56 protein-coding genes and 1 other annotated feature (2 of these 57 running past the window's edge) are annotated in these 57,671 nt (G+C 51.0%); of the genes, 50 read left to right on the forward strand and 6 right to left on the reverse strand.

Features of this window, described 5'->3' with window-relative positions:
- From ACI1P2_RS14885 to ACI1P2_RS14910, 6 genes are all read left to right on the forward strand, one after another.
- Positions 1-390 carry the 3' portion of a helix-turn-helix transcriptional regulator gene (locus tag ACI1P2_RS14885; RefSeq protein ID WP_355320637.1) on the forward strand. The gene continues 279 nt to the left of window position 1, outside the view, so the window shows 390 of its 669 coding nt (coding positions 280-669); its start codon lies beyond the left edge, outside the window; its stop codon occupies positions 388-390.
- Positions 391-760: 370 nt separating this feature from the next.
- Entirely contained in the window at positions 761-1,843 is a 1,083-nt protein-coding gene (locus ACI1P2_RS14890) for an alanine racemase (RefSeq protein WP_355320638.1), read from the forward strand.
- Positions 1,844-1,871: 28 nt separating this feature from the next.
- Positions 1,872-3,035, forward strand: a complete 1,164-nt coding sequence (locus ACI1P2_RS14895; RefSeq protein ID WP_355320639.1) for a M20 family metallopeptidase — start codon at positions 1,872-1,874, stop codon at positions 3,033-3,035.
- A 29-nt stretch (positions 3,036-3,064) separates the two neighbouring features.
- On the forward strand, positions 3,065-3,523 hold the full coding sequence (locus tag ACI1P2_RS14900; RefSeq protein ID WP_355320640.1) for a RidA family protein: 459 nt from the start codon (positions 3,065-3,067) through the stop codon (positions 3,521-3,523).
- Between the two features lie 111 nt (positions 3,524-3,634).
- Positions 3,635-3,874, forward strand: a complete 240-nt coding sequence (locus tag ACI1P2_RS14905) for a DUF3311 domain-containing protein (protein WP_355320641.1) — start codon at positions 3,635-3,637, stop codon at positions 3,872-3,874.
- A 60-nt stretch (positions 3,875-3,934) separates the two neighbouring features.
- Complete coding sequence (locus ACI1P2_RS14910) at positions 3,935-5,110, forward strand: sodium:solute symporter family protein (protein ID WP_355320642.1); 1,176 nt, start codon at positions 3,935-3,937, stop codon at positions 5,108-5,110.
- 198 nt (positions 5,111-5,308) lie between these two features.
- Here ACI1P2_RS14910 and ACI1P2_RS14915 read toward each other — a convergent pair whose 3' ends face one another.
- Both ACI1P2_RS14915 and ACI1P2_RS14920 read right to left on the reverse strand, forming a co-directional pair.
- Positions 5,309-5,971, reverse strand: coding sequence for a type 1 glutamine amidotransferase domain-containing protein (locus ACI1P2_RS14915; RefSeq protein ID WP_355320643.1), 663 nt, complete (start codon positions 5,969-5,971; stop codon positions 5,309-5,311).
- Between the two features lie 103 nt (positions 5,972-6,074).
- Positions 6,075-6,968 (reverse strand): LysR family transcriptional regulator, encoded by an 894-nt coding sequence (locus tag ACI1P2_RS14920; RefSeq protein ID WP_355320644.1) that lies wholly within the window; start codon positions 6,966-6,968, stop codon positions 6,075-6,077.
- A 132-nt stretch (positions 6,969-7,100) separates the two neighbouring features.
- On the opposite strand from ACI1P2_RS14920, the gene ACI1P2_RS14925 reads away from it, so the two are divergent.
- The 3 genes from ACI1P2_RS14925 (at position 7,101) to ACI1P2_RS14935 (ending at position 10,012) form a co-directional block, all read left to right on the forward strand.
- Positions 7,101-7,841, forward strand: coding sequence for a spermidine synthase (locus ACI1P2_RS14925; RefSeq protein ID WP_355320645.1), 741 nt, complete (start codon positions 7,101-7,103; stop codon positions 7,839-7,841).
- A 225-nt stretch (positions 7,842-8,066) separates the two neighbouring features.
- Positions 8,067-8,858: a sulfite exporter TauE/SafE family protein gene (locus ACI1P2_RS14930; RefSeq protein WP_355320646.1), complete on the forward strand. Its 792-nt coding sequence runs from the start codon at positions 8,067-8,069 to the stop codon at positions 8,856-8,858.
- 266 nt (positions 8,859-9,124) lie between these two features.
- A complete protein-coding gene (locus ACI1P2_RS14935; protein ID WP_355320647.1) occupies positions 9,125-10,012 on the forward strand; it encodes a putative RNA methyltransferase in 888 nt (295 codons plus the stop codon).
- 174 nt (positions 10,013-10,186) lie between these two features.
- Here ACI1P2_RS14935 and ACI1P2_RS14940 read toward each other — a convergent pair whose 3' ends face one another.
- Entirely contained in the window at positions 10,187-10,789 is a 603-nt protein-coding gene (locus ACI1P2_RS14940) for a GbsR/MarR family transcriptional regulator (RefSeq protein ID WP_355320648.1), read from the reverse strand.
- A 340-nt stretch (positions 10,790-11,129) separates the two neighbouring features.
- Between ACI1P2_RS14940 and ACI1P2_RS14945 the strand changes: the two genes are divergently transcribed.
- The 23 genes from ACI1P2_RS14945 (at position 11,130) to ACI1P2_RS15055 (ending at position 34,410) form a co-directional block, all read left to right on the forward strand.
- Positions 11,130-11,957: a carbohydrate ABC transporter permease gene (locus ACI1P2_RS14945; RefSeq protein WP_408976231.1), complete on the forward strand. Its 828-nt coding sequence runs from the start codon at positions 11,130-11,132 to the stop codon at positions 11,955-11,957.
- A 12-nt stretch (positions 11,958-11,969) separates the two neighbouring features.
- Entirely contained in the window at positions 11,970-12,812 is an 843-nt protein-coding gene (locus tag ACI1P2_RS14950) for a carbohydrate ABC transporter permease (RefSeq protein ID WP_355320650.1), read from the forward strand.
- 82 nt (positions 12,813-12,894) lie between these two features.
- Positions 12,895-14,232 (forward strand): ABC transporter substrate-binding protein, encoded by a 1,338-nt coding sequence (locus ACI1P2_RS14955; protein ID WP_355320651.1) that lies wholly within the window; start codon positions 12,895-12,897, stop codon positions 14,230-14,232.
- 6 nt (positions 14,233-14,238) lie between these two features.
- Positions 14,239-15,747, forward strand: coding sequence for a CehA/McbA family metallohydrolase (locus ACI1P2_RS14960; protein WP_355320652.1), 1,509 nt, complete (start codon positions 14,239-14,241; stop codon positions 15,745-15,747).
- Between the two features lie 23 nt (positions 15,748-15,770).
- Positions 15,771-16,553, forward strand: a complete 783-nt coding sequence (locus tag ACI1P2_RS14965) for an HAD family hydrolase (protein ID WP_355320653.1) — start codon at positions 15,771-15,773, stop codon at positions 16,551-16,553.
- Between the two features lie 58 nt (positions 16,554-16,611).
- Positions 16,612-16,923 carry a DMT family transporter gene (locus ACI1P2_RS14970; protein WP_355320654.1) on the forward strand — a complete coding sequence of 104 codons (312 nt, stop codon included), beginning with the start codon at positions 16,612-16,614 and terminating at the stop codon, positions 16,921-16,923.
- A gap of 202 nt (positions 16,924-17,125) precedes the next feature.
- Positions 17,126-18,607, forward strand: coding sequence for a purine-cytosine permease family protein (locus ACI1P2_RS14975; RefSeq protein WP_355320655.1), 1,482 nt, complete (start codon positions 17,126-17,128; stop codon positions 18,605-18,607).
- The gene (locus tag ACI1P2_RS14980) at positions 18,600-18,806 is read left to right on the forward strand and encodes a hypothetical protein (protein WP_408976229.1); all 207 of its coding nucleotides are present in this window, start codon (positions 18,600-18,602) and stop codon (positions 18,804-18,806) included. The genes ACI1P2_RS14975 and ACI1P2_RS14980 overlap by 8 nt, the downstream gene beginning before the upstream one ends.
- A 1-nt stretch (position 18,807) precedes the next feature.
- Positions 18,808-19,530 (forward strand): FadR/GntR family transcriptional regulator, encoded by a 723-nt coding sequence (locus ACI1P2_RS14985; RefSeq protein WP_355320723.1) that lies wholly within the window; start codon positions 18,808-18,810, stop codon positions 19,528-19,530.
- A gap of 410 nt (positions 19,531-19,940) precedes the next feature.
- The gene (locus ACI1P2_RS14990; RefSeq protein ID WP_408976230.1) at positions 19,941-20,114 is read left to right on the forward strand and encodes a hypothetical protein; all 174 of its coding nucleotides are present in this window, start codon (positions 19,941-19,943) and stop codon (positions 20,112-20,114) included.
- A 46-nt stretch (positions 20,115-20,160) separates the two neighbouring features.
- Positions 20,161-21,405 carry an urea ABC transporter substrate-binding protein gene (locus tag ACI1P2_RS14995; RefSeq protein WP_355320656.1) on the forward strand — a complete coding sequence of 415 codons (1,245 nt, stop codon included), beginning with the start codon at positions 20,161-20,163 and terminating at the stop codon, positions 21,403-21,405.
- 19 nt (positions 21,406-21,424) lie between these two features.
- Complete coding sequence (locus ACI1P2_RS15000; RefSeq protein ID WP_355320657.1) at positions 21,425-22,306, forward strand: ABC transporter permease subunit; 882 nt, start codon at positions 21,425-21,427, stop codon at positions 22,304-22,306.
- Positions 22,307-22,312: 6 nt separating this feature from the next.
- Positions 22,313-23,374: an ABC transporter permease subunit gene (locus tag ACI1P2_RS15005; RefSeq protein WP_355320658.1), complete on the forward strand. Its 1,062-nt coding sequence runs from the start codon at positions 22,313-22,315 to the stop codon at positions 23,372-23,374.
- On the forward strand, positions 23,355-24,116 hold the full coding sequence (locus ACI1P2_RS15010) for an ABC transporter ATP-binding protein (protein ID WP_355320659.1): 762 nt from the start codon (positions 23,355-23,357) through the stop codon (positions 24,114-24,116). The genes ACI1P2_RS15005 and ACI1P2_RS15010 overlap by 20 nt, the downstream gene beginning before the upstream one ends.
- Before the next feature lie 43 nt (positions 24,117-24,159).
- Positions 24,160-24,858: an ABC transporter ATP-binding protein gene (locus ACI1P2_RS15015; protein WP_355320660.1), complete on the forward strand. Its 699-nt coding sequence runs from the start codon at positions 24,160-24,162 to the stop codon at positions 24,856-24,858.
- A 35-nt stretch (positions 24,859-24,893) separates the two neighbouring features.
- A complete protein-coding gene (locus ACI1P2_RS15020; RefSeq protein ID WP_355320661.1) occupies positions 24,894-25,826 on the forward strand; it encodes an acetamidase/formamidase family protein in 933 nt (310 codons plus the stop codon).
- Positions 25,823-27,553, forward strand: a complete 1,731-nt coding sequence (locus ACI1P2_RS15025; protein WP_355320662.1) for a nitrilase-related carbon-nitrogen hydrolase — start codon at positions 25,823-25,825, stop codon at positions 27,551-27,553. Before ACI1P2_RS15020 ends, ACI1P2_RS15025 begins: the two co-directional genes overlap by 4 nt.
- Before the next feature lie 225 nt (positions 27,554-27,778).
- Complete coding sequence (htpG, locus tag ACI1P2_RS15030) at positions 27,779-29,659, forward strand: molecular chaperone HtpG (RefSeq protein WP_355320663.1); 1,881 nt, start codon at positions 27,779-27,781, stop codon at positions 29,657-29,659.
- A gap of 364 nt (positions 29,660-30,023) precedes the next feature.
- Positions 30,024-30,734, forward strand: coding sequence for a hypothetical protein (locus tag ACI1P2_RS15035; RefSeq protein WP_355320664.1), 711 nt, complete (start codon positions 30,024-30,026; stop codon positions 30,732-30,734).
- Between the two features lie 345 nt (positions 30,735-31,079).
- A complete protein-coding gene (locus tag ACI1P2_RS15040) occupies positions 31,080-31,781 on the forward strand; it encodes a response regulator transcription factor (protein WP_355320665.1) in 702 nt (233 codons plus the stop codon).
- 1 nt (position 31,782) lies between these two features.
- Entirely contained in the window at positions 31,783-32,718 is a 936-nt protein-coding gene (locus ACI1P2_RS15045) for a sensor histidine kinase (protein ID WP_355320666.1), read from the forward strand.
- An 86-nt stretch (positions 32,719-32,804) separates the two neighbouring features.
- Complete coding sequence (locus ACI1P2_RS15050; RefSeq protein WP_355320667.1) at positions 32,805-33,737, forward strand: ATP-binding cassette domain-containing protein; 933 nt, start codon at positions 32,805-32,807, stop codon at positions 33,735-33,737.
- Entirely contained in the window at positions 33,721-34,410 is a 690-nt protein-coding gene (locus ACI1P2_RS15055) for an ABC transporter permease (protein WP_355320668.1), read from the forward strand. Before ACI1P2_RS15050 ends, ACI1P2_RS15055 begins: the two co-directional genes overlap by 17 nt.
- Positions 34,411-34,568: 158 nt before the next feature.
- Here ACI1P2_RS15055 and asd read toward each other — a convergent pair whose 3' ends face one another.
- Positions 34,569-35,654, reverse strand: a complete 1,086-nt coding sequence (gene asd / locus ACI1P2_RS15060) for an aspartate-semialdehyde dehydrogenase (RefSeq protein ID WP_355320669.1) — start codon at positions 35,652-35,654, stop codon at positions 34,569-34,571.
- 83 nt (positions 35,655-35,737) lie between these two features.
- Positions 35,738-36,007 (reverse strand) — a binding site (T-box leader).
- Between the two features lie 231 nt (positions 36,008-36,238).
- On the opposite strand from asd, the gene cls reads away from it, so the two are divergent.
- From cls to ACI1P2_RS15085, 5 genes are all read left to right on the forward strand, one after another.
- Entirely contained in the window at positions 36,239-37,687 is a 1,449-nt protein-coding gene (gene cls, locus ACI1P2_RS15065; protein WP_355320670.1) for a cardiolipin synthase, read from the forward strand.
- 158 nt (positions 37,688-37,845) lie between these two features.
- A complete protein-coding gene (gene licT / locus ACI1P2_RS15070) occupies positions 37,846-38,679 on the forward strand; it encodes a BglG family transcription antiterminator LicT (RefSeq protein WP_355320671.1) in 834 nt (277 codons plus the stop codon).
- Between the two features lie 112 nt (positions 38,680-38,791).
- Positions 38,792-40,702 (forward strand): beta-glucoside-specific PTS transporter subunit IIABC, encoded by a 1,911-nt coding sequence (locus ACI1P2_RS15075; RefSeq protein WP_355320672.1) that lies wholly within the window; start codon positions 38,792-38,794, stop codon positions 40,700-40,702.
- Positions 40,703-40,727: 25 nt separating this feature from the next.
- Positions 40,728-42,191 (forward strand): 6-phospho-beta-glucosidase, encoded by a 1,464-nt coding sequence (ascB, locus tag ACI1P2_RS15080; RefSeq protein WP_355320673.1) that lies wholly within the window; start codon positions 40,728-40,730, stop codon positions 42,189-42,191.
- Positions 42,192-42,494: 303 nt separating this feature from the next.
- Positions 42,495-42,872 (forward strand): hypothetical protein, encoded by a 378-nt coding sequence (locus tag ACI1P2_RS15085; protein ID WP_355320674.1) that lies wholly within the window; start codon positions 42,495-42,497, stop codon positions 42,870-42,872.
- Between the two features lie 79 nt (positions 42,873-42,951).
- On the opposite strand, the gene ACI1P2_RS15090 is transcribed toward ACI1P2_RS15085, so the two are convergent.
- Entirely contained in the window at positions 42,952-43,809 is an 858-nt protein-coding gene (locus ACI1P2_RS15090) for an AraC family transcriptional regulator (protein ID WP_355320675.1), read from the reverse strand.
- A gap of 141 nt (positions 43,810-43,950) precedes the next feature.
- Here ACI1P2_RS15090 and ACI1P2_RS15095 point away from each other — a divergent pair, with 141 nt between their 5' ends.
- Positions 43,951-46,653: a family 78 glycoside hydrolase catalytic domain gene (locus tag ACI1P2_RS15095; RefSeq protein WP_355320676.1), complete on the forward strand. Its 2,703-nt coding sequence runs from the start codon at positions 43,951-43,953 to the stop codon at positions 46,651-46,653.
- A 1-nt stretch (position 46,654) separates the two neighbouring features.
- Here the strand turns inward: ACI1P2_RS15095 and ACI1P2_RS15100 are convergent, their stop codons facing one another.
- Positions 46,655-46,963, reverse strand: a complete 309-nt coding sequence (locus ACI1P2_RS15100) for a hypothetical protein (protein ID WP_355320677.1) — start codon at positions 46,961-46,963, stop codon at positions 46,655-46,657.
- Between the two features lie 229 nt (positions 46,964-47,192).
- Between ACI1P2_RS15100 and ACI1P2_RS15105 the strand changes: the two genes are divergently transcribed.
- The 12 genes from ACI1P2_RS15105 to ACI1P2_RS15160 all read left to right on the forward strand — a co-directional run.
- Positions 47,193-47,375 (forward strand): helix-turn-helix domain-containing protein, encoded by a 183-nt coding sequence (locus tag ACI1P2_RS15105; RefSeq protein ID WP_355320678.1) that lies wholly within the window; start codon positions 47,193-47,195, stop codon positions 47,373-47,375.
- Positions 47,339-47,689 (forward strand): IS200/IS605 family transposase, encoded by a 351-nt coding sequence (gene tnpA, locus ACI1P2_RS15110; RefSeq protein ID WP_355320679.1) that lies wholly within the window; start codon positions 47,339-47,341, stop codon positions 47,687-47,689. The genes ACI1P2_RS15105 and tnpA overlap by 37 nt, the downstream gene beginning before the upstream one ends.
- A gap of 4 nt (positions 47,690-47,693) precedes the next feature.
- Positions 47,694-48,749, forward strand: a complete 1,056-nt coding sequence (locus ACI1P2_RS15115; protein WP_355320680.1) for an RNA-guided endonuclease InsQ/TnpB family protein — start codon at positions 47,694-47,696, stop codon at positions 48,747-48,749.
- A 308-nt stretch (positions 48,750-49,057) separates the two neighbouring features.
- Positions 49,058-49,681 (forward strand): deoxynucleoside kinase, encoded by a 624-nt coding sequence (locus ACI1P2_RS15120; protein WP_355320681.1) that lies wholly within the window; start codon positions 49,058-49,060, stop codon positions 49,679-49,681.
- A complete protein-coding gene (locus tag ACI1P2_RS15125; RefSeq protein ID WP_355320682.1) occupies positions 49,678-50,355 on the forward strand; it encodes a deoxynucleoside kinase in 678 nt (225 codons plus the stop codon). The genes ACI1P2_RS15120 and ACI1P2_RS15125 overlap by 4 nt, the downstream gene beginning before the upstream one ends.
- Before the next feature lie 325 nt (positions 50,356-50,680).
- Entirely contained in the window at positions 50,681-52,276 is a 1,596-nt protein-coding gene (locus tag ACI1P2_RS15130) for a glutathione ABC transporter substrate-binding protein (RefSeq protein WP_355320683.1), read from the forward strand.
- Between the two features lie 111 nt (positions 52,277-52,387).
- Positions 52,388-53,314, forward strand: a complete 927-nt coding sequence (locus ACI1P2_RS15135) for an ABC transporter permease subunit (RefSeq protein WP_355320724.1) — start codon at positions 52,388-52,390, stop codon at positions 53,312-53,314.
- Positions 53,315-53,345: 31 nt separating this feature from the next.
- On the forward strand, positions 53,346-54,230 hold the full coding sequence (locus ACI1P2_RS15140; RefSeq protein WP_355320725.1) for an ABC transporter permease: 885 nt from the start codon (positions 53,346-53,348) through the stop codon (positions 54,228-54,230).
- Between the two features lie 14 nt (positions 54,231-54,244).
- On the forward strand, positions 54,245-55,279 hold the full coding sequence (locus ACI1P2_RS15145; protein WP_355320684.1) for an ABC transporter ATP-binding protein: 1,035 nt from the start codon (positions 54,245-54,247) through the stop codon (positions 55,277-55,279).
- The gene (locus tag ACI1P2_RS15150; protein WP_355320685.1) at positions 55,233-56,222 is read left to right on the forward strand and encodes an ABC transporter ATP-binding protein; all 990 of its coding nucleotides are present in this window, start codon (positions 55,233-55,235) and stop codon (positions 56,220-56,222) included. Before ACI1P2_RS15145 ends, ACI1P2_RS15150 begins: the two co-directional genes overlap by 47 nt.
- Before the next feature lie 44 nt (positions 56,223-56,266).
- Positions 56,267-57,139 (forward strand): sugar phosphate isomerase/epimerase family protein, encoded by an 873-nt coding sequence (locus ACI1P2_RS15155; RefSeq protein ID WP_355320686.1) that lies wholly within the window; start codon positions 56,267-56,269, stop codon positions 57,137-57,139.
- Between the two features lie 187 nt (positions 57,140-57,326).
- Positions 57,327-57,671, forward strand: the 5' end (the start) of a protein-coding gene (locus tag ACI1P2_RS15160; RefSeq protein ID WP_355320687.1) for an ROK family transcriptional regulator. It continues 846 nt past the right edge of the window; 345 of the gene's 1,191 nt are visible here — the first part of the coding sequence; the start codon lies at positions 57,327-57,329; its stop codon lies beyond the right edge, outside the window.

The following is a 57,671-nucleotide window of genomic DNA, read 5'->3' on the forward strand; positions in this document are numbered from 1 at the left end:
TATTTCAAGAACAGCAAGGGTGAGACCGTGGGAGCGCTCTGCATCAATTTGGATATTTCGGATTTCCTGGTTGCGGAGAATACACTCCGGTCCATCACGATGCACAGCCTTGATCAAGAGGTGAAGGAAGTGTTCGTCAATGATGTGAATGATCTGGTTGAATATCTTCTGCAGGAGTGCCAGAAAGAAATCGGCAAACCAGTATCTCATATGAACAAGGAAGATAAGGTGAGAGCGATCCAATTTCTTGACATGCGCGGAGCCTTTTTGGTCAAGAAGGCCGGAGACAAGGTATGCCAGTTTTTGGATATATCCAAATTTACCCTGTACAACTATCTCGATGAAGTCAGAGCCCAGTCGGATAAAAACTCGCCTCAAAACATACGGTAAACTGCAGAATTTCACATGCTGCCTACTTGGTATTCATATCCCCCGGCTATTCTTAAAAATATTAGCCGGGCACATCGTTTGGGTTTTCAAAATCAATGTTCACAGGTTTCACAATTCATCCACGATGAGAAGTTGTGGTTTTCCCCGTAAGTGGATTTTCTCCTCGAATAAAATGAAAGCGCAAACATTTAATGGCTGGCCGCATGTTATCTTTTCTCACTTTATTTGAATAATATATTGACAAAATCTGCTGATTGAATTCATACTGTGTATGATCTAAAAAATATTTTTTTTATCTAATTTTTTTTATTTTTAAAAAGGGGTGAAGATTCTCGATTTTTAATACTGCAAAGAAGGGAGCATGAACGGAATGAACGTATCTACACCGGCTGTTATTGTTGACCTGGATATTACGGAACGCAACATCCAGCGAATGGCTGAGGTTGTTCGAAGCGCAGGTATCCGCCACCGTCCACACATTAAGTCACACAAATCCGTATATTTCGCGCACAAGCAGCTTGAAGCCGGTTGTACAGGGATTACCTGCGCCAAATTAGGCGAGGCCGAGGTCATGGCCGAGGCAGGCTTCGATGATATTCTGATCGCATTTCCCATCATCGGAGAAGACAAACAGAAGCGGTTGTTTCGTCTGGCCCGGCAGATCAAGGTCACTTGTGTAGCTGACAGTGTGGAAGGGGCCGTTTCGGTCTCACGCGTCGGTGAGCGTCTGGGGAGCAGAATTCCTCTTTACATCGAAGTGGATGGAGGCATTGGCCGCTGTGGCCGGCAGCCCGGGCAAGACACATTGGAATTTGCCAAGCAGATTCACGGGCTTCCCGGAATAGAAATTGTTGGCCTGCTGTCTTACGCCGGGCAAATTTATGCCGAAAGCTCCAAAGAGAGCATCCGGGCCATGGCAAGAAGCGAAGCCTTGCTGTTGAAGCAGTCGGCAGACATGATTCGCGAAGCGGGTATCGATCTCCAGGTCGTTAGCGGCGGCTCCTCGCTTTCATCCAAGTTTGCGCAGGATCTGGATGGCGTGACGGAAGTTCGTGCCGGCAACTATCTGTTCCATGATGTAGGTCAGCTGTCCATGGGGATGGTGACGGTGGATGATTGCGCTCTGCGTGTGGTCACAACGGTAGTCAGTGTGCCGGCTCCGGGAAGAGCCATTATCGATGCCGGCTCCAAGACGCTGACGACGGACATGATGCCTTTTTCCAAAGGATACGGCTATATCATCGAGCAACCGGAGATCGAAATTTTCAAGCTGAACGAGGAGCATGGCTTCTTGCGGTACGATCCGTCACTATCCCTGCAAATTGGCCAGCAGCTTACGATCATCCCGAATCACGCTTGCGTCATTCCGAATTTGTGCGATGAAGTACTGGGGGTTCGTGCCGGTGAGGTTGTGGAGGTCATCAAGATTGATGCAAGAGGCAAGAGCAGCTAACTATGGGCGCAGTAGGAGTTGATCGAAAATGAGAGACCCTTGGCAAGAAGTATTTGATGAACAGGAACTGCTGGAGATTACTTGCGGCCTGATCCGATGCCAAAGCGTGAACCCGCCAGGCTACGAGGAGGTGGCTGCGCGTTACATATATGAGCTTCTCCAGCGGGAGGGGATCAATGCCGAAATGCAGTGGCCTGCGCCGGGAAGGCCGAATCTTACGGCCATTCTAAAGGGACAGAAGCAGGGGCCAAGACTCCTGTTTAACGGGCATCTGGATGTCGTACCGGCAGGCGAGAACTGGAGTGTTGATCCTTTTTCGGCAGTGATACAGGACGGCTCCCTTATCGGTAGAGGGGCAGCGGACATGAAGTCGGGTGTTGCGGCCATGCTGTATGCCGCCATTTGCTTGCATCGACGCGGTAATCCTTTTGCAGGAGAGCTGATTCTGTTGTTCAATGCCGACGAGGAGAGGGTGAACCTCGGGATGCGTCACTTTCTGGAACATCCGATTGCTGCCGACTATGCCGTCATTGGCGAACCGACGGAACTGGACATCTGCATTGCCCATAAGGGAATAGGGCGCTATCGGGTGCGTACCTCCGGGATCGCAGCGCATGCTGGAAAGGTGAAGGAGCCTGACAATGCCATTGCGAAAATGGCGCTGCTTATAGGAGGGCTTGAACCGCTTAGAAACGAGCTTCAGGAGCAGGTGCATCCGCTTTTAGGCAGCCCGTCCTTGAATGTGACACAGATCAAGGGCGGTACGGCCCCGAATATCGTACCGCAAAGCTGCGAAATTGAGATTGACCGCCGCGTGATCCCGGGGGAGACGCGGGAGAGCGTGCTGGAGCAGTTAAGCCAAGTGATTGCGAGTGTGGCAGCAGCAGGCGGCTTTGTTTATGAAATCAAGGATTATCTGTTCATTCCTGCCACCATGATTGAGCAGGACCATCCTCTGGTGCTTGAACTCGCCAACGCAGTGAAGGGTGTGCGAGGCACCGATCCGGAGGTAACCATATTTGAGGCAAGCTGCGAGGCGCCGTTTCTATCCGTGAACCTGGGCATTCCAACCGTTATTTTCGGTCCGGGGTCGCTTCTGCAGGCGCATGTAAAAGATGAGTATGTCCCGATTGCACAGCTCATCGAAGCATCGAAAATCTACAGAGAACTGGCTATGTCCATACTTCAATAATTCATCATGTTCAGGAGGAGAACTGCAAAATGGCGATTCAGGAAAGATTAAAGGCATTAAATATTGAGCTTGAACCGATAGGTGTTCCCAAATTCTCGTATGTCCCGGTGACCCAAACGGGAAATCTGCTGTATACATCCGGTCATGACTGCCGTAAGAACGGGGAGCTGATCCTGACGGGCAAGCTCGGTGCGGATCTCACAATTGAACAGGGGCAGGAAGCGGCGCGCAGATGTGTGATCAACATTCTGTCTTCGCTGCAGTCGTATCTCGGCGATCTGGATCGGGTCAAAAAAGTAGTGAAGATGCTCGGCTTTATCCAAAGCGCGCCAGGATTTAAGGATCAGCCTTATGTATTGAACGGAGCCTCCGATCTGTTAATCGAAGTTTTTGGGGATAAAGGAAGGCACGCGCGGTCGGCCATAGGCACAAATGAGCTGCCGTTTGATACGCCGGTTGAAGTGGAAATTATTGTTGAGATTGAATAAATAAGATAAAAAAATGGGGGGACGTCTTAGCACGTCACCCTCCAAAGAAAATTTGCAGGCATTAAATGTAACATACCTTGTAGGGGAAATCAACGAACGGGGGATTTTCACATGAGAAGCAAAGTTCCTTTGTATCTGTTGTCGCTGATTGCGTATCTGGGCATGCCGCTCGGCGTCATTTGGATGAACCGTATTTTCGAAGAACGCCACATCTTTATTATGGGACTGCCGCTTTTACTGTTCTGGATGGTCATGTGGATTATACTGGGGGTCGGCATCATGCTGCTCGTTGATTTTTTGAACCCGGATAACCGGGCTGAACTTCATGAAGAGAAGGAGGCGGCAGAGTGATGGCGCAGCAGGCAATCTCGATTTCCATCATCGGTGTGTTTCTTGTCATCTCGCTGTATCTTGGCATCAGAGCCTCGAAAGGCAAGAAAATACAACAGCCCCGCACTCGGTGTTTTTGTAGCGGCTGTCGGTTTTGTTTCGATGATTCCTTATCTGATTATTCAGCTCAAAGGGCTGGGGATTATCATCTCCGAAGCCTCTTATGGCATGATTTCACCGACGGCTGCCATCTGGGTCGGGGTGCTGGCCGTGACGGTCTATGTCATGTTCTCCGGTATTCATGGTTCGGCATGGACCGCCGTCATCAAGGATATCCTGATTGTGGTCGTTGTGGTGTTCCTGGGGCTGTATCTGCCGTTTCACTATTTCGGCGGCATCGGTGAAATGTTTAAAGCAGTGGAAGCGGCGAAGCTGGGCTTTTTGGGTCTGGAAGACAAAGGGTACAGCACATCCTGGTATGTATCCAGCCTGATTCTGCTGTCGCTCGGATATTACATGTGGCCGCACGGCTTCATCGCCACCTATTCCGCTAAAAATGCGCGATCTGTACGGAAAAACACACTTCTCCTTCCGATATACATGCTGTTTACATTGTTTGTGCTGTTTATCGGTACCTCCGCCGTCCTGCATGTGGATGGTATCAGCAATAACGATATTGCGATTTTCGCCATCGTGAAGCAAACCTTCAGCCCATGGGTTGTCGGCGTGCTGGGAGCTGCCGGTTTGTTGACTGCGCTTGTTCCCGGCTCCATGCTGCTGATGACCACGGCTTCTCTCGTCGCGAACAATGTAGTGAAGGCGCTGCGGCCGTCGATGAGCGACCAGAAGGTGATGACGCTTGCCCGCTGGCTCGTGCCGGTCGTAGCCTTGATTGCACTGATCTGTACCTTTAACAGCGGTTCGGCTATCCTGCTGCTTATGCTTAGCGGGTACGGTTTCGTTTCCCAGCTGACGCCCGCCGTCGTTTGCAGCTTTTTAAAGTGGAATCCGCTCAATAAGTACGGCGTATTTGCGGGAGTCAGCGCAGGTGTGCTCATTGTGGCTTATATCAATCTGGTTGGAGCAAATATGGGCACATTCTTCCCGGCTGCTCCAAGCTGGTTCCAGGATCTGAATGTCGGTATAACTGCACTGCTGGCCAACATTATTGTATCCCTGATCGTCAGCGCATTGACCCGTACTTTTGCCGTCAACAAATCAAATTCTGCAGGGGAACCGGCAACCGCGAAGGCTTAAAATGATCGGATTTCTGATGGAAAAAAGGTCGAGAACCGGAGTAAGTTTCCCTGGTTTTCGACCTTTGCCCTTCGTACCTTGCGAGTACCATTATGATTTTCGTAATTTGAGGCTGTCTGTTGGCATCTCAACAACGCCTTATGGTCCGCCTTGATTTATATAAGCCTAAAGAGTCACGAATCGTTTTCCCCTAAAAAATCAGGAGCCTAATTTTTCAATAACTGCATAGGTTACAGCCAACGTGGACTGAGGGTTTTGGCCGGTGATCAAATTACCGTCTACCTCATGGTGAGAATTCCAGTTTGGAGCAGCGACATAGATTGCCCCCAAATCACGAAGCTTGCTTTCCAACAGGAACGGCAGATTTGCGCTCAAGCCAGTATCTGCCTCTTCTCTGTCCGTAAACGCGCTGACCCGTTTGCCGGCAACGAGCGGCTGTCCATTGGACAATGTGGCACCGACCAAGCCTGCCGGGCCATGACATACAGCGGCGACAATTTTGTCAGCTTCGTAAAATTCACGCAGTAAAGTCTGCAGCTTTTGGTTATCCGGAAGGTCGTACATGGTTCCATGTCCGCCCGGCAGGAAGATGGCGTCAAAGCTTTCATGAGATACATCATCCAGCTTCAACGTATTTTGCAGATACTTCTCTGCATCCAGAATCTCTTGGGGAGTGCTCTCGTCTACGCTGCCGGGATCTACAGGGGCTTTGCCGCCCAGCGGGCTGGCCACCGTAATCTCGTATCCTTTTTTCGTAAATTCAATATATGCTTCTGCAAACTCGGACAGCCAAATTCCCGTCTGCTTGCCGTCTTCAATTTCGCTGTGGTTCGTGACAACGATCAAAACCTTCTTAGCCATTTTTTATAGCCTCCTCAAAAATTGTTTTCTTTCACAATGCTCATTCTAATCAGGCCCATGTTATAAAACAAATTATGTTTTTGAGGGGAAACTATAAATATATTTATGGATTAGTCCAGTCATTTGATGCTCTTCCAAGCAGGATTGATTGGATACGATTTATATCGGGCAGATGTTTATGCTTTGTTTTATAGGCAACATACAATTCGTTTTTTACACTTAAATCTTCGAAAATGACCCTGACTTTGGCCTTGTTCATTGCATTTTCCAGGATGTAGGTGGGGATCAGGCTTACACCGTCACCGTTCTCGATCGCTTTAAGAATCAGATGCAGGTTCGGAATGACATGAGCGGGCTTGAGCAGCGGCCTCTTTTTGAAATGCTCCCTCCACAATCTTCTAATGATCGGCAAATCCAGCCCGTAGCTAAGCCATGGGCAGGATAAAAGCCATTGCTCTCTGGAATTGTTATCGAGGTTCTGAGGAATCTCCATGGTCGCAGGTGCGACAATCACAAACTCTTCATCATTTAATTTGGTATATTCGATGCCCGGTGTTTGATATTTTTGAGATGTAAAAATAATGTCCACTTTCTCTTCCTTCAGTAATTCCAGCAATTGATCGGCCGTACCAAAGTGGGTAACGGTGCTCGTATTGTAGTCGGACAGTCCCGGAAGAATGTGCTCGGTATAGTATTCAATGGCAGAGCCGATTCTGAGAATAGACAGTGTGGGCAACGAAACGAATTTGATGTTTAATGAGGCTTCCTCCAAGGATTCAATCAGGGGAGCAAGCTGTGAGTATAATGCTTTTCCTCTTTCGGTGGGGATCATCTTTCTGGCGGTTCGGATAAATAAAGCTTCTCCTGCTTCCGCTTCCAAATAAGCGAGATGCTGACTCATGGCCGGCTGGGTCATCATTCGGGCTTTGGCTGCTTCGGAGACCGAGTTGTATTTGTAGATATAGATAAAGCTTCTGTACCATTCAAAATCAATCATGTCAGCGGCGCTCCTTACATTCAAGGTCTTCGGACTTCAAGGCTTCTTGCCTGAAATGGTGTAAAATAAGATAGCTTAACCATACAGGATGAGGCTGCAGCTGATCAAGAACGATGAAGGGGATCGTGTATATTGCATATATTGTTCCACGAAAAAAGTGATAATCATGAAATTAAGGTGTATGATACGACGGAATTATTCGGTGAGAAGGGGAAGTTCCGTGTGCTGGAGTTCTCCAACCAGGCGGTACAGGGGGCTCTTGATCTGGAGCATCCGGACCGGATTCTGTTTGAGTATCCGAGAGCCATCATTCATCTGATGCAATGCAACACACCCGAATTTGAGGATGTGTTCCTTATTGGACATGGCATCGGGACGATAGCTGGGCATTTTGCGGATAGACGCTTCAAGGTCGCCGAGCTGGACAGCCAGGTGGTGGAGCTGAGTCGTACCTATTTCGGCAGTGCAGCGGAGCAGGTTGTGATTGGTGACGGACGTGAGTTATTGAGCCGGGAAGAGCCGAACCGTTTTGATTATGTAATTGTGGATGCTTTTACGGAAAGGGGGACGCCGCACCATTTGACCTCTCAAGAATTTTTCAGTCTGGCGGCTGAGAAGCTGCATCCCGGAGGAGCGGTCATCATGAATCTGATCGGAAGAGGGACGAAGGACAAGCACATTCAGGCCATTCATACGACGCTCAGCGCAGAGTTTCCGTACACTAAAGCTTTTTCAATGCCGGCGGATGGAGGTACGGTTACCAGGAATGTGATACTTATGGGCGGAGCACGTCCGATCCTGTTTCAGGAAAGGCATATGGCCGGGTTCCGGGAAACGAGGCTAGGCAGGGGGCATATTATTACAGATTCGTGAATTTGTATTTTTTAATACCGTATACTCGCCCTAAGGCCAAATCCCGTGGATTCTACTTGAAAAGGCCAAGAACAGAGATAATTTCCACTGTTACTGGGGCAGAAACTTCATAAGAAAGCAGGAGTGTGGTAACGTTATGAGAGGCTGGCCGTGCAGGCCGGTCTGCCGTTGTTTGTCAAGATTGCAAACTGCTGCTGTTGCCATACGGAAAGGAATGAACTACATATGGAAAGTCTTTTGCTGGTCCTGATTGGCATGCTCGCCGCGATAAGCGGAGCCATTGCCGGTCTGGGCGGCGGATTTATTATTGTGCCGGTGCTGGCGTTCATGTACACCATCCCGGTGTCCAACATTTCAGGCACGTCGATGGCTGTCCTGTTCGTCAGTGCGATCTCCAGTACGCTGGCTTATGCGCGACAAAAAAGAATCGATTACCGCAGCGGACTCGCCTTCTCGATAGCCATGGTTCCGGGCTCTGTGCTTGGCGCCTGGACAACGAGCGTTGTTGGCAGCCGTGTGTTCTTTATTGCGCTGGGGTTGTTTCTGATGCTTATGGCTGTGGTGATTAATTTCAAACCTACCCGCAGCAAGGGTGGCTTTCTGCGTCCAACGGTGTCCAGGACAATTTCAGATACATCCGGGCTGGAGCACAGCTATGCGTTTAACATGTGGTTCGGTGCGACGGTGGCGTTTTTTGTCGGGTTCATCTCCAGCCTGTTCGGCATCGGCGGCGGCTCGGTCATGGTGCCCACGATGATTCTGTTTCTGGCCTTCCCGCCTCATATTGCGACGGCGACGTCCATGTTCTCCATCCTGCTTTCTTCTCTGGTAGGAACGGTCTCCCATGTAGCTTTGGGCCATGTCATGTGGGGAACGTTCGTCTGGCTTGCCATAGGAGCGCTTGTCGGAGGGCAGATCGGCGCGAAAATTGCATCCAAAATCCCGGCAAAGGTCATTATCCGCATCCTGTCGGTATGTCTGTTTATTGTGGCTATCCGACTGATGTTTAAAGGCTAGTATGTGCTTTAAGGTTGCACCAGTCGTTCCGTACCGATAAAATGGGAGGAGCTTAATGCTCCTCAACGGCTTTAGGGACAGCCGAAAGCATTGTACAACCATTGTTCAATTACAGGAGGAACTGACCGTTATGATCATCCAATTCATTCGTTATCGTTAATGAGAGGTGCAGACCTATAGGCCCGGCTATTTTTTCCGTATGATGCCAGGGTTTATTTTTCTGTGCCTTTTTCATTCTCGATTAATGAATGAAAGGGTGTTTTTTTGTGTCCAAAAACGGGAAATTCCGTCTCTTTACTCAACATGTAAATATTTTTGCCTGCCCGCTGTGCTCCACACCAATGCAGCTTGTCGATCAAACGAGTCTGGTGTGTGCGAAAGGGCATTGTTACGATATCGCAAGACAGGGGTACGTGAACTGGCTCTCACATGCGCCCAAAACGAAATATGACCAGTCCCTGTTTGCAGCGCGCAGCAGCCTGCACCGGCATGGCTTTTTTGCGCCGCTGACGGAGAGCATTGTTGAAGCAATAATAAAGCATATGGATTCCGAAGCCTCCGAAACCGGAAAGCTTATAAAAATAATGGATGGCGGATGTGGCGAAGGCTCGCATTTGGCGGATGTACTGAGCAGCATGCAGAGCAAGACAGCCTATGATCTGCTGGGTGTAGGTGTGGATATCTCCAAAGAAGGCATTCGCATGGCGGCCAAAGCGGCGGAATCGGCGATCTGGTGTACTGCTGACCTGGCTAAAGCTCCTTTTGCGGACAGGCAGTTCCAGTGTATTTTGAATATTCTGTCGCCTTCCAGCTATGGGGAGTTCAAGCGGCTTCTAACGGATGGGGGAATGGTCATCAAGGTGGTACCGGAAAGCGGATATTTGCAAGAGCTAAGAGAGGCGCTGCACGGAGAGTCAGGTGCACAAAGTTATTCGAATCAAGCTACGCTGGAGCTGTTCGAAAGCCATTTCCATCTCATCGACAGGCAGCGGGTTCATTATAAGCTGGCTCTGACTGGGCGATTGCTGGAGCATTTGCTGCGGATGACGCCCTTAGCGTGGCATGCGTCGGCAGAGGATGTCCGGCAGGTGCTGCAGCAGGAGCATATGGATATTACCGTAGACCTGACAGTTTTGATCGGCAAACGCAAATAATTCATGAATAGTTTGTAGCTGTTGCATTTCATATTACAATTCGTCAATTTAAAATAGCGAGTGTTGGTGGTCAATCTCCATCAACACTCGCTATTTTTTCTTGGCATTTTTTTGTAGGGGATGCATGCAGCAGCTTCGCTCTCGGAGCGTCTCAGAACAGCAGAAGGTGAGCGGTCAGATCGACGGATCCTTTGGAACACCTTCGTTGTCGTTTTGCCGCTGTTGACGGGCGTCGTGGATGAACTTCTCCAGCTCGCCTTCCTGTAGCAGATCAATGAAGGTCTGCAGCCACTCGTAAAATTCAACCGCATGATACAGCTTATGCAGGTCCTTCAATGCCAATTGCCGCACATCGTCAGGGGTACCCGGATGCAGAATCAGCTCTTTAAGCTCAGGCATGACCTGTTCAATGGACGCCGTCATCACATCAAGCTCGCGCTGCAGCTTGGTGGAGAAGAAATTGCGAAAAAAGATATAAAAATCGCTCTGAGCCTGATAGAGATCCTTACGGTCAAGCTTGGTGTCCAGCTTCTCAATCATGTTGTTATCCAGCAGCGATCTGGCCGCATAGCTCATATTGCTTTTGCTCATCTGCATTTTGTCTTTCATTTCTTCCAGCGTCAGCGGTTTATCCTCGAAAAACATTCTTCCATACAATAACCCCGCCGAGTGGGTGACTCCATACAAATCCATCGTGATCCCGATGGCCTCAACAACCTTCTCCCGCAGCTCTTCCCATTGGGCAAGTGCAGGGAGCTCTTTTCCCGTCTGATTCACTATGGCAGCCTCCACATTACCGGTATGTGCTCATTAGAACAAAATTTCTTGAATATTCATCATTATACTCCGCAGCTGACAAGGATGTAAGTCGAATTCCAATAAATGTAGGCTGGAAATGCAAATTTTACGAAGAAATGCCTTTGAAATTACACAGAGATAACCCAGTCTGAAAAAATGAAAGTACAATAATAACTATACGGAAGTGAATTTAAGTATATTTATAGTGCCTGTAGAGAAAGTATTCAAAAAAAATTGAATAATAGATTGGAGTTGTCAGGCATTGAATTGGAGAAAAAGATGGGGGGAACCGCAGGCGTACGCTTTCATACTCCCGGCTATGCTCCCCCTGATCGTATTCTGGATCATCCCGATGATCTACATTACTTATTTAAGCTTCACGAGCTGGGACTTCATGAGTCCGGTGAAAACCTTCGTCGGCCTGGACAACTACAAATACCTGTTCCAGGACCCCGAGTTTTATGCAACGATCCGGGCGACGCTCATCTTTGCAGCCGGAAGTGTCATTCCAACGATGACAGCCGGGTTGCTGCTGGCTTTGCTTTTGCATGGCAAGCTCGCCGGGTCGGGCATATACCGGGCGATTATATTTTCTCCCTGGGTGACGCCGACCGTTGCTGTATCCATTGTGTGGGCCTGGATTTTCGAAGCGAGATCGGGTCTGGCGAACGCACTGCTCAGCGTGTTTGGGATTGAGGCGATTCCGTGGCTGCAGGACGGAGCATGGGCGATGGTTGCCATTCTGATTGTTACGATCTGGAAGGGACTCGGGTGGGTGATGGTCTTCTATCTGGTAGCCCTGCAGTCCGTCCCCGAAAGTCTAAGGGAAGCGGCGGCCATCGATGGTGCGGGACGCTTGCGGACCTTTTTTTCGGTCACACTGCCGCTCATTTCACCAACAACCTTTTTCCTGTTCATTATCCAGATGATTGATGCCTTTCAGGCATATGACCAGATCAACATTCTGACCCAGGGCGGTCCTGCAGGCTCAACACGAACCCTGCTTTATCTGTACTATCAGGCGGCCTTTGACCAGTTCAATGTAGGGCAGGCTTCGGCGGTGGCGCTCATGCTGGTCGTATTTATCGGGCTGTTTGCAGTCGTTTCATTTCTCGTATCACGCAAAAATGTACACTATCTCTCTTAGAGGAGGCACGTTATGTATCGTTCATCCATCCTGACCCGGATCATTCGGCATGCAGCGCTGATTCTGATCAGCCTGGCTATGGCTTTTCCTTTCCTGTGGATGGTGACCAGTTCGCTGAAGTCCAATGATGAAATCAGGGCCTTTCCGCCGGTACTGCTGCCTGAGGTGCCGCTCTGGAGCAACTTCGTGGAAACGTGGAACGCCGCGCCGTTCGGACAATATCTAATGAACAGTGTCTTTGTGGCAGGCATGATCGTCATTTGCCAGATCCTCTTGTCGGCCATGATGGCCTATGCACTGACCCATATGCGATTTCCATTCAAAAATGTGCTGCTGGGGGTCATTCTGACGATGTATATGCTGCCGGTATCCGCTACTTATCTGCCGAGCTATATGATTCTGTCGAAGCTGAACCTGATCGATACCTATACAGGTCTTATTATCTCGAATGCGGTCAGCGTATTCTCCATTTTCCTCATCCGTCAGGCTTTCATGCAGCTGCCAAAGGAGCTGGTGGAAGCCGGGAAGATCGACGGGGCTGGTCATTTGCGAATTCTGTTCACACTGCTGTTTCCGCTGGCACGCTCCTCATTTATCGTTCTGGCGCTGCTCAGTTTCATCTCGAATTACAACAATTATTTCTGGCCCATGCTTATTACCAAATCTCCCGAGCTCAGCCTGGTGTCCGCAGGTTTGCGTTCCTTCTTCGTGGAGGGCGGGGGTTATGGCATGAAATGGCCGCTCATTATGGCAGGCAGCACGTTCACTATTGTACCGCTGCTCGTGCTGTTCGTGATCGCCCAGAAGTGGATTATTAAGGGGGTGAACAACGCGTTCAGCGTGAACAAAGGATAAGGGTGCGGAGAAAAGTTTTTTCGCGCTGTTGGTACATACATCGGGCATGAATTGCATCGAAAAAATGGAGGGATTTCTGTACATGTTGAAGATGTTGAAAATGAAAAGCATTTTGTCAGGACTTCTTATTCTGTCGTTTATCGTTCTGACGGCCTGCGGCGGCAATCAAAGTACAGGGGCGGGAGCAACTGAGAACCAAAGCGCTGGTGCAGCCGACGGAAAGCCGGTTGAAATCGAGTTCTGGTATGGCCTGGGCGGGAAGCTCGGTGATGAGATGAAAAGCCTGATTGACGAATTCAATGCTTCCCAGGACGAAGTCATCGTCAAGCCGGTGGTGCAGGGCAATTATGATGAAACGAAGCAGAAGCTGCAGGCTGCCATTGCGTCCGGCAAGGTGCCGGCCGCGGCGCTCGCCTCTGATGTAGTCTGGGCCAAGAATGGTTATTTTGCTTCTCTGGATGATTTCATCGCTGCGAATGACACGTTTAAGGCGGATGACTTTATTCCAGCGTTTCTAAGCCAGGGCAAAGTGGACGGCAAGCAGTATTTCCTGCCGATGTACGGAACGACCCAACTGCTGTACTACAACAAGGAAATGTTCAAGAAGGCCGGCATTACGGAAGAGGATATCAAGACGTGGGAAGGGCTGGCGGCGGCTGCCGAGAAGCTCACCGTCAAGGAAAACGGGAAAACAACCGTGTACGGCTGGGAGCCGATGTGGGGCGCGGATAACATGATTGACGCGACGCTGAGCCGCGGCGGCAGCATTCTGAGCGAGGACGGCAAGACCGTTATGATTGACAGCCTCGAGTGGGTTGAGACATGGGATGCTTTCCGCAAATGGATTTTCGAGGATCAGATCATGGCGATTCATTCCGGCGGACAGGGCTGGGAGTACTGGTACAAGACAATTGACGATGTGCTGCAGGATAAGGCGGCAGGATATACAGGCTCCAGCGGGGACCAGGGCGATCTCGATTTCAACAAGCTTGCCGCGGCGCCGCAGCCTGGCTGGGAAGGTCATGATCCGGCACCGGTCGCATCGGCCCTTCAGGCAGGCATCCTGGCCAAAGCATCACCTGAGGAGCAGGAAGCGGCTTATAAATGGCTGACCTTCTTCACCAAAGCGGAAAATACCGCGAAATGGTCCATGAATACAGGTTATATCGCTGTGCGCCAATCCGCATTGGAAGTGCCTGAATTCAAGGAGTACAGCGAGCAAAATCCACACAGCAGGCAGCCTCTGCTGCAGGCGCAGCATGCTTCGGAGCCTTTCATCGATCCGACAGGCGGCAAAATTTTGGATGCGCTCAAGGTGGCAGCTGACAAAGTGCAAATCTCCAACATGCCTGCCGAGCAGGCGCTGAAGGAAGCCAAGGAAGCCGCACAGCGTGCATTGGATCAGGTGACGGGAGGATAAGGGCGCATGATAACGATTACTTCGAACGGATTTCAGCCCGGACATTCGCTTGATGTACATTCCTTTAAGCTGGATACCTCCGTTGAATGGCTGATCCTGCACGCCGAGCATCCGGAGAATGTCTGGTTGCAGCTGGTGGTCAGGGATGCGGAGGGCCGGGTACGGATGCAGTACCTGACCAAAGGTGTGGAGCAGACGCTGGTGCTGTGCGCCGATCCCGGACGCTCCACCTGCGGGTCCGTTCCGGGGCCGCTTCCGCAGGGAGAGTGGACGGTTCAGGTCTGCGGAATGAAGCCCGAAGTGACCGCATCGTACACCTTGACGATTCGGACAGGGACGGGGTCTCCCGACAGCGAAGGGACGCTGCCGCCGGTGGGCGAGCATCTGTGGGCAGGGTCCGCAGCCACCGGTACGGCGATGTCTTATCAAAATTATCCATGGGACCGAGTTGCTGCTGTTGGACCGCGCTGGTACAGCGGAGATTTTCACATGCATACCCGCCTGACGGACGGCAAGCAAACTCCCTCGGAACTGACTGCCCAAGCAGCGGGACAGGGACTGGACTTCATGGTGATTACGGAGCATAACTTTCTGACGACAGGCTGGCCGGAGACGGAGCTGCTTGTGATACCGGGTGTAGAGGTGACGTCTTCCAAAGGACATTTCAACATCCTTGGCATCCGCGAATGGATTGAATGGTTCGGCAGCGAAAGCCAGCCGGTGTTTGAAACGGTGGAAGGCATGGCGGCCATCCTTAAGGAGGCTAGGGAGCAGGGAGCGGTATGCAGCATGAATCATCCGGAGCTGGTTCCATGGGAATGGCAGCATGATGTTCGTCTGGATGCCTTTGATACGATTGAAATCTGGAATGATCCGACTTATCCGGATAATACGGCCGCAACGGAAAAGGCGCTGCAGCTGTGGGATGTCCTGTGGGCCCACGGCGTGATCCTCTGGGGCATCGGCGGCAGCGATACGCATAACCTGCCGCATGAAAGCTATGAACCGGGCGGTCCTCCCTCGGTCGTGGGTGATCCGAAGACCTGCGTCTGGAGCGGGGAGCTGTCGGTGCAGGGCATTATGGATGCCATCAGGCAGGGACATGTCTATGTGACACGCGGGCCGGAGCTTGATCCCTATGTTGCGGCAGGAGAGCGCCTGTTCCGACCGGGGGAACGCATTCCGCATGAAGTGGAGGCGTTGGAAGCTGTCGTGTGTCATTTGGGCCTGCGCGGCGTTCCTTCCGGGGCTTCCATCCGGTGGATTGTGGACGGGGTAGCCGTGTCCGAGTCCAAGGTGGATGGCAGTTTCGAAAGCTCGGATGCATTCCATCAGCTGAGTTATGAAGTCAACTGGCCGGATGAGGGTCTGCACTGGGTACGCGCTGAGGTGCGGGATGCCGATGGAAGGCTACTGGCGTTTACCAATCCGGTGTACAAAGGGGAGCCTGTGCCGTCGCTTGCCACATGGGGCGATCTGAAGAGGAAGCTGGAGCCTGCCGCGGCGGCGCGCTGATCAGTAAATGAGGAGTTGGGGAAGTGACAGCTGTACTGCGGGTGAAGGCCCGCGAGATTGAGATCGATGCGATCCTTTTTGATAAAGACGGCACCTTGCTGCAATTTTTGCCCTTGTGGGGAACGTGGGCCGGGGTCATGACCTCTCTTATGACGGATTCTATTCAGGCATTGGGAAAAGATACGGAGTTTGCGCCAGAGTCACTGCTCGGTGTAGAGTTGGATGGCCAAAAGCGGGTTGTCGGCTATGACTTGGGTGGTCCCTTGTCGATTGCCTCCATACCGGAAATTGAAGGCGCATTGGCCTGGCAGTTGTACAACCGGGGAATGCCCTGGAATCAGGCGATGCAGCGAGTAAGGGAAATCCGGTCCGCGGCTGACGAGGAGCTGAAGCGGGAACGGCCGGTGGTGCCGCTTCCCGGTCTGAGCTCCTTTCTCTCCCGCTGCTCGGCAGCGGGCCTGCCGCTGGCCGTTGTGACGGCGGATCAGACAGCGGAAGCGGCGAAGCATTTGCAATGGCTTGGAGTGGCGGATTGCTTCAAAGCAATTATGGGCCGGGATCAGGTAGTTAACGGCAAGCCTTCGCCCGAAATTGTATACAAAGCCTGTGAGCTGCTGGGCGTTCAGCCGGCAAGAACGGTGCTGATTGGCGACACGGCAGGGGATATGCAGACAGGGAGACTGGCGGATGTCGGCCTGACCATTGGCATTGGCAAAGAGGTGCATGAGGAAGCCGACGTGATGATCTGTTCGTACGATGAGCTGCGGATTGAGCGATATGAGCACTCCAAACTCCAAGATGCCTGAATTTGCAGCATGGTTAATCACGAACAATATTTTGTCAGGCAAAAAGGAATGAAAACATGTGGGCTGGATCTATTTATCCATGGCGATCGCCTTGGAACTGACAGGAACCATAATTATGAAATATTCAGCCGGTTTTACAAGGCTGCTGCCGTCTGTGCTGATGTTTTTCTTTTACGGCCTCAGCTTCGCTTCGTTGAATCTGGCGGTGCGTACAATGAATCTGAGCCTGGCTTATGCGATATGGTCCGGTCTGGGCACGTTATTGATCTCGCTCGCTGGATATTATTTGTTTCACGAGACGATTTCGCTGCGGCAGTGGGTTTGTATCGCCATTATTGTATTAGGCGTCATTGGACTGAAGGTGGGTTAAGCATGCAGAGGGCTCGTACAGATAAACAAAGGAGCTGGCCCAAAAGCGGCCTTCATCCTGCCAGCCCATCAAGCAGCGGATATTCAAAATATGATTTTCACGGGGGCAGTCCGGCCTAAAAGACCCATATTGCTGAATTTATGCTACAATACAGCATATAGCGTGAAATGTAAGCATCATAGAGCAAGATGGAGCTGGACATATGAAATGGTATCAAGGTCCGACTCGCACGACCCGATCGGAGCATATTGAAGATTACGCAATCCGGAAGATTCCTTCCTATTATCGCTGGCCGGTCCCTGCAATCATTGCTGTATTGCACGGTAACTCGACGGCGATGTTTTTTTATACCTTCGGGGCGCAGATGGGCTTTTATGTCGGGTGGCCGCAGATGCTATGGCCGCTTATGTACATGCTTGCCGGGGCGGCGATTGTCGGCACGGTGCTAATCAGGCTGGCCAGCAAAGAAGGATTAACGATCGATCTGATGACGCGGGGCATGGGCTTCGGTTATATGGGGTCGGCTGTTACATCGTTCATTTACGGGCTGAATTATGTATTTTATTTTTTGTTTGAAGGCACTATCGTTACACATGCGATCTCGATCTATTTCAACGTACATTTTAACACGCTCCAAGGTACTGTTATTTTTGCCCTGCTTGGGCTGGTTAAGCTGCTGTTTGTGTGGTACGGTATGAAAGGCTTGCAAATTTTTCAAACCTGGGGCGTTCTGCTGTATGCCTTACTGCTCGGATACTGCCTGTTTCGTCTATTCCAAAATTATGAAATCGCATTCCCCCGGCAGTGGGGAGCAGGGGAGGCGCAGGCCGATTCGCTGTGGCTTGCTTTTATGCTGGCTAACGGGCAGATGGTATTCCAGGGCCTTATGGCGACGGACTATGGGAGGTTTGCAAAGGAAGAGGCAGGTTACCGGGGCGGGTTCCTCATTATGCTGGGTATGCTGCTGCCAATGGCGTTCACGATTTTATGCGGCCCGTTGTTCGCCTATACACTGCTGCCGTTTCTGCATGAAGGTGGTGGCTATGCGCTGGCTGTCGATCCGGGGTATGTATTTCCCACGATAATGGGTATTTGGGGCGTGCTGTTTGTGCTCATCACCCAGTTTCGCATCAACGTGATGAATTTGTACTCGGGATCACTGGCGCTCTCGAATACGTTTTCACTGGCTTTTCGGTTTACACCGGGACGTCAGTTTTGGATGATTATCGTTTATTTGATCGGATGTATTGTTTACTCTTTTAATATCGTACAGTATTTAGACAAATGGATGGCGGTCACCGGCGTACTGACCAATACGTGGATTGTCATTGCGCTAACCGATCATTTCATCTGCCGGAAGCTGTTGCGCCTTGGGCCAACCGACTTTATCGAATACCGCAGGCCGTTCCTGTATCGCTGGAATCCGACAGGTCTGACGGCGCTATCGTCGGGTGTTGCCGTTGGAGCTATAGGTATAGCGGGCGCATATCCCGTTTATTTTGCTTCGTTTGTTGCCATGCTGGTAGGAATGGTGCTGCATCTGCTCCTGACAGCCGCAACGGGAGGGAAATATTATTTCACACGTTTTCCTCACGACCGGACAACGGCCTGGGTTCCGCCAGCATGGTACCGGGGCAAGAGGCCGGCCGGCAGCGCTATAACAAACTCTGTGGAAGGTGAATAGCTTGACTGAACACTGTGAGTTGTGCTCCAATCGGATTATAGGTACTCCGGTTGTCCACGTGGCCGGTTTCCCCGAGAGGGAACACCGGTTTTGCTCTCCTGCGTGCCGTGACCGTTTTTTGCGCATGGAGGATGATGAGTTGGAGTATAGTGATTTGCTGCAAAAACGAATTGACAATGGGAAGGACAGCGGTGAATGAGATGGTTGATCATTCTAGCAAAAACTACCGAATATTTGAGCAGGTGCTGCTGCAAATTCGAGAATATATCCTCACGGAGAAATTGGGGGCCGGCGACAAGCTGATGACTGAACGGGAAATGGCCAACCACCTGAACGTTAGCCGTTCCTCGGTACGGGAGGCGTTGCGCATTCTCGAGTTTTACGATGTCATTCAGTCCCGGCCGGGCGAAGGCACCGTACTGAAGGTTCCTCATATGTCCAAGGTGCTGGCCAATTTTTTGCCGTTTTTTACAATTCCGACGGAGACAACTGTTGAGCTGCTTGAGTCCCGCAAGGTGCTGGAAAGCGGAATTGCCAAGCTTGCAGCCAAACGGAGAAAGGAAGCTGATATCCGCTTGATTGCCGGCGCTGTGGAACAAATGAAAAGCACTGACGATCTGGAACAGATGATCCAGGCTGATTTGGACTTCCATCTGCATTTGGCTAAAGCTGCTTACAATAACACCTTGTCCGACATTCTGGTTGTCGTGTCGGATTTACTTCCACAAAATTTGTATACGATCAGGCTTCAAACCCACATCATTGCCGGTGTGAACGCCGAATTTGCCCTTCAACACGAAAGGGTGCTGCAGGCGGTCATCGACCGGGACGGCAGCCGCGCCGCCGAAGAGATGGAAAAACATATTGAATACAACATTTCTTTGATGAGATCACTTCAACATCCTGATAACCTCCAGGCCTAGTCTTTTGCTCATTTGCCCGCGGCTCCGCCGCCGGGGGCCGAGCTCACTTACAAAGGCTGCATATTTCGTTTTCTCCCTCGCTTTCCCCTGTTATGGGGCATGTTCTTTCGCCCATTCCTTATTTCATTGATGATCTGTATGCAAACACAAAAAAATATATTTTTGAGATGCCAAATGATGTTATGTTTATGTTATATCTTTTTGTTTATTATCCGATTCCATTGATTTGTGTTAATTAAAATTACAAAAAAGGACTATCCAAGGCAAATGTCCGGTGCTATAATACGACTTAATCTGCTGGTCAGACCAATGAACGAACGGAATGACATTAATTATGTTATATATTATTACATAAGGTAGTTCTTGTTTTTATTGGTCTGACCAGAGAGAGACTGCTCTCATGAGTTGCTGTGGTAAAAGGGATTTTTTTTGGTTCACTTGGTCTGACCAAGAATGTATGGAATCAAGCTCGGGAGTTAAATGAATTGGCTTACTTTACGGTTTTCTGGTCTGACCAATTGCCCAAGCTTGGAGATTTGAGGGGGGATATGGCAAAAGAGGCAGCATCATCATCGAAACGTTAAAAAAAAGGAGGCAGCTTTACCAATGAAACCTTTCTCGTTAGCTTGGTTGAAAATTCAAAAAATGACGGCAGTGGCACTTGTCGCAGCAGTTCTTACCGTTCTGGCGGCCTGCGGCAATTCGGATTCCGGTGCGCCGTCCGGGGGAAGTGATCCGATCAAGGTGGGGATACTCGAGGATCGCTCCGGTGATTTCGCCTTGGTTGGCATTCAGAAATATCATGCGGCGGAACTGGCGATCGAAGAAATTAATGCGAACGGAGGGCTGCTTGGCCGGAAGCTCGAGATGATTGCCCCCGATACGCAGTCCGACAACCAGCGCTATCAGGAAATGGCGCGCAAGCTGATTCTCGAAGACAACGTCGACGTTATCATGGGCGGTTATACGAGTGCTTCCCGCGAAGCGATCCGGCCGATTATGGAACAGAACAAAATGCTGTACTTCTATAACAACCAATATGAAGGCGGCGTAGCCAGCAAATATACATTTGCGACGGGTGCGGTACCGGAGCACCAGGTCGTTCCGCTCATCAAGTCGATGATCGACCAATACGGTCCGAGGGTTTACACCATCGCGGCGGACTACAACTTCGGCCAGATTACCGCCCAGTGGGTTCGAAAAACCGCGGAGGAGAACGGTGGAGAGATTGTTGGCGAGGAGTTCATTCCGCTCAGCGTCTCGCAGTTCAGCAGCACGATCAGCAAAATCCAGCAGGCGAAGCCGGACGTACTTGTGACACTGCTTGTCGGAACCCCACAGTCCTCCTTTTACGAGCAATGGGCCAAATCGGGCATCAAGGGGCTGCCAATGGCAACGACTGTCAATATGGCACAGGCCTATGAGCATAAGCGGTTCCAGCCGCCCGCGCTGGCCAATATGTATGTGACGGCTACATTTATGGAAGAGCTGGATACGCCGGAAGCGAAAAGTTTCGTAGAGAAATGGCGGGCGAAATTCCCGGATGAGCCGTATGTCGGAATGGAAGCGGAGGCTGAATATACGGGCATCTATCTGTGGGCGGAAGCGGTCAAAAAAGCAGGTACGGTCGAGAAGGAGGCGGTCATCACCGCGCTGGAAAGCGGCATTTCGTTTGACGGTCCGGCCGGCAAGGTCACGATCGATCCGAAAACGCACCACACCATCCGGGATGTGTATCTGGCCCATGCGGACGAGACACATGCGATTACGTTTCCTGAAAAGTATGACGCGATCAATGCAGATTGGCTTTCCAAGGAGAAAGGGGTTGATCTGACCCAAAACGCCGACAACAAGCAGTACACTCCGCTGGAGTGATGAAGGAGGGACGAAAGGTATGAATGTTATATCCGGGACGATAAATATCGCCTATCAGCTCATGGACAGCTTTGCATTTCTGATTTTGGCCGCGCTTGGTCTCGCGATCATCTTCGGCATGATGGGTATTGTCAACCTTGCCCATGGCGAGTTTATTATGCTGGGCGCGTATATTACAACACTGCTGGCGCGCACAGGCATTCCGCTGCCTGTGGCTGTCGCTGGATCAGCTCTGGCCGTCGGTGTATTCGGGCTCATCGTGGACCGGCTGATCATACGGCATCTGTATAACCGTCCGCTCGACTCGGTTGTGGCGACGTGGGGAATCAGCCTCATTCTCGGCCAGGGCATGCTTGTTCTGATGGGACCGTCGCTGCAGGGGGTGTCGACGCCGCTTGGCTCCTTTACTGTTGACGGCAATTCTTATTCGTATTACCGCATTGTGCTGTTCGCCTGTGCGCTGGCGCTGCTGCTTGCAATGTATTGGCTGTTCATGCATACCAGCTTTGGCCTCCGGTCACGCGCTACGATGCAAAATCGGGCGGTGGCACAGAGTCTGGGGACCAACACCTCAAGGATGTACACCATTACCTTTATGATCGGGTCGGCGTTTGCCGGGCTGACAGGCGGGTTGTTCGCACCTACGATGTCGGTGTCCCCAACCTTCGGCGCAAGCTTCATTATGCAGAGCTTTGTCACCGTCATTGTCGGCGGAGCCAATCCGCTGGTGGGGACCATTCTGTCAGGCGGTGCGCTATCGGCCGTCAACAGTTCGTTATCGATGCTGTTTGGAACGCTGATCGGCAAACTCGGCCTGCTTCTTGTCGCCATCGTTTTCATCCGGGTATTCCCGCTCGGATTTTCGGGGCTGGTTGAAAGAAAAGGGCTGCGGGGGAGGTAAAAAACGTTGAAAATCCGGTTGAATACAGAAAATGTATCGGTCACGCTGCTGTTCGCTTTTCTTGCTTTTTTTCCGCTGTTTGCGTCGGCCTACAAGGTCGTGAACTTGGCAAACTTTCTTGTCATGGTGTTCCTGGCGCTGTCTTTGGCACTGATTTGGGGGAAAGCGGGCATCTTCAGCTTTGGTCAAACTATTTTTTTCGGGGTCGGCGGTTATACGTACGCAATCCTGTTTCTTAATACGAATGAGCTTTCATATACGTTGATTGCGATGATTGTCGGGGTGATCGCCGGTGGGCTGATCGCCTGGGCGCTGGGTTATTTCATGTTTTATGGCGGGGTCAACGATGTGTTTGTCGGTCTGATCACACTATGCGTTACGCTGATGCTGGAAACCTTCATGGGCCAAACGGCTGGATCGGAATGGAAAATCGGCAGTGTTCCACTTGGAGGATATAACGGAATCAACGGAATTCCGACTCTTCACCTTGGCTTCGGGGACAATCTGTTCGCGTTTACCGGCAAAAGCTTTTACTATTTGGTGTTCGGGCTGCTGCTGGTTACGTATGTGCTTCTTCGCTGCCTAATTGTATCGAAATGGGGGTATGCGCTGCTCGCGGTACGCGAAAACCGGGACCGGAGTCAGATGTTTGGCTACAATGTTCCGAAAATCCAGACGGCTGTGTTTGTGCTAAGCGGAATGATCGCCTCGCTTGGCGGCATTCTGTATGCGGCCTGGGGCAATTATGTCACGCCGTCGACGATGGGGCTTGCCGCGGCAACTCTTCCGGTTATCCTCGTGGCGGCTGGCGGAAGAAAAAGCCTGACCGCCGCAATGATGTTCACCCTGCTGTACAGCTGGTTTTCCCAGTACCTGTCGTCGAGCGGAAATCAATATGCTCTTATTATATTGGGCGTTTGTCTGCTGCTGGTCGTCCGGTTTATGCCCGAAGGGATTATCATCACTTTGTTTAATGGAATCGACCAGCTTTTTACGCGCAAGAGCAAGCGTATAGGCGAACTGCCTGAATTATCAAAGGAGGGTTTGCATGGTAAATCAGCGGTCTGAAGCTGCCGCACAGGTGGCGTTAACGAGTGAAGAACCGATCCTGGAGCTCAGGCAAGTGGTGAAGCAGTTTGGCGGGCTCAAGGCAGTCGACGGCGTTGACCTGAAGGTACGGCCTGGGGAGCTGCGGTGTCTGATCGGTCCGAACGGAGCTGGCAAAAGCACCGTGTTTAAGCTTATTATGGGCCTTTACACACCGACACAGGGACAAATTCTGTTCAAGGGACAGGATATCACACGTTTGAATACATGGCGGAGATCCCGGATGGGAATCGGGATTAAAATGCAGGTGCCCGGCGTTTACGGTGAGCTGACCCTGCGTGAAAATATGAGAATTGCAGTCCAGAATTTTGTGAAGGGAAAAGAGATCGAGACGGAAATCGACCGTCTGTTGGTATTCGTGGGCATCGATAAGCTCGGCAATCCGCCAGTCAGTAATTTGTCCCATGGCCAGCAGCAGTGGCTGGAAATTGCCATGGCGCTTGCCGCGAGGCCCAGCATTCTGCTGCTGGACGAACCGGCAGCGGGCATGGGGCCGGAGGAAACGGAATTTACGGCGGAACTGGTCAAGCAATTGAACGCGACCGGGATTACGATCCTTTTTATCGACCATGACATGGAGTTTGTAAGACGAATTGCGCAAAGCGTGTCCGTTCTGCATTACGGCAAGCCTTTTGCGGAAGGCACACTGGAGGAAATCGAGGCGAACGAGGACGTCGTACGCATTTATTTAGGAAAGGTATAGCAAAACGATTGGGTAAGAGAAATGAAAGCAGGGGGGCGGTTAGATGCTAACGGTTGAAAAGCTTGTGTCCGGGTACGGTAAGGTGACGATCATCCGCGATGTGGACATCCGTGTCTGCCAGGGAGAAATCGTCTCGATTATCGGGCGCAACGGGGTTGGCAAAAGCACGTTTGTCAAAACGCTGATCGGCTTGAATCCGGCGTTGTCCGGAAACATTGTTTTTCGGGAGCGGAATATTTCGGCCATGAAGGCGCACGACAGAGCCCGTATTGGGATTGGTTATATTCCGCAGGGCCACGGTATCTTTCCTCGGCTGACGGTGGAAGAAAACTTGAGAATGGGCGGGCAGATCAACACGCAGGCGTCCAATCTGGATTTTGATGTCGTTTACGAGTATTTTCCGCGTTTGCGGGAGCGTCGCGAGCAGAAAGCGGGGACGCTGAGCGGCGGGGAACAGGCGATGCTGGCGATCAGCCGCGCGCTGATTGGGCGTCCGGAGCTGCTTCTGCTCGATGAGCCATCAGAAGGGATTCAGCCGAGCATCATTTTTCAAATCAGTGATATTTTAAAGCGGATTAACCGTGAAACGGGGTTGACCGTGCTGTTTGTTGAGCAGCATATCGGACTCATTCAGCAGCTCTCGGGCCGGTGCTATGCCATGGATAAAGGGTGCATCGTCGGGGAGCTGACGGCCGAGGCTGTCTCCGATTATGACCAGTTGAAGCGATACCTGACGGTTTAGAGAAATTTTGAAGGAAACGAAGGGGAGGACTACACATGAGGGAAATTCATCAGCCTGGGGCTCACACCTATGTATTTAGCCGGTACTTGGAGCCGATTGCTAAAGTACAGCCGGGAGAATCGGTTGTAATCCATACGAAGGATGCGTTTGAAAACCGGATTACGAGTGAAGCGGACGTTCCGTCCAAAGTGCTGGGAGATTATTTGAACCCGCAGACAGGGCCGATTGTCGTTGAAGGCGCCGAACCAGGCGATACATTGGCCGTTCACATTCTTGACATTGAACCGGCGCGTGATTGGGCGGTCAGTATGCATAAGCCGAACTTCGGCGGGCTGACGGCCACCGCTGTCACCCGCATGCTGCATGAGCCGCTCCCTGAGAAAGTGTTCATGTACCGCTTGGAGAACGAAACCCTGACCGCCAGTCCACGGCTGTCGTTTCCTTGGCGGCCTTTTCTTGGCACCATCGGCACTGCGCCTGAGCTTGAGGCGGTCTCTGCACTTACCCCCGGCGATTTTGGCGGCAATATGGACGTACCGGATACGAAGCCGGGAAACATTGTGTATTTGCCGGTACGGGTTCCCGGCGCATACTTTTTCACCGGTGATTGCCATGCCGGTCAAGGCGATGGGGAGCTGTGCGGAGTTGCACTTGAGATTTCAGCCAAGGTCACGTTGAAGTTTGAACTTATTAAGGGAAAGGAGATCCACTGGCCGCGTATTGAGAGCGAGACGGAGCTGATGGTCGTCGGGAGTGCTCGCCCGATGGAGGATGCCGCCCGCATCGCTTACGCCGAGCTGATCGGGTGGATGGTTGAGCTCGGTTGGGATCAATGGGAAGCCTATCAGGCACTGACGCAGATCGGCAAGCTTCATGTCGGCAATATGGTGGACACAAACTATTCGCTTGTCGCCAAGATTGAGAAAAAATACTTGTGTTTGGATGACAAGGAAGGTGTCATGGAATGAGCCTGCAGGCATTTAAAGCTGCAGTTGTGCAGTTCGAGCCTCGTCAATTTGAAAAGGAACGGAATATCGACCGGTTATGCGCCCTTGTTGAAGAGGCCGCCCGGGCTGGCTCACAGCTCATTGTGACGCCGGAAATGGGGACGACCGGGTACTGCTGGTATGACCGGGCGGAGATTGCGCCCTTCGTAGAGCCTGTGCCGGGGCCAACCACCAGCCGCTTCGGCAGTATAGCGGCCCAATACAATTGCTATATTGTGATTGGCATGCCTGAAGTGGATCAGCAAACGAATGTCTACTATAATACGGCCGTGCTGCTCGGACCGGACGGGGTCGTGGGCAAACACCGCAAAACGCACCCCTATATCTCGGAGCCGAAATGGGCCGCTTCGGGGGATTCGCATCAAGTGTTTGATACACCGATAGGACGCATCGCGCTGCTCGTATGCATGGATATTCACTTTGTTGAGACGGCCCGCCTGGCCGGACTGCAGGGGGTGGATGTCATCTGCCACATCAGCAACTGGCTCGATGAGCGCACTCCGGCGCCATACTGGATGGCCCGTGCGTACGAGAACGGATGCTACTTGATCGAAAGCAACCGTTGGGGCTGGGAGCGGACCGTCCAATTTAGCGGCGGAAGCTGCATCATCGATCCTGACGGGACGGTCCAGACCGTGATTGATACTGGAGACGGTATCGCCTACGGCATCGTCGATCCGGAACGGGCCCGGAACAAGCGAACCCCGGAGGGCGACCGGTTTGCCGATCGCCGCCCGGTCCTATACCAGCAACTGCTGCTGAACTCTTATCTATGGAATCCGCTGGATTTCTTTGGCCTGTACGGGAAGTCCCCCCTTCCTCCGGGTAAACCATCGCGCATCGCCGTTGTGCAGTGTGAGGTGTCGGAGGATGTAGACGCCAATCTGCGGAACATTGAATCATTTGTTGCTGAAGCAGCTGCCCGCAAATCCGAACTGGTGGTGTTCCCGGAGCTGTCTGTGAGCGGCCCGTACACCGTGGCGGACAAGGCAGAATCGGTTCCCGGTCCGTTGACCGATACGCTGGTTGCATTGTCGATCCGATACGGGATACATATTGTGGCCGGGTTCGTTGAGGCTGAAGGCGGCGTGCTGTATAACTCGGCTGTATTAACCGGGACCGAAGGGCTTGTTGGGGTCTACCGCCAAATTCACGTGGCCGAGAAGGACCGGGCGTGGGCGACGGCCGGAAATGATTGGGCCGTATTTGATTTGCCGGTCGGGCGTGTCGGTCTCCTCATTGGACACGACGCACTGTTCCCTGAGGCGGGGCGTGTGCTGGCACTGCTTGGTTGCGACGTCATCGTGTGTCCGGCGATGTCGCAAGCGCCTGCACCTCAGGGGCATTCGGGCACCGAGATCGGGCAGAACTACCCGATTCCGACCGGGGCCGATCCCCTTCATTGGCATTTGCACCGGGTGCGTGCCGGGGAAAACAATGTATATTGGGCGTTTGCCAACCCGGAGCAGCCAGATAAGGGCTGGTTCGGCAAAAGTGGCATTTTCGGACCGGAGACCTTCCATTTTCCGCGCCGGGAAGCAATTGTACATGCCGGTTCCGGCATCGTTGTCCTGGACATCGATACCACAAACCTGGACACCCCGTATCCGACGAATCCTGTGCGGCGAAAGGATTTGGTACTGATGCGCCGGCCGGATATGTACGGCCAGCTTATTGCAGAAGAGTAAGGCCGCGGCAGCACGGATAAGGGGATCATTCATGGGACTTAAAGTGAATTAAGTTTCTTACTGCGGCAGAGGCGATTTGGCCGGCCCCGATTGACATCCAAAATTAGTATATGTTATATAAAAAGAAGGATTAGCACTCATGATTAATGAGTGCTAATTGGCTGCAATGAAGCGGATAACAGTTCTTCACGACATACACTTTGATTTGGGAGAGGGGATCCATTTATGGCCAAAAAGCAATTTAAAGCCGAGTCCAAGCGCCTGCTGGAAATGATGATTAACTCCATTTATACGCAGCGCGAGATTTTTCTGCGTGAACTGATTTCCAACGCTAGCGATGCGATTGACAAAATCTATTACAAAGCGCTGACGGATGAGAATCTGGTATTCAACAAAGAGGATTATTATATCAAAATCACGGTAGACAAGACGAACCGGACTTTGACCATTTCCGACACCGGAATCGGCATGAACAAGGAAGAGCTGGAGAACAATCTGGGTGTCATTGCGAAGAGCGGCTCATTGGCCTTCAAGAACGAAAATGAGCTGAAGGACGGCCATAACATCATCGGCCAGTTCGGAGTCGGTTTCTATTCCGCATTCATGGTTGCGGATCAGGTTACGGTCATTACCAGAGCCTTGGGCAGCGATGAAGCGTTCAAGTGGGAATCCACAGGTGCGGACGGCTATACCGTTGTGCCTGACGAGAAAGAGACTGTCGGTACGGATATCATTTTGAAAATCAAAGCCAATACGGAAGAAGACAGCTACGACGAGTTCATTGAAGAATACCGCCTGAAGGCGATCATCAAGAAATATTCCGACTTCATCCGCTATCCGATCAAGATGGATGTGAAGGTCAGCAAGCCGGTTGAAGGCAGCGAGACGGAGTTCGAGGAAGCGGTTGAAGAACAGACGGTCAACAGCATGGTTCCGATTTGGCGGAAAAACAAGAGCGAACTGACGGACGAGGATTACGAGAATTTTTACACGGAAAAACGCTATGGCTTCGACAAGCCGATCAAGCACATCCATATCAGTGCAGACGGCGCGGTCGTCTACAACGCGATTTTGTTTATTCCGGAGAACACGCCGTTCGATTACTACACCAAGGAGTACGAAAAAGGGCTGGAGCTGTATTCCAACGGCGTCCTGATCATGGACAAATGCGCGGACCTGCTGCCAGACTATTTCAGCTTTGTCAAAGGTATGGTCGACTCCGAGGATCTGTCGCTTAACATTTCCAGGGAAATGCTGCAGCATGACCGCCAGCTGAGCTTGATCGCCAAAAATATCAAGAACAAAATCAAAAGCCAGCTGCTGAGCCTGCTGAAGGATGAGCGGGAGAAGTACGAGAAGTTCTACACTTCCTTCAGCAGACAGCTTAAATTCGGGGTTTATAACGACTATGGCATGAACAAGGACCTGCTTCAGGATCTGCTGATGTTCTACTCTTCCAAAGAGAAGAAAATGGTTACCCTGGATGAATATATTTCCAGAATGCCTGAGGATCAAAAGTATATCTATTATGCTGCAGGCACATCTGTCGAACGGATTGAAAAGCTGCCGCAAACCGAGCTTGTGGCCGACAAAGGCTATGAAATCCTGTACTTTACCGACGACATTGACGAGTTCGCTATCAAAGTAATCGGCACCTACAAGGAAAAAGCCTTCAAGTCGGTATCCAGCGGCGACCTGGGCATTGAATCCGACAATGAAGACACGGCGTCCGAAGGGGAAGAGAACGAACATAAAGAGCTCTTCGAGGAAATGAAAAAGCTGCTGGACGGTAAAGTTACGGGCGTGCGCGCTTCCAAGCGCCTGAAAAGCCATCCGGTCTGCTTGACTGCGGACGGCGAGCTGTCCATTGAGATGGAAAAAATTCTGCAGGCGATGCCTGACAGCCAGAACGTTAAAGCCGACAAGGTGCTGGAAATCAACGTAAACCACGATGTATTCAAGTCCTTGCAGGATGCCCATGAGCAAGACAAGGAGAAACTGAGCCTGTACACCAGCCTGCTGTACAACCAGGCCCTGTTGATCGAGGGGCTGCCGATTCAGGACCCTGTCGAATTTACGAATGATATCTGCAAAGTGATGATGTAGATTTTGACCCGGGGAGCTTCCTTTGTTTGTTGTGAGACGCTCCGAGAACGAAGCATTCCTACAATCGCTGTTGACCCTTCGGGCCAAAGGCGAACACTCCGCTTTTCCGGAATTGCTTCGTCCTCTCCGCTGCTGCGTGCATCTCCCAACTGAAAACAAAAAGAAGAAACCGCCAGGCCAAAGGGGCCGGTAGGCCCAAAAGGTCGGGAACAGGAGTAAATAGCCTGTTCCCGACCTTTTTTACGTTTACACAGGTGAATCTTAAGGACTATTTGGTGAATTATGTAGAAAAATTTACCTGGGTCTGATAGACTATTTGAGAGGGTCGAAAATTTACAATTTTCATCGAAAACTGGAGGGGAACATGAAGACATTACCAAAGATAGCTTCTCTTTTGCTGATTTCCGCTTTTGTGATCGCAGGATGCGGAAGCCAGGAAGCAGGTAACACAAAGCAGACTACAACTGCTGCAGAGACCACAACTACTACAGAGACCACAACGGAAGCGACTGCTGACGAAGCACAGACAGAAACCGCAGCTCAGACCGAAGGTAAAGCCGATACGGGAGCTGAAGCTGATATTGCTGATGATTCATCAGAAGAGACTGTCTATTCCAACGCAGATTTGTTGTCTCAACTGGTTCCGTGGGCTTCTAATAACCAGGCGGAAATGAACAGTGTTACATACGATTACATTACAAAAAATGTCCAATGGTTCCCTGCGAAATCGGTTGAGGACAAAAAAGCAGCCAGAGCAAGTGCGGACAAATCTGTAACCACCCGGCATATCTTTAAGAACATCACACCATATTTAGATACGATGGTCAAAATTTCCGGAAGGGTCGTTCAAATTGGAGAAGACAGCTCCAGCGGCTACACATTAGCAAAAATCCATATCCTTGATGATAACGGCAACTCCGTTATAGGTATCTTCCTTGGTTCAACCGGTAGTATTCTGGATGGAGATACGGTTACTCTAACAGGTGTTCCTACAGCTTTATATTCTTTTGACAATGTTGGCGGAGGCACGACAAACGCAATTTTTCTCTCTGTAGCCACGGTTCAGAAGCCATAACAAATCACTTCCGTTTTACAATGAACCATTTGAGTAAAGCAACTATTCCCCAAATGAATATTCCCAGTACAGCAACAATGACTAACAACGTAATAATGAGACTGGTCCATTCGATATGCATAACTGTGATCACTCCTATTAGAATTTTGAACTGCAATAATTAATAATTATATTATTAAGCCCTCGTCTTTTGGCGGGGGTTTTCTTGTTGGTCGAAGTCTACGGCTATTCCATACTCCATTGCCTCAGCTGCTGCAGTTCAGTATACTTGAGCCTGTGAAAATGTAAACCGTCCAATTGCATATTTTTGAAATATTAAGTGTTTCTTCGGAGGGGGCCAACAGAATGCTTGGCGATTTGCTGCTGGTTGAGGATGATGCTTCGATCAGCGAGATGGTTGCGGATTATTTGACAAAAGAAGGCTACCGGGTTGAAACCGCCAAGGATGCCGGGGAAGCGGCAGCGCGGTTTGAGTCGGGCCGATTTGATTTGATCCTGCTGGATATTATGTTGCCGGGAGGAAACGGGCTTGATTTGCTGCAGAAGTTTCGTTCCCATAGCCGCGTGCCTATTGTGATGCTGTCCGCCAAGGATGGAGAAGTGGATAAGGCGCTTGGTCTGAGATTCGGCGCTGATGACTATATCGCAAAGCCTTTCTCCCTGATTGAACTGTCCGCACGGGTGCAGGCGGCTATTCGCCGGGCTACGGAGTATGCGGATTCAGCCCTGAATACAGCTGGGCAGGGAATCATCACGGTGGGGCCTTTAAGCATGGACCCGGACAACTTTATCGTAACCAAATCCGGTGAGCCGGTGAAGCTGACAGCGAAGGAATTTCAAATTCTCAAGCTGTTCGTTCAGTACCCGAAGCGGGTGTATACGAAAGCCCAGATTTACAATTCCGTGTGGGGCGAGGAGTATTACGGCGACGAGAATGTCATCAATGTCCATATGCGCCGGCTCCGTGAAAAGATCGAAGACGACCCGTCCAATCCAAAAGTGATCTGCACCCTGTGGGGAATCGGCTACAAGCTGGGGGAGATGTAACGTGACCTGGATACTGCTGGTTCTCATTTTTTTATTGCTGCTGCTGCTATTGTTGTCCCACTTGAAGAACCGTGCTCACCGCAGGGAGCTGGTCTATATCGCAAGGCGTCTGGAACAGCTTGTTCAAGAGGAGGATCGCGGTTATATTCAGGTCGTGACCGGCTCTCCCGAGCTGCGGAGCATCCTGCAAGGGACGAATGAGCTGCTGGATTACGCGCGCAGGTCAGCTGATGACTATGTCAGGACCGAGCTGGCCATGCGCAAAATGCTGGCTAATATTTCACATGATCTGAAAACACCGCTAACTGTGGTGCTGGGATATGCTGAAGCACTCTCAAGGGAAAGCGATATGCCGGCGGAAGAGCGGGAGCAATTGCTGGGGAAGATTCATCAGAAATCGCTGGACGTTCTGGAGCTGATGAACAAATTTTTTGATTTGGCCAGGCTGGAATCGGGCGATGTTCACCTTCCCTTCGAACGGTTCGACGCTGCGGATCTTTGCCGTCAAAGGATATTGGCCTATTACGATATTCTGACGCGTCGCGGCTTTGAGGTGGCGATTGATATACCGGACAAGCCGGTTTGGATCTATGCCAATGCCGAAGCGCTTCAGCGCATCCTGGATAACCTGATCTCGAACGCAATCCGCTACGGAGCGGAAGGTAAATACCTGGGGCTGACGCTGCGGACAGAAGGAGAATTCATTCTGATTGAGGTATCGGATAAGGGCAGGGGTATACAGGAAACGGAGCAGAGCCGTGTATTTGAGCGTTTATATACGCTGGAGGATTCCCGTAATCGGGAGGTGCAAGGCAGTGGCCTGGGCTTGACGATTACGAAACGTCTGGCGGAGCGGATGGGAGGCAGCATCGAGCTGGCAAGCCGTCCGGGCATACATACCGCTTTTACGGTGAAGCTCCGGTCCGCGCGCACATAAAGTAAGAGTTTTGTAAGGATTGATTAATAAAAAAGAACATTTGCCACAGTATGATCATCTCAAGGACAAAATGAGGAATGAGGCGAATGAGAGACATGATCAGGACACGTAATTTAACGAAGCAATTCGGCGGCAGCACTGTCATTTCAGGTGTGAATATGACCGTAAAAGAACGGGAGATTTACGGGTTTCTCGGCTCGAACGGTGCCGGCAAAACAACGGTGATGCGCATGCTGCTGAATCTGATTAAACCGACGGAAGGTGAGATTGAGCTGTTCGGGGAACGGCTGACGGTAGGAGCCACGAAGCCGTTCAAACGAATCGGCCACATCATTGAGACTCCGGTTTTTTACGAAAACCTGACGGGACAGCGCAATCTGGAGCTGCACTGTGAATACATGGGAGTGCATAACCCCAAGATGATCCAAGAGGCGCTAGAGCTGGTCCAATTAAGCAGTGCGCGTAACAAGCCGGTTCATCAATATTCACTGGGCATGAAGCAGCGTCTGGGCATCGCGCGCGCCGTGTCGACCAAGCCCGAGCTGCTCATTCTGGACGAGCCGATCAATGGCCTGGACCCGAACGGAATCCTGGAAATGAGAAGCTTGTTTAAGCGGCTGCGTGATGAATATAGAATTACCTTGCTTATATCCAGCCATATCCTGGGGGAAATTGAGCAGATTGCAAATACGATTGGTGTGATTAACAGCGGCCGGCTTATCGAGGAAATATCCATGGAACAAATTCGCGGCACTCAGACTGAGTATGTGGAGATTATCACGCCGAACGTTAATCGGGCGGCTTACGTGCTGGAGCATGTACTGAATATCCGTAATTTTAAGGTTTCGGGTGATAAGCTGCTGAAAATCTATGATATGAAGCTATCCCAGAGCGAGCTGTCCAGACAGCTGATCACCCATGAAGTGCCGATTGAGGCGATTAACCGCCGCAGCCGGTCATTGGAAGAATACTTTCTGGAGACTGCACGGGGAGGTGAGGAACATGCTGCATCTCATTAAGCTGGAGCTGATGAAGGGACGAAAAAGAAGCTTTATATGGGGAGCGCTCATCTCCTATGCTATGATTGCCGGGTTAATGCTGCTCATATTTTTGGTGGATAAAAACATCGAGGAGGTTTTTCCCAATGATGCGGAAATGCTCACAATGGTTGATATCCTGACCCGAGTGACCTTTGTCATCTATGCTTCGGTGCTCTTATCCAGGCTGATCATCCGTGAATACAAGGATAGAACGATGGAGCTCCTGTTTACTTATCCTGTAAGCCGGAAAAAGCTTATTTTTGCAAAGCTGATGATTGTCGCGTTATGGACATTTATCAATATTGTGCTTTCCAACCTGCTCATCAGTACGATCATGCTGTGGGCCAACAAAATGACCGAAACGTTCCCTATGGTGATGACACCGGAAAGCTTATACCAGCATTATCTGAAGTCGGTGATTCAGGCTGTAGCGGCAACCGGCATGAGTCTGCTGCCGCTGGCGTTCGGGATGCGCAGGAAATCGGAGGCCGCGACCATCGTTTCATCCATTCTCATTGTTACCGTAGTATCGTCAAATAATATGGGATTCAGTCTCAGCTCCATTATTGCGATACCTTTGGCTTTAGCAGTGCTGGGGGTGTTTGTGGCCTACCTCTCTTTTCGCAACATTGATCATGCCGACATTCCCTAAATTCCAGGGCTCTGCGCATTGATCTCACATGGTCAAGATTCTGCTCTTTCTCCTTCCGGCCAACGGATTCAGTTGTTAGTGGAAGGGTCCTGATCCAAAAAACAACAGCAAGCTCCCGTTCACCCGGGATGCTTGCTGTTTTGTCTTTCGCATATTTTCTACTTCGCCTGAATGTAGCCTTCCGCCTTCAGCAGCTCCGCAATCAGGACGGCGCCGCCTGCGGCGCCGCGCAGGGTGTTGTGCGACAATCCCACGAATTTGTAATCATAGATCGTATCCTCGCGCAGTCTGCCCGTAGAAACGCCCATGCCGCGTTCAATGTCACGGTCCAGCTTCGTTTGTGGTCTGTTCTCTTCCTCAAAATACGTAATGAACTGCTGCGGAGCACTTGGCAGTCCGAGCTCCTGCGGACGTCCTTTAAACTGCTGCCACCGTTCCAGAATTTCGGCCTTCGAAGGCTTTTTCTCAAACGATACAAATACCGTCGCCAGATGTCCGTCCGTTACCGGCACGCGGATGCACTGGGTCGTAATCAAAGGCGCTTCAGCTTTCACGATTTCGCCATTGGCAACGCTGCCCCAGATGCGCAGTGGTTCCTGCTCGCTTTTCTCTTCCTCGCCGCCGATGTAAGGAATGACGTTGTCCATCATTTCTGGCCAGTCGGTAAAGTTTTTGCCTGCCCCGGAAATGGCCTGGTAGGTCGAGGTCACCACTTTGGTCGGTTTGAAATCCAGCAGGGCGTGCAGTGCCGGCACATAGCTTTGAATCGAGCAGTTCGGCTTCACGGCAATGAAACCCGTGGAGGTTCCGAGCCGTTTTCTCTGGGCGGCGATCACTTCAATATGCCCTGGATTGATTTCCGGAATGACCATCGGCACGTCAGGCGTCCAGCGGTGAGCGGAGTTGTTGGAGATGACCGGCGTGCCGGTTTTGGCATAGGCTTCTTCCAGCGCCTTGATCTCGTCCTTTTTCATATCTACAGCACAAAATACAAAATCAACCTGACCGGCAACTGCCTCCACTTTAGAGGCGTCCTGCACGACGATGTTTTTCACCTCTTCAGGAATGGAGCCTGGAACCTTCCATCTGCCCTGAACGGATTCTTCATATGTTTTCCCCGCAGAATTTGCGCTTGCTGCGATGGCTGTCACCTGAAACCATGGATGCTGATCGAGCAGCTGAACAAACCGCTGGCCCACCATACCCGTTCCTCCGACAATACCAACTTTCAATTTTTCAGTCATTCGATGTTCAGATCCTTTCCGTTTAAACTTTGGTACATCCTTATACAAATAAAAAAATCTCACCCCCAAGACTGAATGTTCGTCTTAGGGACGAGATATGTATACTCGCGGTACCACCCCAAATTCGCCAATATGTCGCCATATCAGCCTCTTCGAGTACTGCATTGCACATACATGCTAATACTCTAGCTCTGTAACAGGAGCTCCTGACACACCATCCCCTTAATAATATATGAAGGTTCCGGCGTATTGCTCAGAGTCTTTTTTCAATAAACGATTCTTTACTCCTTTTCAGCGGACGGAGCTCTCTGCAAAAGAATTCATTTATTTACTCTTCTCTTCATCGCAGTTGAATTATTGCGATTATAATATCAAATAACGACAGGAAGGTAAATATATATTTTTTTGAAATTATGACAATGCAGAGTTGAATATCATGGCCCTAGTGAAGTAAAATACTTAAGCTTTGAATAGAAATCTATGGAAATCATGATACAATGGTTATCGGAATGCGCGGATTACCGTCCGGAACGTAGGCGGTGAACGATGCGTAGAGAACAGAAAAAGGGGTTACAGGAGGCAGCATGCATATTACTTCCATTTTGCTCGGCCTTGTTATTGTACTGAATATCATTTTTTCGCTATTCATTGTGTTTCAGGAACGAAGGGATGCAGGCACAACCTGGGCCTGGCTGCTGGTGCTCAGCTTCATTCCGGTGCTTGGTTTTGTGCTGTATCTGCTGTTTGCACAGAATTTGACACGCAGGCATCTGTTTCAATGGGCGGACCTGAACAAGCTGGGGACAGACAAGGTGCTGCACAGGCAGCTGGATAGTCTCAGTTCGGACGAGTTCCATTTCCGCAACCCGGCCACAATGGAATACAAAGAGCTGATCCACATGCATCTTGTCAATAATCGGGCGGTGTATACGGAGGATAATTCAGTTCTTCTGTTTACGGACGGAAGGGACAAGTTCAGCCAGCTGTTTGAGGATATCGAGAAGGCGCAGGATTTTATCCATATACAGTATTACATCATCAGAAGGGATACACTCGGCAAGCGGCTGCTCAAGGCCTTGACAGAAAAAGCGAGGCAGGGTGTCAAGGTGCGGGTGCTGTATGATGAATTGGGCTCACGTTCATTGACAAAGGGCTTTTTCCGCAGCTTCCGGGAGGCGGGCGGTGAAGTGGAGGTATTTTTCCCGTCCAAGCTTCATCTGATCAACATGCGGCTGAATTACCGCAACCACCGCAAAATCGTCATTATTGACGGCAAAATAGGCTATATCGGCGGTTTTAATGTTGGAGACGAATATCTGGGGCTGAATCCCAAATTCGGCTATTGGCGGGATACGCACTTAAGGATTCAGGGTCAGGCTGTGTATGCGCTGCAGACCCGGTTTATTTTGGACTGGAATCAGGCATCACGTGACCATGATATCAGCTATGAGCTGGACCTGTTCCCGGAGGTTGTGTCTGATGGCTGCGTAGGCATGCAGATCGTGACCAGCGGTCCGGACTCGGAATCGGAGCAGATCAAATACGGTCTCATTAAAATGATCTCGTCAGCCAAAAAGTCTATCCTGATCCAGACGCCTTATTTTATCCCCGATGCCAGTCTACTGGATGCGCTGCGGATTGCCATCCTGTCCGGGGTGGAGGTCAGCATCATGATTCCGGACAAGCCGGATCATATGTTCGTTTATTGGGCAACCCTGTCGCATATTGGCGAGATGCTGAAGGTCGGCGCCCGTGTGTATATTTATAATAATGGCTTCATTCATGCGAAAACGATTGTCGTGGACGAGGAAATCGCCTCGGTCGGCACGGCCAACATCGATGTGCGCAGTTTCAGGCTGAATTTTGAGGTGAACGCGTTCCTGTATGACGAAGAAATTGCCCGTCATATGGCCCGCATTTTCGACAAGGACATCGCCGTATCTCATCAGCTTACCTATGAGGAATATCTAAAGCGGCCCAATTGGATCAAGATCAAGGAATCCATGTCGAGGCTGCTGTCGCCGATTCTATAAACATGGTGCAAGGCTTGACACCGTTTACAGTACATGTTATTTTCGTTATGAGGCTTGTTACCGGTAATGCGGGCAATACCATAAATAGAAATGGATTAATTTCTGTTTCTGTTTTGGTATTGCCCTTTTTTTAAACCTCACAAAACAGGTGGTCCGATGTGATTATAAAACAAATCTTTAACAACAACATTGTCAGCACGGTGGATGACAAAAATCAGGAGCTCCTTATCCTCGGCCGGGGTATTGGCTTCAACTACCGTGCAGGCGATCCAATCGATGAAAGCAGGATCGAGAAAGTATTCCGACTTCAGGACGCGAAAATTTATGAAAAATTCAAAGCGACCGTGATGGAGGTTCCGATCGAAATTCTGCAGGTCACCGACGATATTGTCAGTCTGGCGCGCACCCAGTTGAATAAAAAAGTCAGTGACGGGATTTATGTCTCCCTGTCCGATCATATTCATTTCGCCGTACAGCGGATGCAGCAGGACATGATTATCGGCAACCCGCTATCGTGGGAGATCCAGCATTTTTATAAAGCCGAGTATGATGTGGCTAAAGAAGCGCTGCACATTTTGCGGGAGCGTCTGGGGATTGAGTTTCCGAAGGAGGAAATCAGCAACATCGCGCTGCATTTCGTGAATGCGGAAATCAATGATTCCATGAGTGATGTGACGCAAATGATGAAGCTGCTTCAGGAGGTTATGAACATTATCAAATATCACTTCAATGTGGAATTTGATGAGGACAGTGTGAATTACTTCCGCTTTATCACACATCTCAAATATTTCTGCCAGCGTGTCATTACACATACCAGCCATGATGACGCGGAGGAGTATTTATACGGGGTAGTAAAAAAGAATTACCCGGAGACCTTCAAATGCATCCGGAAGATTGAGAAGTTTATCCACAAGAACTACGAGTACACGATGACACATTCCGAGCAGCTGTATTTGACACTGCATCTGGAACGGCTCATGAAAAGCAAATAACGTATTCCAGGCTTGTTACTGTTAAATCAGGCAATACCTGAATGAACAAGGCGCGTTCTGTACGTGTCTGTTCGTTCAGGTATTTTTTTGGCCCAAAATGGAGGAATCAAAGATGGATCATCAGGAAACGGCCCGCAAAATTGTCGATGCCGTCGGCGGGACGAATAATATCAACTCTGTGTATCACTGTGTCACACGTCTGCGCTTTGATCTGAAGGATAACGGCAAAGTAAACGACGCAGAGCTGAAAAAGCTCGATAAAGTCATGGGCACAAATGTCTCAGGAGATCAATTCCAGGTCATCATCGGTAATCAGGTGGCCAATGTATTTAATGCAATGGTCAAGGAATATCCCGCTTTCAAGAACAGTGACGGGGCGGGAGCAAAGCCTTCGGAAGAAAAGAAGCAGAATGTCATTTCAAGATTGTTTGAATTCATTGCCGGGGTGTTCGCCCCGATTCTGCCGGCCATTGCGGGCGCGGGTCTGCTTAAAGGTCTGATCGCTCTGCTGGTGTGGCTGGGATGGATGACGGCCGGTACAGATTCGTACCGCATTATTTCAGCCATTGGTGACGGGGTGTTTCATTATCTTCCGATGCTGATTGCTTTCAGCGCGGCCCGTAAATTCGGCAGTAATCCGTTTGTGGCAGTAGGGGTAAGCGCCGCGCTGATGTACCCGGATATAGGTGCATTGTTATCGTCCGGTGAGCCAGTTTCTTTTATAGGCATTCCAGTAACAGCCGTCACCTATGCGTCTTCGGTCATTCCGATCCTGCTGGCGGTCTGGCTGATGTCTTACGTGGAAAAAAGTGTTGACAGCATCATACCTTCTTCTCTGAAGCTGCTGCTTGTGCCGCTGCTTACGCTGCTGATTGTAGTTCCTGTTACTCTGGTAGTCATTGGTCCTCTGGGCACGATCATAGGTAACGCGTTGTCAGGCAGCATCAACTGGCTGCTGTCGGAAGGCGGCGTGATTGCTGGTATCATTCTGGGCGGCGCCATGGCGCTGATCGTCATGACAGGCATGCATTATGCACTAGTTCCGGTCATTATCAGCAATTTGGCAACACTGGGTGTGGACAAGTTTCTGCCGCTGACTTATATCTCCAATATGGGCCAGGCCGGGGCTACTTTGGGGGTATTCTTCCGCGCAAAGGATAAAAAATTAAAATCCATTGCGTTGTCGACCAGCTTTACCGCGCTCATGGGAGTAACCGAGCCGGCCATGTACGGTGTCAACATGAGATACAAAAGACCGTTTACCGCCGGGATGATTGGCAGTGCTGCAGGCGGCGGCTTTGCCCTTGCTTTTGGCACCAATGCGTATGTCTTGGCAGGTAACGGCGGTATCCCCGGACTGCCTGCATTGATCGGACCGACGTTCTGGTTTGGCCTTGGAGGCATGGTAATTGCGTTTGTGGTGGCCGCCATTGCGGCTGTTATCCTCGGAATTAATGAAGAACAGGGCGATGCAGCTGTTCAGACTGCAGGCGGAACGGAAAGACAAGCACAGCCCGGCACAGAAGATGAAGCTCTGCTTGATGTTGAGTCGGATAACCCCATTCCGGCATCTAACGAAATGATTTACTCTCCTATGACGGGCAAAGCGATTCCGCTCAGTGAAGTCAACGACCCGACCTTCAGCGATGAGCTGATGGGGAAAGGGGTTGCCTTTGTTCCGGAGCTGGGGGAACTGGCTTCTCCTGTAACAGGCACGGTCATGAATGTGTTTAAAACAAAGCATGCCATGGTGATTCGCAGCAATGACGGAGTTGAGCTGCTCATCCATGTCGGCATCAATACGGTCAAGCTGCGCGGGCAGTATTTTGAAGCCCAAGTACAGACTGGAGATAAAGTCCAGGCGGGAGACAGGCTGCTGACGTTTGATCTCGAAAATATCGCCAAGGAGTATGACATTACAACCGCCATGGTGGTTACCAATACCAGTGATTATCAAACGGTCCTTCCTGCCAAGCTTGGGGGGATCAGCATCAAGGAGCCTGTTTTGAAAGTGGAAGTTTGATCAAAGCAAAAAGGAGTTGACAAATATGATTACAAAACATGTGTTTCCGGAGAATTTCCTGTGGGGCGGCGCTATCGCCGCCAATCAGGCGGAGGGCGCCTTTGACGCGGACGGCAAAGGATTGTCTACCGCCGATATGGTTCCTTACCACAAGAAAAAGGATTACGCCAATCTCAGCGCTCTGATGCACGTCTCCAGTGAGTCGATTGCAGAAGCGATGAAAATCAAGACCGCCGAAGGATATCCGAAGCGCTACGGCATCGATTTTTATCACCGGTATAAAGAAGATATCGCGCTGTTTGGGGAGCTTGGATTTAAGGTGTTCCGACTCTCCATAAACTGGAGTCGTATTTTCCCTAACGGGGACGATGCTGAACCGAACGAAGCAGGGCTTCAGTTTTACGATAATGTGTTCGATGAAATGCGCAAATATAATATTGAACCGCTGGTTACACTGTCTCATTATGAGATGCCGATGACGCTCGTACTCAACTATGGCGGATGGAAAAACAGAAAAGTGATTTCCTTTTTTGAAAAATATGCCGGAACGGTTATGAACCGGTATAAGGACAAGGTAAAATACTGGCTGACCTTTAATGAAATCAATACAACCATCATTGAGCCGTTCACAGGCGGGGGGATAGTTGGCGACCGCGAGGAGAATGTGCATCAGGCTTCCTATCAGGCGCTCCATCACCAGTTTGTAGCGAGCGCGCTCGTGACCCGCAAGGCGCGGGAGATCAACCCTGAATTCCGGATCGGCTGCATGCTGGCCCGCATGATCCATTACCCGGCGACGAGCAGCCCGGAGGACGTTCTTCAAGCCCAGGTGGACAACCAGCTGAACCTGCTGCATACCGATGTCCAGGTACGGGGCAGTTATCCGCCGTTTGTTAAACGGTATTTCGAGGAAAATAATATTCACATTGCGCAGGAGCCGGAAGATGCTCAAATTCTGCTGGAGAATACGGTGGATTTTATCTCCTTCAGTTATTACACGTCCCTGATTTCCACCACCACTCCTGAGAAATATGGCGTAACAGGAGGCAATCTGTACAGCACGGTCAAGAATCCGAATCTGAAGGTAACGGAATGGGGCTGGCAGCTCGATCCTATCGGGTTGAGAGTTGTGTTGAAGGAATTTTATGACCGCTACAGACTTCCGCTGTTCGTAGTTGAGAACGGATTGGGCGCGAGGGACAAGCTGGAAGAGGATGGTTCCATCATTGACGACTACCGGATCGATTATTTCAGGCAGCATATCGGTCAGCTGGCGGAAGCGATCAAGGATGGCGTGGAGGTGATGGGCTACACCAGCTGGGGAGCGATCGACATCATCAGCGCATCTACTTCTGAAATGTCCAAGCGTTATGGATTCATTTATGTGGATCAGGATGATGAGGGCCATGGAACGCTGAACCGGTACAAGAAAAAGAGCTTCCATTGGTACAAAAAAGTGATTGCTTCCAACGGGGCGGACTTGAGCTGACAGAAATAAACGGGGTTTCCGACTTTGTCGGAAGCCCCGTTTTTAGTTCTGTAAATTCCCATGTTCTATGAAGTGGGTTGTTGACAAATTGCTGTTTTTGGGCTTTATTACATGGATCATTATGAAGTAAATGATAAATTCTACAGTTATTAATACAGGAGTTTTAACTCTATTGTTAGAAAAATATAGAAATCCCTGATTCTTCACTTACATATTGATATGAAGACTTAATAAAGCTGGATGATTCACCGGATAATTCTCAGGGAAGAGGCCAAATACATTTCCAATAGGGGAGTGATATTTATGAAAGTTATCAATCGAGCAAAGTGGTTATTTATTTGTCTTGTTATACTAGCAGGATGCAAAAAGCAAAATGTACTTGAAATCAGGGATTTCTACGCTACAGGACCAGATATATTTTCAGTTTACTCTGTAGTAAAAGACGAGCCAGAAATCTATATTGCTGAGGTTAATAAACTTAATGAGTTTTTTCAAAACAATGTGAAGGAAATATCTGCATTCGGTGTACACAAGGCATCTTCTTCACAGGTGAAAAAACTGATCGAAGAATATGATATAAAAGACTACCCGACCTATTTATTATTTGATTCGGAAAAGCTGCTCTTGAAAGAAACGGATTATAATACATTTGAAACGGAAGCTGAGGACTTAATGAATTAGGATAAATCAAACCACCTCAAAGGCTGCTGCGAAAGATACGGAGGAGCTTTTTGGGTGGTTTTTCCATATCCCATGAGGGTTATTTTTTGTTTTGCCGCCGGTAGGCCTGTGGGGAGACGCCGGTTTTCTTTTTAAAAAGAGCGTGAAAATACGAAATATCCTGATACCCCGCCGCAGAAGCAATATCCCCAATCCTGCCTTCCCCGGTCCGGAGCAGGCGGCAGGCCTCCGCAATCCGTACATTCTGCACATATTCGGACATGTTCATGCCGGTCTGTTTGCGAAAAATACGATGAAACTGGCGGGGGCCGACGCCCATCCGCTGGGCCATTTCCTCCACAGTAATCTTTTCTTGATAGCGGGTATGCAGCTCATGCAGCACCTCCCCAAGACGGAGAGACGAAGGTGTCTCCTCCGGTTCGGGTTCCGTATGCAGACGAAGGAGCAAGAGCAGCAGCTGAATAACGTGCGCATACAAAGCCGCCTCACGACCGTTCCGCTCTGATTCATATTCATAGTGCAGCTGCTGGAAGAGCCGTTCGGCTTCACCATACTGATCCTGGTAATGAAGGCAGTGTTCGGCTTCGAGCAGGGGCAGCAATGTCTCTCCCCCCGGAAAAGCTTGCAGCAAACCCGTCAGGGCATCCATAGAGATCACACAGTTGTAGACGACCAGAGTGCCTCCAGCCTTAAGAGCCGGTCTGAACACATGGGATACGCCTACCGGCAGCCAAAATATAGCTCCACGTGCGGCCGGAAAAGAGTCATCCCCCACCAGATGTGTTCCCGAGCCTTCGCTGACATAGCTGATTTCTAAAAAATCATGCCGGTGTTCATGAAGCTCGTAAGACTCCACGGCCCGGTTTACGTATAAAGGAAGCCCTCCTGCGAAAAAAGTGGAGCCGCTGAACAAATCGATCCTGCGCCGGACAGTCATTAGCTGTACCTCCTGTAAATGTCCGATTACCCATATGAAAATGTCTGAATCGGCACATTTCAAGCGTTTACATTCATCGTAAGATGAAACTGGATTCAATAGCAAGCCTGAATGGGCGAACCGGTAAAAGGAGGTTTTGCAGTGAGCCAGTTCAATGTAGAGGGGCTAACCTGTGAATACAGGGATTTACTCTTGGGAAGCGGAGAGAGGGAGCCGCGTTTTGGATGGAAGCTGATCGGAGCAGCAAGGGCAACACTTCAGGCGGCATACCAGATTCAGGTGTCGCGGTCAGGGGATGATTTTGCCTCACCACTCTGGGATACAGGCCGTGTCGAATCTGATCGGTCCATTCAAGTTAAATATGAAGGTCCGCCGCTTCAGTCCCGCAGCCGCTATGAGTTCAGGGTCCGGTGCTGGGACAGTCGGGGCAATGATTCCGGTTGGAGCAAGGCATCGTGGTGGGAGAACGGGCTGCTGGACAGCAGGGAGTGGCAGGCCAAGTGGATTACCCCTGATTCGGAGGCCATTGACCCACAGGCGGAGCCGGTTTTTATGATGCGGCGTTCGTTTAGCTTGCGGACTGATGTAAAATCGGCCCGCATTTATGCTACGGCTGCAGGTTTATATGAAATTTTCCTGAACGGCAGCAGGGTTGGCGAGCAGTGGATGACTCCCGGATGGACCAGCTACCATCACCGCTTGCAGTATCAGACATACGATGTGACGGCACAGCTGAAGAGCGGGGCCAACGGGATCGGTGTACAGCTGGCGGACGGTTGGTACAAGGGACGCCTGGGCTGGGATAACAAACTGGCGCATTACGGGGACCGCAGAGCGATGCTGCTGCAGCTGCACGTTCAATATGACGATGGGAGCGAAGAGGTTCTCGTCTCCGATGAGAATTGGAAATCTTCCCTGGGACCGATCCGGTTCTCCAGCATTTACGACGGAGAGAGCTATGACGCCCGGCTTGAGCAGCAGGGGTGGAGCGAGGCCGCATTTGACGATTCCGGCTGGAGCGGCACGGAAATCAGCGAGCTGCCTTTTGAAGCGCTGGTAGCGCAGGAGAACTGGCCTGTACGAGTAACGGAAATGATATATCCGCAAAAAGTCATCACGACTCAAGCGGGTGAAAAAGTGCTGGACATGGGCCAGAACATGGTTGGACGCATACGAATCAAGGGGCACCTCCCTGGGGGCAGCACGATTACTCTGCAGCATGCGGAAGTGCTTGATCAGGAGGGGAATTTCTATACCGGCAACCTGCGTTCAGCCGGGCAGCGGGTTGAATGTACAGCCAAGGGTGGGGAAGAAGCAGATTATGCCCCGCATTTTACTTTCCAGGGTTTCAGATATGTGAAGGTTGAAGGGCTGGAGGCATGGGCCGATGAGGAGCTGATTGCGGCTTTTAGCGGAGAGGTCATGCATTCAGATATGGAAAAGACGGGGACCTTCGAATGCTCGGACCCGTTGGTCAATCAGCTGCAGCGTAATATCGTATGGGGTCAGCGCGGCAATTTCCTGGATGTTCCGACAGATTGCCCGCAACGAGATGAGCGCATGGGGTGGACCGGAGATGCCCAGGTATTCGTTGGTACGGCCGCTTTTAACTATCATGTGGGTCCTTTCTTCGGCAAATGGGTCCGGGATCTCAAAGCGGACCAGCATAAGGACGGGAGTGTCCCGTTTGTTATTCCAAATGTCCTGGAAGGTACTGCGGCGAATCCCGGCAAAGAACAAACCTCGGCAGCCTGGGGCGATGCCGCTGTCGTCTGCCCGTGGGTGATGTATCTCAGCTATGGGGATGTTCGACTGCTTGAAGAACAGTATGACAGCATGAAAGCATGGGTTGATTATATCCGCGGCCAGGGAGAGCAGGAATACTTGTGGAACACAGGCTTTCATTTCGGCGACTGGCTTGGCCTGGACGCCAAGGAGAACAGCTATGTCGGAGCGACACCGCTTGATATGATAGCCACCTCATTTTTTGCATATTCCACCAGAATCGTAAGAGATGCCGCTGTGGTGCTTGGGCGCGCCGGGGATGTGCGGCATTACAGCGAGCTGCTTCCCAGGATCAAACAAGCTTACCGGGAAGAATTCGTAACGCCCGCCGGACGGCTGGCGGCGCCAACCCAGACCGCACATGTGCTGGCTCTGATGTTCGATCTGGTGGAGGGACCGGTCAAACAGCGTACAGCCCGCGAGTTAAACGAGTTAATTGTGAAGAACAACTATCATCTGACCACCGGATTCGTAGGTACTCCTTATCTGTGCATCGTGCTGTCCGACAACGGATATCACGATACCGCCGTAAAGCTGCTGCTGCAGGAGGAGTATCCGTCCTGGCTGTATTCGGTCAAGCAGGGAGCCACAACCATCTGGGAGCATTGGGACGGCATCAAGCCTGACGGTTCGTTCTGGAGTGATGATATGAACTCTTATAATCATTATGCTTACGGGGCCGTCGGGGATTGGCTTTATCGCTATGTGGCAGGTTTGAGCATGAACGAAGCCGAGCCGGCGTACAAAAAGATTCTTATCGAGCCGCGCTTTGCTGCCGGACAACTGACTTCGGCCCGGGCAGCTCTCGAGTCGCCTTATGGGTTGATTGAGTCTTCCTGGCAGATCGCCGATGGAACGGTGACGGTTAATGTACAAATTCCAGCCAATACGAGCGCGGAAATTGTGCTGCAGGGAGCCCGTATGGAGGAATTGCTTGAGGGTGGCAATCCTGCCGGGACTGCCGAGGGTGTAATAAGTATCTCGGAAACGGAGCAGGGTGTCACTCTGGCCGTCGGCTCGGGGAGATATGAGTGGACGTACCCGGCTGACCGTTTATGATTTAAAAGAGCGAGTATGGTGCTTGGATTTCCGCCAATACTCGCTCTTTCTCTCTATGGCAACCGGGATGAAGGACACTAAAAAGCTTATTCAAAATCTGTCGAAGTACCCAGCGCTTCCCATACCCCCAAATCACGTTCCACGCTCTCGATCTTGTTGCGGGCGACTTCGTAAGTGCTCTTTGTACATCATTTTCATCCGACAGGTTCATCTGCAATGGAAGAAAATGCTCATGTTCATCTACAGCCTGCTGAAGGTCCTGTGCGATTCTTGACGTAGCAGCCACTTTGTAGCCTCTAGCCAGCAGCATTTTAACATCTTTCCGTGAGAAGTCCCCTTCCTCTGAGCCTATGCTTTCGCTGCGAGTTTTGTTTGAAGTTTATTCAGGAAGCAGCGCTCACAAAACTTTGAGTAGGGGATGAATCTCGGTTAGGCGAAGCCTAAATGCACTTGCCTATTGTATGAGACTCGTACCTTCCTAGTCGAATGTTTGTGTGGTATGATGGGAATATATGTTCCTATTAAGGTGGTGACCCTTCGTGCAAATCACATATCAATTTCGCCTCTGCCCGACCCCCGAACAGGAAGAACTCGTGATTCGAACGTTGAGCTTGTGCCGGAAGCTGTACAATCGGGCGAAGGAGCAACGGGATACCATCTACAACCAAGAGGCAACTATCATTTTGTGTTTTGTCCGCGATACCGAAGAAAGGTCCTTGTGAGTCAAGTCGAAGCAAGATTTAAAGAGCTTGTGCAGGAGCTGTGCCAGGAGAACGACTGGTGTATGGTTGCGATGGAAGTGATGCCCGATCATGTGCATCTATTCTTAAATGTGTTGCCGACGGATTCTCCGGCGGATATGGCGGATATTATGGCGAAATTGAAAGGCGTGACCTCGCGGTTGTTGCGTCAGGAATTTAAACACCTGAAGCATTTGCCGAGCCTTTGGATACTTTCCTATTTTGTCAGCACGGCGGGGAATGTTTCGAGCGAGACCATCAAGCGTTATGTGGAAGAACAAAAGACAAGGGGGTGAAGCCATGCCTACCATAACCGTTCAAATTCGAATATTCCCAAACGATGTTTCCCTGCTGAAGGAGATGGGGAACGAATACATCCAAACGGTCAATCTCCTCACCGAACAAGCGGAAGCATCGGGAACATTCCCAAAGATCACCTCCAAGGATGTCGATGCGAAGCTTCCATCTGCCGTAAAGAACCAGGCCATTCGAGACGCGCGAAGTATTCATAAAAAGGCGAAAAAACATGGGAAACGTCCGGTACTCAAGCGCAGGGCCTACTACGTCAATAACCAGAACTATTCCCTTGGGGAGCAAAGCGTTGCTTTCCCTGTGATGTCGCGCGGAAAGGCACAGCGGCTCCAGATTCCGGCCCATATAACAGAACGCGAACAACAGGTGTTATCCAGCGGCAAGCTGGGCCTGTTAAAATTGGTGGAGAAGTCGGGGAAATGGTATGTTCAAATTTCGATGAAGAAAAAGATAGAACCAACCCCTGGCGAGGCCATGATGGGAATTGACTTAGGCTTAAAGGTTCCTGCCGTGGTGGTCACCTCCACAGGTAAGACAAAGTTTGTGGGGAATGGTAGACAGAACAAGTACATGCGCCGCAAATACAAAGAGCGCAGAAGAAAGCTAGGCAAGTTAAAGAAGCTGTCCGCGATCCGTAAGCAAGAGCATAAAGAACACCGCTACATTCAAGATCAAAATCACAAAATTAGCCGTAAGATTGTGAACATGGCGATCGAAGAGCAGGTATCTGTCATTAAGATGGAAAAGCTAACGAACATTCGCCAAACGACAAGAACAAGTCGTAAAAACGCCAAAAACCTGCATAACTGGACGTTCTATCAACTGCAAAAGTTTATCGCATATAAGGCGGACCTAGCTGGGATTAAAGTCATCGAAGTGAATCCTGCATACACCTCCCAGACCTGTCCAAACTGTGGAAAACGGAACAAGGCCATGGACCGAACGTATCTATGTTCATGCGGGTATCACGCACACCGCGATAGAGTTGGAGCGATCAACATTCTGCGCCAACCTGTGATAGATGGTAACAGTCTATCAGCCTAGATAGCTATAGGCTCTGATCTAGGATGAGCTAATGAGCTAGCTCTTAACTTAGCAGTCTGCACAAAACAGAAATGGCCTGCGTGCGTTAACTAGCTAAGAATCCCATGGCTTTAGCCATGTTGGAGGCTCAAAAGCTGGCATTATTTGACACCCAGGAAGAGAAGATTGAAAAGATGCCGTGATGCGCTGACCTTGTAAAAAGAACAATTTACATATCTGCTAATCCGCCCTCGTGTGGTACAATATTTTAGTCTTTTTATTTATCAGGATTAGAGCTGTTACTCGCAATGCCGCACGAGGAGGAACTTATGAAACGAGGCCCGTTTATTGCAGTGGAGGGACCGATCGGAGCCGGAAAAACCACGCTTGCTTCCATGTTATCCACAGAACTGAACATCCCCATTTTGAAAGAAATCGTAGAAGAGAACCCTTTTCTGGACAAGTTTTATCAAAATATAGATGAGTGGAGCTTTCAGCTGGAAATGTTCTTTCTCTGCAACCGTTACAAGCAACTTGAAGATACGGATCTGCAGTACATTGCGCAGGACAAGCCGGTCATCTCGGACTATCATATTTATAAAAACCTGATCTTCGCCGAGCGCACGCTCAAAGGGATCAAGCGAGAGAAGTACCGCCAGATTTATCACATTCTGACTGACGATCTGCCCAAGCCCAATATCATTCTGTATATTCGTGCTGATTTGGACACGCTGCTGTATCGCATCAGCAAACGTGGACGAGGCTTTGAGGAGCAGATCGATCCGGCATATTTGCAGCAGCTGATTGAGGATTACGATACGGCGATGGCTTCCCTGGCTGAACGTGAGCCTGCCACCGTCATTGTTCCGATTAACGGCAGCGAGGTTGATTTTGTCGAGCATCCGGAGCAGTTTGCCCGGATCGTCGCCCAAGTAAAGGAGCTTATATCATGAATGATTACAATATCCCGTCCGACGCGATCATTACGGTGGCTGGTACCGTTGGGGTTGGGAAGTCAACGCTGACCGCCGCCCTGGCGAGTCGTCTCGGGTTCAAAACCTCCCTGGAGAAGGTGGATCATAACCCCTACCTGGAGAAGTTCTACCACGATTTCGAGCGCTGGAGCTTTCATTTGCAAATTTATTTTCTGGCTGAGCGTTTTAAAGAGCAGAAGAATATTTTTGAAGCAGGCGGCGGTTATGTGCAGGACCGTTCAATTTACGAGGATACGGGCATTTTCGCCAAAATGCACGCGGATCAAGGCACGATGTCCAAGACCGACTACGAGACCTATACCAGTTTGTTTGAAGCTATGGTGATGACGCCCTATTTCCCCCATCCGGATATACTGATCTATCTGGAAGGCAGCCTGCCGTCCATTCTGGAGCGCATCAAGGAGCGTGGGCGCGAGATGGAAATCCAGACCGATGTATCGTACTGGGAGCACATGCATGCCAGATATTCCGCCTGGATCGACGAGTTCACACAGCTGAAGGCTTGTCCGGTGCTGCGCCTGAACATTGATGAATACGATGTGAATGACCCGGCATCGCTGGACGGTATTCTTGCCGAGGTCAGCAAGGTCATTCAGGCCAACAGGCTGAACGGATTGAATAAAATAGTTTGAACGCATATTTAGATGACCTTGGACGGAAGCGAACCGTTCAGGGTCTTTTTGTATACTCATAACCAAAATTTCACCACAATTAATATGTTAATAAACCTCACAAATAAAATGTTGTTTTCATAAAATACTCCCTGTATCCAAGCTCAATTAATAACACCACTGAAGAAAATAATTTCTAAATGCGAGCGAAAAGGTGGTCTAAAGTTTGTTTTTTTCACATTTAAATAACATAGTGTTATGAATTATTCTACTGCACTTGCATGTGCGGAGGAATGCTTACACGGCCATTCGTGAGAATCCAATATTCAAGAGAGGGTTGAGTACAATGAAACCGATGCTGAGAGCTTTATTTATTATCATCCTGGTGCTTATGGCCGCGGGTTGTTCTGCAAACGGCGGGACCGCTGAACCCGGAGCTTCCGGCAATGCCGGGGAGGAGGGGGAAGCCCCCGCCCAAGGCGCCAAGAATAATGAAATCACCATTGCCGTTAACGAGAACTTTATCACGATGGACCCTCATGCTACGGGCGACCGCAACTCCGGCGCGGTTCAGTCGGGCATTCTGGAAGGCTTGGTGGAGGAAAACAACGGCCAAATCACCCCTCTGCTCGCGGAGAGCTTTGAAACGAATGAGGAGGCAACCGAGTACACGTTCAAGCTTCGTAAGGGTGTCAAATTCCACGACGGTACGGATTTCAACGCGGCAGCCGTGAAGACGAATTTTGAAAGAATTACTGACGAGGCTAATGGCCTCCGCTTGTACAGCCGAGGATTTAACGACATCAAGAGCATAGAGGCGCTTGACGATTACACGATCAAAATCACGCTGAACCACCCGAACAGCAGCTTCATGGCAAAGCTGGTCCCGGCCAAAATCGTAAGTCCTAAAGCGCTGGAATCCGGCAATATTTCCAAGCATCCCGTCGGTACCGGACCTTATCAATTTGTGGAATGGATTCAGGGGGATTCCCTGACCGTGCAGAGAAACCCGAGCTATTGGAATCCCGATTCCAAAGCTGCGGTCGAGAAGATCACTTTTAAGCCGGTGCCGGAGAACGGTTCACGAGTCGCCATGCTGAAGACCGGCGAGGCTGACTTCATTTATCCGCTTCCCGTTCAGAATATGGAAGAGCTGAAGGCTACGGAGGGGGTGGAGGTAACCGCCAGCGATTCCACCATTCTCCGTTATGTGACCCTCAATACGATGAAGAAGCCGTTTGATGACATAAGAGTCCGTCAGACGTTGAACTATGCGGTGAACAAGGATGCTTACATCAGTGTCGTCATGTCCGGATTGGCAACGCCGCTCGATTCCAATCTTACGCGGACGATCGACTTCTATCAGCCGCAAAGCGGCACCTATACCTATGATCCGGAAAAGGCAAAGCAATTGCTGGCCGAAGCGGGTTACCCCGACGGATTCAGCGCCACCATCTGGGGCAATACGAACTCGGATACGCTGAAGGGGATGCAGTTTATCCAGCAGCAATTGTCGCAGATCGGCGTCAAGCTGAAGATCGAATCGATTGAAGAAGCCACCCTGTCGGATAAAATCTATGGCGGTGTCACGCCGGAAGAAGCCGAGGTAGAGATGTGGTATGTAAGCTGGGGAAGCCAGGCGACGGATACCGACAATGCCATTTCCCCCATTCACGGCACCGCCAACTTTCCGCCTACAGGGGGCAATGCGTCTTACTACAGCAACACCGATGTCGACAATTGGCTGCAAGCGGCCAATGAAACGACGGACCGGGAGAAGAAGCAGGAGCTGTACGGAAACGTCCAGTCCACGATTTACCGGGAAGCGCCGTGGATTTTCCTCGCTTCCGATCAGAATGTTTCGGGCAAGCGCAGCAGCCTGGACGGTGTTTTCATCACCCCGCAGGGCCGCATCAATTACAACAATGCTTCATTAAGGTGACTGCTGCAGATTCGTTAAAGCAACCGCCACAGTTTCGTTTTTGACGAGATGGAGGGGAAGGCCAGTTTTTGCTTTCGCATTCCTGTCCCGTCTCCCGGAAAGGAGGATATGATGCTTCAATACATCGGCAAAAGGGTTCTTGCTTTGATCCCGACGCTCTTGATCGTCTCCCTGGCGAGCTATTATTTCATTCATCTCATTCCGGGCGATCCTGCCCGGCTCGTGGCGGGGCCGGACGCCAACATTACCGAAGTGAATGCCATTCGGGAGCAGCTGGGCCTGAACGACCCGATCTGGATGCAGTATCTGAACTATATGAAGAATCTGCTCGGCGGAGATTTGGGAACCTCAGTGAAGAGCGGACAGCCGGTCACGGAGATGTTCGAGAACCGCTTCCGCAATTCCATTCTGCTCACTTTTACCAGCATCATTTGGGCCTTCTTTGCAGGCATTCTGATCGGGACCTTGTCCGCCGTCTTCAAGAACAAGCTGCCGGACTATATCGGCATGGTGATGGCCGTATCCGGCATCTCCATTCCCGGCTTCTGGCTGGGGCTGCTGCTGATCCAGTGGCTGTCCGTGTCGCTGGGCTGGCTTCCCACCGGCGGGGCCGACGGCTGGAAGAGCTATATTATGCCGTCCATTGCGCTGGGAGCAGGCATCATGGCTATGATCGCCAGGTTTACCCGTTCGTCTCTGCTGAACTCGCTCGGTTCGGATTACGTGCGGACAGGAAGGGCCAAAGGACTGGGAAATGCCGCGGTCATCGTCAAACATGCGCTCCGCAACTCCATGATCCCGGTCGTGACGATTACCGGATTGCAGTTCGGATACCTGCTTGGCGGCTCGGTCGTCGTCGAAACGGTGTTTAGCTTTCCGGGGCTGGGCAGGCTGCTGATCGACTCCATCGCTTTCCGTGATTATCAGGTGATTCAGGCGCTGCTCCTGTTGTTTGCCGCAGAGTTCATCCTCGTGAATTTGATCGTGGATATTCTTTACAGCTTCCTGAATCCCAAAATCCGCACCGGTGCGGCATAAATAGCGAAGGAGGGAAGCCATGAGCACGGTAATGAAGAATACGGAGACCCTTCGAGCCGCCCGCTCCCCGAAGTATTCGCCGGTAAAAGAGTTCTGGCACAATTGGAAGAAGCAAAAGGTGGCTTTTGCGGCCGGCGTTTTCGTCTTGTTCCTGATCTTGATTGCTTGTATTGGGCCGCTGCTTGCCCCCTATGATCCGCTTGCGCCGGATTACAACAACACGCTGTCGCCGCCGTCCGGGGAGCACTGGGCGGGCACTGATGAATATGGCCGCGATATCTTCAGCCGCTTGATTTACGGGACACGGTTGAGCCTCAGCGTTAGCTTTACAGCCGTTCTCACCGGCGCGGTATTCGGAACGCTGCTTGGGCTGGTCAGCGGTTACTTTGGCGGGGCGCTGGACCGTTTCATTATGCGTATCTGTGACGTCATGTTCTCCTTCCCGGACCTGATTCTCGCCTTGGCGATTGTCGCTATTCTTGGACCGGGTCTGACGAATGTAGTAATCGCCATCGCGATATTCAGCATCCCAACCTTTGCCCGCCTGATCCGGGGAGAAACGCTGGAGGTGAAGGAAGCGGTCTTCGTGGAAGCCGCGCGCTCGATGGGGGCGAAGAAGAGACGAATCCTAATGAAGCATATTTTTCCGGAAACGATGAGCAGCCTGATTGTCTTCTTCACGATGAGAATGGGAACGGCCATTTTGGCTGCGGCAAGCTTGAGCTTTCTAGGGCTGGCCTCCAGCCCGGAAACGCCGGATTGGGGCGGCATGCTCACCCTCGGCAGAGATTATTTGGGCACAGCTTCCCATGTGGTCATCATGCCGGGTATCGCCATTTTTGTGACGGTGCTCGCTTTTAACCTGGTCGGGGACGGCCTGCGGGATGTGCTGGACCCGAAGACGAAGAACAAGTAACGGAGGTGGGAACCGTGGCCGAGCGGATTCTTCAGATCGACCGTTTGGAGACCTTTTTCAGCAAAGACAAGAGGAAAATCCAAATCTTAAATCAGGTCAGCTTCGATATCCGTCAAGGTGAAATCGTGGGCCTGGTTGGGGAATCGGGCTGCGGCAAGAGCTTGACCTCCCTCTCGATCATGCGTCTGTTTCACGGGACCTCGGGAGCAATAGGAGGAGGCAGCATCCGCTTCAAGGATAGGGACATTACGGGGTGTCCGGAATCCGAAATGCGGAAAATTCGCGGCAAGCAGATCGCCATGATCTTTCAGGAGCCGATGACCTCGCTCAATCCCTCTATGAAGATCGGCGAGCAGCTCCTGGAGCCGATCCGGCTCCATCTGGGATTAAAGGGGGCGCAGGCGAAAGCCCATGCCGTCAGCATGCTAAATAAGGTAGGGATTCCGCGCGCGGACGAAATCATCCACGAATATCCCCATCAATTGTCCGGCGGAATGAGGCAGCGGGTGATGATCGCCATCGCCATGTCGTGCCAGCCCGAGCTCCTGATAGCCGATGAACCGACCACCGCGCTCGATGTGACCATTCAGGCGCAGATCCTGCATCTGATGAGGACGCTGCAGCGTGAGCAGGGGATGTCCATGCTGCTGATCACACATGATCTGGGCATTGTCGCCGAGATGTGCGACAGAGTCGTCGTCATGTACGCGGGCAGGGTGGTGGAGGAGGCGCCTGTTCATGAACTGTTTGAAGAGCCTAAGCATCCGTATACCCGCGGCCTGATCGCGTCGGTGCCGAAGCTTGGGCAGAAGAAGGAGCGGTTGGATTCGATCAGGGGACGGGTGCCGGACCCTGCCCATATGCCGCCAGGCTGCAAATTTGCACCGAGATGTGAGCATGCCAAGGCCGTCTGCTCTGATCTGGAGCCGGATATGACGCTGTTCGAGGGCGGGAGATCCTGCAGCTGCTGGCTGTATGCTGATATGAAGGAGGCGGGAGGGCATGAACGACACGCTGGTCGAGGTCAGACAGTTGAAGAAATCGTTTGAATTACGGGGCGGACTTTTCCGCAGACAGCGGCTTCTGCATGCGGTAGGCGGTGTTTCTTTTTCCGTCGAGGGAGGGCAGACCTTTAGTTTGGTCGGCGAAAGCGGCTGCGGCAAGTCGACGACAGGACGGCTGATCTCCAGGATGGTCACGCCGACCAGCGGGGAAATCTGGATCGACGGTGAAGAAATCTCCGGCCGTAAGGAATCGCAGCTGACGGAAATCCGCCGCAAGGTGCAGATGATCTTTCAGGACCCTTATGCCTCGCTCAATCCGCGCATGAAGGTGGCTGATATCATCTCCGAGCCGCTTGACATTCACACCAGGCTGTCTTCTAAAGAGAAGCGGCTTAAGGTATCCGAGATGATGGAGGTCGTCGGGCTAAACGATCAACAGGCGAACCGTTATGCGCATGAATTCAGCGGTGGGCAAAGACAGCGTATCGGAATCGCCCGCGCTCTGATTATGAAGCCCCGGCTGATCATTGCGGATGAACCGGTATCGGCGCTGGATGTGTCCGTTCAGTCCCAGATCCTCAATCTGCTGGATGACCTGCAGCGGGAATTTCAGTTAACGTATTTATTCATTTCACATGATCTCAGCGTCGTCGAGCATATCAGCGACCAGGTCGGCGTTATGTATCTTGGTACGATGGTGGAATGCGGCCCCAAGGACCGCATCTTCAACGAGCCGCTTCATCCTTACACCCAGGCGCTGCTTTCTTCGGTTCCCGTCCCTGATCCGAAGCTCAGAAGAGAAAAAATATTGCTGCAAGGCGATCTGCCCAGTCCCGTCAATCCGCCGGCAGGCTGCAAGTTCCATACTCGCTGCCCGGCCTGCATGGAGGTGTGCACAACGACCGAACCAGCCACGGTTGTACAATCGCCCGGACATACAGTTGCCTGTCACCTGTATGGCGAGGGAGCCACGCGTGCCCACGCCTGAGTGCAACAGCTTCATCCAAATTCATATTCAAGGAGTGTTAAGCCATGAAGGTAGGACTGAGTTCATACAGTTTGCTGGAAGCGATCAATGCGGGAAGAATGACGATTCTGGATGCCATACAGTGGGTGGCGGACAACGGAGGCGAGCATATGGAGCTTGTTCCTTACGGCTACACTGTCGTGGATAATGTGGAGCTGGCTGACCGTATCCGGGACACAGCGGCCGAGGCAGGCATTGAACTGTCCGGCTATTCGTTTCCGGCAGATTTGTGCAAGGAGGACGAAGAGGAGTTTCTGGCAGAGGTGGAGCGGATCAAGCAGCATGTCGACATTGCCCGCCGGATGGGCATCACCAGCATCCGCCACGACGTAACGGCCTTCAGGCTGCCGCCGGAAGATATGGGCATCGAGTACTTCGAGAAGCATTTTGACAGAATGGTGCAAGGCAGCCGCATGATTGCCGATCACGCCGCACAATACGGCATGGTGACCACCATCGAGAACCACGGTTTTAACGTGCAGCCGAGCGACCGGGTGCAGAGCGTGATTCATGCTGTCGGCAGGGATAATTTCAAGACAACGCTTGATATCGGAAACTTTCTTTGTGCCGATGAAGCTCCGCTTGTAGGCGTGAAGAAGAACATCCATTACGCGAATCGGGTGCACTTCAAGGATTTTTATATAAGACCCTACTATGAGAATCCGGGAGAAGGAAAATGGTTCATCACAGTGAATCAGAATTATCTCCGCGGCGCCATCATCGGGCACGGGGACATCAACATTCGCGAAGTGACCCGGATCGTCAAGCAGTCCGGCTATGACGGCTATATTACGGTGGAGTTTGAAGGAATGGAAGACTGCGAAGTCGGCTCCAGAATCGGCATGGCCAATGTCAAGCGGTTATGGGAGGAGGTGTGAGAAGAGAGCGAGGCTGTTGTCAAGCTGTCCGGGCATGAGGTGACAGCATTGCCTCTGCGTACAATCAGACGCTGCTGTGTTTTGTGAACACGCTGCCTGGATCAGCGAACTTGCGGTGAGCTGTCCATGTCGCTTACGATGGAAGGGGCTGGAAACCGATTCGAAAGCGGGAGGACAGACGATTCCCATGAAGAAGCATGATAACGGTTTTATCAAGAAACAGAATAAAAAATGGGTGCTGGACATCGTGAAGAGCAAGAGGCCCATTTCGCGGGCAGAGATCGCCAAAATTACGGGCATGAGCGCCACATCCATCAGCCGGATTGTCCAGGAGCTTGAAAGCGAAGGGTTTCTGAGAGAAACAGAGCTGCTGTCCGGCGGGGTGGGGCGCAAAGCGAATTTGCTGGATATCCGGGAGGATGCCCTGTATACCATCGGTGTGGACCTGTCCGAGGGAATGTGCCGGATTGGAATTATGGATTTTACGGACAACGTATTTTATTTGGAAAAAATGAGCATGGAGCACGGGCAA

It is taken from the genome of Paenibacillus jiangxiensis (assembly GCF_046098255.1).
GTDB classification, from domain to species: Bacteria; Bacillota; Bacilli; order Paenibacillales; family Paenibacillaceae; genus Paenibacillus; species Paenibacillus jiagnxiensis.

Bases quoted from the DNA above. Each gene is read 5' to 3' on its own strand.
- ACI1P2_RS14890 (WP_355320638.1), top strand. From the start codon at position 761: ATGAACGTATCTACACCGGCTGTTATTGTTGACCTGGATATTACGGAA.
- ACI1P2_RS14895 (WP_355320639.1), top strand. From the start codon at position 1,872: ATGAGAGACCCTTGGCAAGAAGTATTTGATGAACAGGAACTGCTGGAG.
- ACI1P2_RS14900 (WP_355320640.1), top strand. From the start codon at position 3,065: ATGGCGATTCAGGAAAGATTAAAGGCATTAAATATTGAGCTTGAACCG.
- ACI1P2_RS14905 (WP_355320641.1), top strand. From the start codon at position 3,635: ATGAGAAGCAAAGTTCCTTTGTATCTGTTGTCGCTGATTGCGTATCTG.
- ACI1P2_RS14915 (WP_355320643.1), bottom strand. From the start codon at position 5,971: ATGGCTAAGAAGGTTTTGATCGTTGTCACGAACCACAGCGAAATTGAA.
- ACI1P2_RS14920 (WP_355320644.1), bottom strand. From the start codon at position 6,968: ATGATTGATTTTGAATGGTACAGAAGCTTTATCTATATCTACAAATAC.
- ACI1P2_RS14930 (WP_355320646.1), top strand. From the start codon at position 8,067: ATGGAAAGTCTTTTGCTGGTCCTGATTGGCATGCTCGCCGCGATAAGC.
- ACI1P2_RS14945 (WP_408976231.1), top strand. From the start codon at position 11,130: ATGCTCCCCCTGATCGTATTCTGGATCATCCCGATGATCTACATTACT.
- ACI1P2_RS14950 (WP_355320650.1), top strand. From the start codon at position 11,970: ATGTATCGTTCATCCATCCTGACCCGGATCATTCGGCATGCAGCGCTG.
- ACI1P2_RS14955 (WP_355320651.1), top strand. From the start codon at position 12,895: ATGTTGAAGATGTTGAAAATGAAAAGCATTTTGTCAGGACTTCTTATT.
- ACI1P2_RS14960 (WP_355320652.1), top strand. From the start codon at position 14,239: ATGATAACGATTACTTCGAACGGATTTCAGCCCGGACATTCGCTTGAT.
- ACI1P2_RS14975 (WP_355320655.1), top strand. From the start codon at position 17,126: ATGAAATGGTATCAAGGTCCGACTCGCACGACCCGATCGGAGCATATT.
- ACI1P2_RS14985 (WP_355320723.1), top strand. From the start codon at position 18,808: ATGGTTGATCATTCTAGCAAAAACTACCGAATATTTGAGCAGGTGCTG.
- ACI1P2_RS15000 (WP_355320657.1), top strand. From the start codon at position 21,425: ATGAATGTTATATCCGGGACGATAAATATCGCCTATCAGCTCATGGAC.
- ACI1P2_RS15010 (WP_355320659.1), top strand. From the start codon at position 23,355: ATGGTAAATCAGCGGTCTGAAGCTGCCGCACAGGTGGCGTTAACGAGT.
- ACI1P2_RS15015 (WP_355320660.1), top strand. From the start codon at position 24,160: ATGCTAACGGTTGAAAAGCTTGTGTCCGGGTACGGTAAGGTGACGATC.
- ACI1P2_RS15020 (WP_355320661.1), top strand. From the start codon at position 24,894: ATGAGGGAAATTCATCAGCCTGGGGCTCACACCTATGTATTTAGCCGG.
- ACI1P2_RS15025 (WP_355320662.1), top strand. From the start codon at position 25,823: ATGAGCCTGCAGGCATTTAAAGCTGCAGTTGTGCAGTTCGAGCCTCGT.
- htpG (WP_355320663.1), top strand. From the start codon at position 27,779: ATGGCCAAAAAGCAATTTAAAGCCGAGTCCAAGCGCCTGCTGGAAATG.
- ACI1P2_RS15035 (WP_355320664.1), top strand. From the start codon at position 30,024: ATGAAGACATTACCAAAGATAGCTTCTCTTTTGCTGATTTCCGCTTTT.
- ACI1P2_RS15040 (WP_355320665.1), top strand. From the start codon at position 31,080: ATGCTTGGCGATTTGCTGCTGGTTGAGGATGATGCTTCGATCAGCGAG.
- ACI1P2_RS15050 (WP_355320667.1), top strand. From the start codon at position 32,805: ATGAGAGACATGATCAGGACACGTAATTTAACGAAGCAATTCGGCGGC.
- ACI1P2_RS15055 (WP_355320668.1), top strand. From the start codon at position 33,721: ATGCTGCATCTCATTAAGCTGGAGCTGATGAAGGGACGAAAAAGAAGC.
- asd (WP_355320669.1), bottom strand. From the start codon at position 35,654: ATGACTGAAAAATTGAAAGTTGGTATTGTCGGAGGAACGGGTATGGTG.
- cls (WP_355320670.1), top strand. From the start codon at position 36,239: ATGCATATTACTTCCATTTTGCTCGGCCTTGTTATTGTACTGAATATC.
- ACI1P2_RS15075 (WP_355320672.1), top strand. From the start codon at position 38,792: ATGGATCATCAGGAAACGGCCCGCAAAATTGTCGATGCCGTCGGCGGG.
- ascB (WP_355320673.1), top strand. From the start codon at position 40,728: ATGATTACAAAACATGTGTTTCCGGAGAATTTCCTGTGGGGCGGCGCT.
- ACI1P2_RS15085 (WP_355320674.1), top strand. From the start codon at position 42,495: ATGAAAGTTATCAATCGAGCAAAGTGGTTATTTATTTGTCTTGTTATA.
- ACI1P2_RS15090 (WP_355320675.1), bottom strand. From the start codon at position 43,809: ATGACTGTCCGGCGCAGGATCGATTTGTTCAGCGGCTCCACTTTTTTC.
- ACI1P2_RS15100 (WP_355320677.1), bottom strand. From the start codon at position 46,963: ATGCTGCTGGCTAGAGGCTACAAAGTGGCTGCTACGTCAAGAATCGCA.
- ACI1P2_RS15115 (WP_355320680.1), top strand. From the start codon at position 47,694: ATGCCTACCATAACCGTTCAAATTCGAATATTCCCAAACGATGTTTCC.
- ACI1P2_RS15120 (WP_355320681.1), top strand. From the start codon at position 49,058: ATGAAACGAGGCCCGTTTATTGCAGTGGAGGGACCGATCGGAGCCGGA.
- ACI1P2_RS15125 (WP_355320682.1), top strand. From the start codon at position 49,678: ATGAATGATTACAATATCCCGTCCGACGCGATCATTACGGTGGCTGGT.
- ACI1P2_RS15130 (WP_355320683.1), top strand. From the start codon at position 50,681: ATGAAACCGATGCTGAGAGCTTTATTTATTATCATCCTGGTGCTTATG.
- ACI1P2_RS15135 (WP_355320724.1), top strand. From the start codon at position 52,388: ATGCTTCAATACATCGGCAAAAGGGTTCTTGCTTTGATCCCGACGCTC.
- ACI1P2_RS15140 (WP_355320725.1), top strand. From the start codon at position 53,346: ATGAAGAATACGGAGACCCTTCGAGCCGCCCGCTCCCCGAAGTATTCG.
- ACI1P2_RS15150 (WP_355320685.1), top strand. From the start codon at position 55,233: ATGAACGACACGCTGGTCGAGGTCAGACAGTTGAAGAAATCGTTTGAA.
- ACI1P2_RS15155 (WP_355320686.1), top strand. From the start codon at position 56,267: ATGAAGGTAGGACTGAGTTCATACAGTTTGCTGGAAGCGATCAATGCG.